Origin of the sequence: Paenirhizobium daejeonense (assembly GCF_014280875.1) — a bacterium.
GTDB classification, from domain to species: Bacteria; Pseudomonadota; Alphaproteobacteria; order Rhizobiales; family Rhizobiaceae; genus Allorhizobium; species Allorhizobium daejeonense.
The window spans coordinates 445,482-501,684 of record NZ_JACLAL010000004.1; the positions used below are offsets into that span (position 1 = coordinate 445,482).

Here is a 56,203-nt window from a genome sequence, read left to right on the forward strand (position 1 = left end):
ACGCCTGGGAAAAGGGCTACTTCTCCAAGTCCGTCATTCCGGTGAAGGACGTCAACGGCCTGACCATCCTTGACAAGGACGAGCACATGCGGCCGGGCACTGACATGCAGGCTCTGGCCCAGCTCCAGCCGTCGTTCCAGATGCCGGGTGAAATGGGCGGCTTCGAAGCTGTCGGCATCCAGGCCCACCCGGAAATCGAGCGCATCAATTACGTCCATCACGCCGGCAACTCCTCGGGCATCGTCGATGGTTCGGCCGCCGTGCTGATCGGCTCCAAGGCCGGCGGCGAAACCATGGGCATCAAGCCCCGCGCCCGCATCAGGGCTTTCGCCAATATCGGCTCGGACCCCGCGCTGATGCTGACCGGTCCGGTCGACGTCACCGAGAAGCTTCTCGCCAGGACCGGCATGAAGATCTCGGACATCGACCTGTTCGAGCTCAACGAAGCCTTCGCCGCCGTCGTCCTTCGCTTCATGCAGGCCTTCGAGGTCGATCACTCGAAGATGAACGTCAATGGCGGTGCGATCGCCATGGGCCATCCGCTCGGTGCCACCGGCGCGATGATCCTCGGCACGGTACTGGACGAACTGGAGCGCCGCGACCTGAATACGGCACTCGTCACGCTCTGCATCGGCGCCGGCATGGGCACGGCAACCGTCATCGAACGCGTCTGATTTCTGGGAGGAAGCAATGACCTACAAGAACTTCACCATCGAGACCGACGCAGACGGCATCGCCCTTGTCACCTGGGACATGCCCGACAAGTCGATGAACGTCTTTACCGTCGAAGTTATGGACGAGATCGAGAAGATCGTCGACCAGACCGTGGCCGATGCCGCGATCAAGGGCGTGGTCTTCACCTCCGGCAAGAAGACCTTCTCCGGCGGCGCGGACCTCACCATGATCAAGGGCATGTTCTCCATGCTCGAGGAAGAAAAGGCCAAGGATCCGGCCGGCGCCGTGAAGAAACTGTTCGACGCCGCCGGCCGCATGACCTGGCTGTGGCGCAAGATCGAGACCTGCGGCAAGCCGTGGGTCGCCGCGATCAACGGCACCTGCATGGGCGGCGCTTTCGAGCTTTCGCTTGCCTGCCATGGCCGCGTTGCCTCGAATTCCAAGTCGGTGAAGCTCGCTCTTCCCGAGGTCAAGGTCGGGATCTTCCCAGGCGCCGGGGGCACCCAGCGCGTCTCGCGCCTTGCCAACACGCAGGATGCGCTGCAGATGATGACGACGGGCTCGAGCCTGACTGCATCGCGCGCCAAGGCCATGAACCTCGTGCATCAGGTGGTCGAGCCCGATCAACTGATCCCGGCCGCCAAGCAGATGATCAAGGATGGCCTGAAAGCTGTGGCTCCCTGGGACGAAAAGGGTTTCAAGGCTCCGGGCGGCGGTATCTGGACGCCTGCCGCAGCACAGCTCTGGCCGGCTGCCCCCGCAATCCTGCGCCGTGAGACCGCCGGCAACTATCCCGCCGCTCTGGCCATCCTGAAATGCGTCTATGAAGGCCTGCAGGTTCCCTTCGATACCGGCCTGAAGATCGAGCAGCGATATTTTACCCAGATTGTCCAGACGACCGAAGCCTTCTCGATGATCCGCTCGCTGTTCGTTTCCATGCAGGAACTGGGCAAGGGCGCCCGTCGCCCGGCAGGCGTCGGCAAGACCGAACTGAAGAAGGTTGGCGTCGTCGGCGCAGGTTTCATGGGCGCTTCCATCGCCTATGTGACGGCAGCCGCAGGCATTCCGGTCGTGCTGATCGACCGCGACATGGAGGCTGCCGGCAAGGGCAAGACCGTGTCCGAAGGGCTGGTTGCCGGCACCGTGAGCAAGGGCCGGATGACCAAGGACGAAGGCGAGGCACTGCTTTCGCTGATCACGCCGACGGATGACTATGGTTCGCTGAAGGATGCCGACCTCGTCATCGAGGCCGTTTTCGAAGACCGCGACGTCAAGAAGGCCGTCATCGAGAAGGTCGAGGCCGTTCTGCCGGAAGGTGCGATCTTCGCCTCCAACACCTCGACGTTGCCGATCACCGGCCTTGCGAAGAACTCGAAGCGTCCGGCCGATTTCATCGGCATTCACTTCTTCTCGCCGGTCGAGAAGATGATGCTGACCGAGGTCATTCTCGGCAAGGAAACGGGCGACAAGGCTCTGGCCGTCGCGCTCGATTATGTCGCCGCGATCAGGAAGACCCCGATCGTCGTCAACGATACCCGTGGCTTCTTCGTCAATCGCTGCGTGCTCCGCTACATGTCGGAAAGCTACAATATGCTGATCGAGGGCGTGCCCCCGGTGATGATCGAGAATGCCGCGAAGTTCGCCGGCATGCCGGTCGGCCCGCTGTCGCTCAACGACGAGGTGGCGATCGATCTCTCGCTCAAGATCCTCAAGGCGACTGTCGCCGATCTCGGCGAAAAGGCCATCGATCCGCGCCATATGGAACTCGTTTCCCGCATGGTCGAGAAGGAAGGCCGCTTCGGCCGCAAGAACGGCAAGGGCTTCTACGAATATCCGGCCAAGCCGGCCAAGAAGTTCCTGTGGCCGGGCCTCAAGGACTTCTACCCGCAGAAGAAGGCCGAGGACGTCGACATGAAGACACTGCAGGAGCGTTTCCTGGCAACGATTGCGCTGGAAGCTGCCCGCACCGTCGAGGAAGGCATCGTCATCGACCCGCGCGAAGCCGATGTCGGCTCGATCCTCGGTTTCGGTTTTGCGCCTTACACCGGCGGTGCGTTGAGCTATATCGACGGCATGGGTGTGAAGACCTTCGTCGAACTCTGCGAGCGACTTGCGAAGGACTACGGCGCCCACTTCAAGCCGACGCCGCTGCTCATCGACATGGCAGCCAAGGGTGAAACCTTCTATGGTCGGTTCGACCCCTACGGTGAAGAAAAGAAGGCGGCGTGATCGTGCTGCCTACCCTTCTCCCCGTTCGCGGGGAGAAGGATTTCCGGTCAGACTGCTTGACAATCTGCCGGGGAGATCGGGTTCAGACCCGCTACGCGTACCATTCCCGCCGAAAGCGTCCTTGACACTTGCTGTTTGTCAATTAGACCCGCCCCAGTTCTCGAGGGAGGGTACATTGAAAATCGTCCAGTCGCTTTCGTCATTCGTCGGCAAGACCTTTGCACTCTGGGTCATTCTCTTCGCAGTCCTGGGTTTCTTTTTCCCTGACATCTTCAAGCAGGTGGCGCCCTGGATCGTCACCCTGCTGGCCATCATCATGTTCGGCATGGGTCTCACCATCTCCGTGGATGATTTCCGCGAAGTGGTCAAACGCCCCTTCGAGGTCGGCATCGGCGTGATTTCCCAGTTCGTCATCATGCCACTTCTTGCCGTGCTGCTGACGACGGTCATTCCCATGTCGCCGGAAGTTGCGGCTGGCGTCATCCTCGTCGGCTGCTGCCCGGGAGGGACGTCCTCCAATGTCATGACGTATCTCAGCAAGGGTGACGTCGCCCTTTCCGTTGCCTGCACCAGCGTGACCACGCTTGCGGCGCCGATCGTCACTCCCTTCCTCGTGTGGATGTTTGCGAGCCAGTATCTTCCCGTTGACGGCATGGCGATGTTTCTCAGCATCGTGAAGGTGGTGCTGGTGCCGCTTGCGCTCGGCTTCGCATTGCAGAAGTTGACTCCCGGTCTTGTCCGCGCCGCCGTACCAGCCTTGCCCTTGGTAAGCGTCGTTGGCATCGTGCTGATCGTGGCGGCCGTTGTCGGCGCCAGCAAGGGGGCCATTGCCCAGTCCGGCTTGATGATCTTTGCCGTTGTCATGTTGCACAACGGTCTCGGTTATCTGCTGGGTTTCTTCGCGGCGAAGGCTTGCGGTCTGTCGCTTGCCAAGCGCAAGGCGATTGCAATCGAGGTCGGCATGCAGAACAGTGGCCTCGGCGCGGCTTTGGCGAATGCCTATTTCTCGCCGGTTGCCGCAGTGCCGAGCGCACTCTTCAGCGTCTGGCACAATATTTCCGGTGCACTGCTGGCCAATTGGTTCTCGGGCCGTATCGATGCTGGCGATACAGTTGCAAGCGAAGCCCCTGGAAAAGCTTGAGATATCGGGGGAAGTGGTCGGTTTCGGCCACTTTCCTGCCCGCCGTCAGTTGATCTGCGCATAAGATCGCCGCAGCCCTTGACCCTCCAGCCAGCCGATCACGGCTTCCGGTTCGTCGGTCTGGATAATGGTGGCGCCGTGGTCGATCCAGAAGCCGTAGACGGCATCCGTCTGTCCCTCAGACCATGCCAGTCCGTCACCGCGACCACCGGCCACCATGCCTTCCGGGCGGTCGGTGATAGGGTAGGTGTTGATCCACATATGGAAATTGCCGCGGATCGCCGCTGCCCGCGCGCGTGGGGAGAAAAGCGGTCCGCCCGATGCCGTCAGAGGTTCGGCCGCATCCCTGCGCCAGTTGATCATCTCTGTGGCCGGGGCATGGAACGCTCTCGCCACCCTCGCCACGAATGCGGTATCCTTCACCGCATCGTCGGCGAGGATCGGCATAAAGGCAACGTCCGGACCAATTGCGGTCATGACGGAGCGGGCGCGCTCCAGCCGCTCGTCGTTCCATATCGCCGTCTTGATCAGGATGCCATCGGCCATGCCGAGCCTGCGGGCAGTCGCGACGATCTCCACCAGGTCTTCCGGCTCCAGCTTGTTGTCGATGTTGACGAGAATGCGGCCCTTGGCATGCAGCAGCATTTCTTCCAGCGTCGGTACCGGTTCGTCGGTCACGATGCCTGTGCCTTCCACTATGAGCCGGCAGGTCTTCAATGTGGCAAGGCTTTGTTCCGCGATAGCTCCCTTGCATGTCGTCGTGCGCTCCAGCGTCGCGTCATGCATTACCACAAGCGCGCCGTCCTTCGACCGTCGCACGTCAAGCTCGACCATTTCGACACCGATCAATGCCGAATGATCGATGGCATCCCTGGAGTTTTCAGCGCGTACGACCTTGCCGTTTTCCTTCCAGCCCGCGCGATGGGCAACCACCATCACATGGTCGCGCCACCGGTTGGCGTCCGACAACCGCTCGTGGATCATTCCGGAATGGCTGGCTTCAGGAAGATAGGCACCGGAAGGAAGGGCGGGAACGAAGGACAGGATCGTGGCGACAAACGGGACGATCAGACGCATGGGACGGCTCCGGGTCCGGATGGATCATGATGTCGCGATAAAACCGTCGGATCACAGGGCGATGAAGGATTGGTGACGCTTGCATGACGCAGGCCATGGAACAGTAGGCCGTCGCGGTCGTTGCCTCCCCAAAACAGGATAACGATGGAAAGGGTGATCGCCATGGACCAGACGAACAATGCGGCCGAGGAAGCGATACGGGTCATTCATGCGGACCTGCCCGTCAACGCGACGCTGCATCTGTGGCTGAAGGCGGTCAGTCCCGAAACACCCGGTTCGCTGTCGCTCTACAGCGTCAACGGCAAGTTCGGCGAGGTGCAGGCGATCAATGCCGAAGAACATTCCTTCCGCATCTATCAGGTGTTTGGCGGCGGCCCGATCGAATTGCGCTACGACAGCCGCGACACTGCCGTTTCCGTTGTCTACTGGTTCACCGCCTCGGACGTACTGGAGACCGGCATCACTGTCGTCCATACCAGCTCCGCCAATCAGCCGCCGGATTTGCCGGCAAGCTATCATTTCCGCCCGCCCTTTGGCTGGATGAATGATCCGAACGGTTTCGGACGCTTCGGCGGGCGCCCGCATCTTTTCTACCAGCACTATTCGCATGGCCGCATGTGGAACAACATGCATTGGGGCCACGCGGTATCGCCGGATTACCTGCGCTGGCGTCACATGCCGGTTTTCCTATTTCCCTCGGAGGATCTGACAGCCCGTCCGGACAAGCGTGGTGGCGCCTTTTCCGGTTCGGCGATCCCGCTGCCGAACGGACCAGGCATCCGCGTCTTTTTCACCGACAAGGTGAACGAGCGCACGCCTGAGCAGGAGATCCAGATGACCGCGACATCAGCCGATCTTTTCACGGCGGGCGGTGCCTCGGTTCTTCTGGCTCAGAGGCCGGCGGGGGAGGGGCTCAGTCCGGATTTCCGCGATCCCTACGTCTTCAAAGGACCCGACGGTCTCTGGAAGATGCTGCTCGGCAGCCAGAGCGAGGAGGGCGGTGTCATCCTGCTCTACGATACCGATGACCCGCAGGCAGCGAGTGGCTGGACCTATCGCGGCAAGTTGCTGGTCGACAGCCGGTATCGCACGACAGCGCTGGAATGCCCCTGTCTGCTGCCGATCGATGGCGAGGCGACGGACCCGAAAACACGCTGGGCGCTGATCTATGGTCTGATGCACTCGCTGGACGAGAAAACCGGCCGGCGTAACCTGACCATGGTCGATGTCGGCTGGTTCGACGGGAAAACCTTCTCCCGGGAGTTCAGCCGGGAACTCGATTTCGCCGCCGACAATTATGCCTTCCAGGCCTTCACCGATGGCCAGACGCCGGTGGGTATCGGCTGGCTCGGCAATTGGGTCGATACGGGTCCGACGATCGATTTCCCAAGCGCCATGACCTTGCCTCGCACGCTGAGGCTGGAGAACGGCCAATTGCTAACCCCTCCCATCGGAACGGCGGAAAGCCTCAGGAGCCATATTCTCGACCGCACCCGGCTTGCAGCGGGAAGCATCGTCACCTTTCTCAACGGGGCGGTCGAGATCCTGTTCGATCTCTCGGAGGCAGGCCTGCCCTTCGAACTCTCGCTCGATCATCCCCATGTTCCGCTCGGTGTCGCTCAGGACGAAACCGGGCTCCTCATCCGCTATGGCGAAGATGAGGCTGCGAGGCCGCGCTATGTAGCGGAGGGCGCACGCGCCAGCCGTCTGCGCATCTTTCTCGACTATGGCTCCATCGAAGTCTTTGCCGATGATGGCCGCTATGCCGGTACCAAGCGGATCGAGGGTTTCGAGCCGGTTCGCTCCGCCCGTCTCGTCGCCGATGGGGATGCGATCCGTTCCGCCACGATCTGGGCACTCAGGCTCTGACGGGCTTATTCAGCCGCTTCGGCAGCCCCACGCACCCTGACCACCGTCACCGTGCAGGGGGCGGTTGCGGCCACTTCTCCCGAAACGCTGCCGAGCAGCGAGCGCATGGCCGAATTCGCCCTGGCCCCCATGACGATATGGTCAACCATGTTGTCCCGCGCATATTCGAGAATGGCCTGCGCCGGGGAGACCGCTTCGATTACATGATAGGTGACGGTCCCCTCAGGCGCCTTCAGCGGTTCGGCCCAGGACTTGAGCTGCACCAGCCGCGCCACATGCTTGTTGTTGCCTTGCGCATCCAGATCGCTTTCGAGACTGATGCGGGCGATCTTCAAGACGTTGAGGCAGGCGATGCGGGCATCGGGCGTCTTTTCAATGATGCGGCTCACCGTCAGCCGCAGCGCATCCGCCAGCGTCTCCGATCCGCTTGAGAGGTCTATCGCCACCATGACGATAGGCGCATTCGCAAGACTTGCGGCTGCACCCGCCGGCTTCAGGAGTTCGATGGGATCGGGATTGAACCGGCGCTTGATGACGAGGGAGAGACCGTCGCGTTTCAGCTTCTCGGCGCGGGCCGTCAGCGTCACCTTGGAAAGATCCTGCAGGTCCATCGCCAGTTGCGCCGCCGTCGGGTAACGCCGCGCCGGATTGATCTCCAGGCATCGCAGGATGACCTCCTGCAGCGCCTTGGGGATGTCCGGGTTAAGCAGTCGCGGCGGGATGGCATCGCGCCACAGGCGTTTCTTCAGCCCCTTCATTCGCTGCGGGTCGCCGAAGGGGCGTTTGCCGGTGGCGAGGAAATACATCAGTACCCCGAGGGCAAAGAGGTCGCTGCGGAAATCGCTTCTGACGCCGAGAATCTGTTCCGGCGCCATATAGGGTGCCGTGCCATAGGGCAGACGGAATTCCTCGTCCATCAGGTCGGGCAGTTGCAGATGCCGGGCGAGGCCGTAGTCGACCAGCACGGCCTCGCCCGTTTCGCGGAACATGATGTTCGAAGGTTTGATATCCAGATGCACCACGTTCTGCCGGTGCAGGTCGGCAAGCGCCGTGGCGATGTGGTTGCCGAGAAGCGCGACTTCTTCCACGGCGCGGGGCAGGTCGTCGAGCAGGGGATAGAGCGACTTTCCGGGCAGCCGCTCGAAGACGATATAGGGTTGTACGGCGAAATCCCCGTTAGCGACGAAACGTGGAACATGAATGCCCGACAGACGCGGCATGATCATCTGCTCCATCTCGAAGCCGACGATCATCGCCGGATCGATACCCTGGCCGAGCTCCGGCACCTTCATCAGCATCGGGAAATCGATGTCGGGCCGGGTGACCTCGAACAGGCGTGCCATGCCGCCCTTGTGGGCAAGCCCGCCGATAGTGAAGCCATCGATCACGCTGCCGCTTTCAAGATGCGTCTTCGCCATGTTCACCGCCCCCTGAACAGTCTTGCCGCCAGGCTATCGGGCAGGCCCGCCGCACGGATCTTCGCGGCCGCCGTTTCGATATCATAGCCCACGCGATGAAATTCGAGCTCGCCCCTCCTGGTGTCAAGGATGCCGAATGCCGCGGCGGGGTTTCCGTCGCGCGGTTGCCCGACCGATCCCATGACCGCCAGCCAGCGCCGTTGGGAGAGAAGCGGTATTCCGTTCGCCGATGTCGGGGTGAATGCTGAAACCTTATCATGCGCGCCGAGGCAATAGAGCGCCGGGCGATGCAGGTGGCCGCAGAAGATCAGCCGTGCCCGACAGGAGGCGAACTGCCGAAGTGCGTCATCCGAATCCGTCACATAGCTGAAACGGGCAGGGCTCGCCGCGTTGGAATGCACATAGAGGCAATCGCTATCCTCGGCCTGTAACGGCAGGCCGGCGAGAAAGGTGCGTTCGCCAGTGCTGAGCTGGCCGCGTGTCCAGTCGATGGCAACGGTCGCTGTTTCGTTCATGGAGATGGCCGGATCGTCCAGGGCTTGATCGTGATTGCCGCGCACGACGATGGCGCCGCCTTCGGCCAGTTCCATCGTCTTGCGGGTGCACCAGGCCGGATCGGCCCCGTAACCGACGATATCGCCGAGCACGATGTAACGCGCAGCCCCTTGCCGCGCGGCTGCGTCGAGCACGGCTTCATAGGCCTCGCGATTGGAGTGGATATCTGAAATCAAAGCGATCCGCATGGCCCCTCCCTGGCGACGAATGCTCGAAGTGCCAATCTAGGTGGCTTTTGCCGGGGATGCTATTGGCCGGAAGGAGGGTGCGTTCGTAACGCTCGGCCGGTCAGGCTTCAGGCGGGATGCAGGGCCTGTTTTTCGCTCGGGGAGGCGTTCTTTTCGTGCTGCGATCCTTCCGACGTTTTGGAGCCTGAGGCATGCAGGTCCTCCAGCCGTTTCTTGATCGCCAGTGCGTAGATCGTCTGGAGAATATTGCGGTCGGAAAGATGCGGGTCGGTCAGTGCCAGGAGTGCTGCGCGAACCAGCTTCTTGTTATTCACCTGCGGGCAGCGCTCCTGCACATAGGCATAGAGTGCCGCGTCGCCCAACCCGGTGGAAGCACCGTCGACCAGAGCCTCGTAGATTTTCCGCTTTGCCAATTCATTTCTCCATCCCATGCGGTCGCGCTCGTCCCGCGAAGCATAAGAACACCATAATCGTCATAAAACTGTCACGCAACGAACCTCATCCTGCACCTGCAAAATGAGGCGCGCGGGGCGTCATCGCTGCGTCAAACAGCCGAAGTAGCGTGATGATCTGTCCGTTCGCCCTCTGCGGTATTCGCCCCTCTGGCGAAGTCGCAAGGGCTGTGGGACGCTGACTAATGGCAGGTGGAGAACAGCATGAATACGCCGCAATTGCATGTGCCCGAAAGGCCGGTCGATGCGCTTCTCAATGAGGTCGTTGCCCTGCGGGCCGAGATCCTCGAGGCTTCAGCGGCGATGATCGAAAGGTTCGGTTCCGGTGTGGTCGAGGCCGATCCCGCGCTCGCCAACCTCGCGCACTACCTGGCCCTCCGGCATCATGATCTTCGTCCATTGCAGCGGCGGCTGATGTGTCTCGGTCTCTCTTCGCTCGGGCGGCTGGAAAGCCGTGTTCTTCCGACGCTTGATGCGGTGATCGCAGCGCTTGGCGCGCTTGCCGGCGGCAATGGTTTGGTCTCGATGCCTTCAGAATCCGAATTCTTCATCGGTGAGGTCCGCCTTTCCGAAGCAGCGACCGATCTTCTAGGGCCGGCTCATCTCCATCGCCGCACCCGCATCATGGTGACCCTGCCAAGCGAAGCGGCGGAAAACCCCGATTTCCTGCTCGATCTTGCGAAGGCCGGTATGGATGTTGCCCGCATCAACTGCGCCCATGACGGCCCGGAAGCCTGGCGTTCCATGGCAGCCCATGTACGCGCTGCGGGCAAGGCGGTCGGCCGCGACATCGCCGTGCTGATGGATATCGCCGGCCCGAAGATCCGTACTGCCGAGGTTCAGTTACCGGAAAAGAAGGCGCGGCTTGCGGCCGGCGACAGGGTACGCCTCGTCGCCTCGGGAGAGCCGCGCGTCTGCGATCGGGTGAAGTTTTCCGCCGGCGTTTCGCTGCCGGAGATGGTCACCCGTCTTTCGGTCGGCGATCGCGTGCGTTACGACGACGGCAAGTTGGAAGCCGTGGTCGAGAGCACACAGCCCGGCGAGGCCGTCATTCTCGTGCAGAAGACCAAGGCCGGTGGCACGAAGCTGAAGCCGGAAAAAGGTATCAACCTGCCCGATACCTCACTCGGTCTGTCGCCGCTCACCGCCAAGGACGAGACGGATCTCGCGACCGTCATCGAATGCGGCGACATCATCGGCTACTCCTTCGTCAGCAGGCCGGAAGACATCGATTTGCTCGATGCGGTTCTGGCGCGCTACGGAGCGGCGGATCGCCATCTCGGCCTGATCGCCAAGATCGAGCAGCCGGATGCCGTCCGCAACCTCCCCACGCTGATTGCCCGCGCCCGGCAGCGCGGTCCCTTCGGTATCATGATCGCACGTGGTGACCTTGCTGCCGAAATCGGGTTCGAACGTCTCGCGGAAATGCAGGAGGAGATCCTTTGGATCTGCGAAGCGGCGTCCGTGCCGGCGATCTGGGCGACGCAGGTTCTGGAGGATCTGGTGCGCGAAGGCATTCCGACGCGCGGGGAAATGACCGATGCGGCCATGGCCGCACGCGCCGAATGCGTTATGCTGAACAAGGGCCCCGCCGTCGGGCAGGCCGTCGAACTGCTCGACCGTCTCCTGTCGCGCATGGACGAGCATATGCAGAAGAAGACACCGACGCTGAGGGCGCTGAAGTCCTGGTGATTTAGCCTCCGTAGGTCGTGGCAGGCGGCCAGCCGTCTATTCGGCCGCCGTCTGCTTCATCGCGGAAACCTGCGTGATGAAGGCGCGAAGGGCGGCCGGACGCACCGGCTTGTGCTGCAGGGCGATGTGCTGTCTTTCGGCTTCCGCGCGCACTTCGAGAGTGCGGTCGGCGGTCAACAGCAGGGCCGGAACATCCCGCTCATAGAGCGCGCGTAGCCGAAGGATCGCCCCGATCCCGCTGCCGTCGCCCAGATGATAATCGGCGATGATCAGATCCGGCGGCTCCTTGCTGGCCGCGACGATCGTATCGAGTTCCTCAATCGAACCGGCGCACTGTACATCGCAGCCCCAGCCGGAAATGAGAAGCTGCATGCCTTCGAGGATCTTCGGCTCGTTGTCGATGCAGAGGATCTTCAGGCCGCGCAGCGGCTGGGCTCCTTTGTCCTGTCTTGCCAGTTCCGCCACGCTGCCACCCATCGGTACCGTCTGGTCAAGAGGCATGAGGATCCGGAACGTCGTGCCCTTGCCCTGCTTGGACGAGAGTTGCACCGGATGATTGAGCACACGCGCGATGCGATCAACGATGGAAAGGCCGAGGCCCAGGCCCGAGGCTGTGCGCATGCCTTCTTCCAGTCGCGCGAATTCCTTGAAGACGGTGCGGAACTTCGATGACGGAATACCGATGCCGGAATCCATTACCTGGATCGCCACCTCCTTGCCCTGCCGTCTTGCGCCGACAAGTACCCGGCCCGAAGGCGTGTACTTGATGGCGTTGGAAACAAGGTTCTGCACCAGCCGGCGCAGCAGGTTCGGGTCGGAGCGCACCCTGAGCGAAGTCGGCATGACGATTAGCTTCAGGTTCTTCTCGCGCGCCATCGGCGCGAAGTCTGTCTCGATGCGTTCAAGAAGGTCGTGAAGCGCTACGGAGGCAAGGCGGGGCTTCATCGCCCCGGTATCGAGCCGCGAGATATCGAGCACGGCGCCGAGGATGATCTCGACGGATTCCAATGCTGAATCGATATTACGCACGAGAGGGCTGTTCTCGCTGTCCCCGAGCCTTTCGACCAGAGAGGAGGAATAGAGACGCGCGGCATTGAGCGGTTGGAGAATGTCGTGGCCAGCCGCGGCGAAGAAACGCGTCTTGCCGATATTGGCTTCGTCGGCGGCAGCGCGCGCTTCGGCGAGCGCGTGATTCACCCGGGTCAGTTCTGCGGTGCGCTCGCTCACGCGCTGTTCCAGCGTCTCGTTCGCCTGTTTGAGTGCCTTGTCGGCCGCCACCTGACTGCTGATGTCGGTAAAAGTCGCGACGATGCCCTTGTCAGGCATGGCGTTACAGCGAACCTCGATGATCCGCTCGCCACCCGCGGTGACAAGCTGGAAGGGCTTGTCGAATTGCTGGAAGCGCCGCACCAGCGGCCCCTGTTCACCGGCCGCAACGTCGCCGCGATCCGCGAGCATCGCCACGATATCGGTGAGCGGATAGCCGACCTGTCCCACATGCTCCGGAAGATCAAGCAGGCTGCGGAAGCGCCGGTTCCAGATGGTTAGCCGGTTGTTGGCGTCGAAGACGGCGATGCCCTGTTCCATCTGCGAAAGCGCGGTCTGCAGCATATCCTGATTGTACTGCAGGGCTTCGCTGGCCTGATCGAGCAGCCAAGCCGTATCTGCGGAGGTATCCTCCGCCTTCTGCAGGATTAGCGACAGGACGAGACGCGCGGAAGACGATCCGATGGCGCTGCCGAGCAACTGCTCCGAAAAGTGGATGAAAGCCATGTCCGCCGGGCTATTGTCATCCAGTCGGCGGCCGACCGTCTGCTCGTAGCTGCGGAACGATCGTTGCATGCGCTCGTCGCCGAGATAGCGGGCTATGGCTGACTTCAGGTCACCGACGGAAACCCGCGTCTTCCAGCCGCGTGTCGCAAATTGCGTTCGGGGATGACGCTTGACGAAAATGCCGGACTGGATGCGCTCGACCGGCCGAGGATTGCGGCTGAGCGTGCCGCCGATGAAGGCGGCGGTGTTGACCAGCAGGCTGAGCAGCGTGCCGTTGACCAGCGGATCGGCTTCCGCCCCGGTGAACATGTCGATGCCGGGAAAGAGGAAGCTCAGGATCGATGCCGCAATGTGTGTGTTGTCCTCGGCGCCGAAACTCGGAAGGAACAGCAGGTAGGCCCAAACGAAGAAACCGGAACTGAGGCCGGCGATCGCGCCTCGGGCATTGGCGCGCCGCCAGAGAAGGCCCCCGAACAGCGACGGCGCAATCTGGGCGATGGCCGCAAAGGCCAGCAATCCGATGGAGGCAAGCCCGGTCGTGTTGTCGGCCGAGCGGTAATAGACATAACCGAGCAGCATGACGCCGAAGATGGCGGTTCGGCGGATATGCAGCAGCGTCTTGGCGAAATCCGCCCGGTGGCTGGGCCGGCCGAGAAGTTTTTGCCTCAGGAAGATCGGCAGCACCATGTCGTTCGACACCATGATCGCCAGTGCCACCGATGCGACAATCACCATGGCGGTCGCGGCCGAGAAGCCGCCGAGGAAGGTAATCAGCGAGACGAAGCGCATCTCATGGGTGAGCGGCAGCGAAAGCACGTAAAGGTCGGCATTGCCGGTGCCGCCGAACAGCATGATACCGCCCATCGCGGCCGGCAGCACGAAGATGTTGATGGCTACCAGATAGAGTGGCATCAGGATCGCGGCGAGCTTCAGTTCCCGGGCCGTCCGGTTTTCAACCACGGTCACATGGAACTGGCGGGGCAGCATGATGATCGCGAAGGCGGACAGCGCGATCAGCAGGATCCAGCGGCCGGGCGGCGTGTGATGGGTCAGCGCCGCCATCACGGCCTGGTTTTCGACCGCCCGTTGCCAGAGGTCTGCGGGTCCATTGAACAGGAAGAAGACGACATAGATGCCAAGCGTCCAGAAGGCGACCAGCTTGACGACGGATTCCCAGGCGATGGCAAGGATAAGCCCGTCCTGATGTTCCGTCGCGTCCGTGTGGCGGGTGCCGAAGACGACCGCGAAGCAGGCGAGCAGGAAGGCGACGATCAAGGGAAGGTCGACGAAATAGAGGTTGCCGGTGCCGATTCCGTATGCGGTCGGGTCCACCATGGCCGTGACGGAATTGGAAACCGCTTTCAGTTGCAGCGCGATATAAGGGATCGTGCCGACGAGGCAGATAATGGTGACCAGCATGCCGACGATGGGGTTCTTGCCGTAGCGCGCCGCGATGAAGTCGGCGCCGGATGTCAGCTTCTCGGCCTTGGCTAGTTCAATGATGCGCTTCACGATCGGCATGCCGATTGTGAACATCAGGATCGGCCCGATGTAGATCGCTGTGAATTCCAGCCCGCGTTCGGCCGCCAGCCCTACGCCACCGAAATAGGTCCACGAGGTGCAGTAAACAGCGAGGCTGAGTGCATAGACCACCGGCCGGCCGTTTACGGGCACTCCGTAGACACGGCTTTTCCTGTCGCCGTAACTCGCCACCGCAAAGAGCAGCAACAGATAGGCGAAGGCCGATGCGAAGATAACCCAACCCGGTAGCACGCTTCCTCCTCCTGAACGGCGCGCCAGAACTGGAGCCGACTGTAAGGGAAGTCCCCTTCATTTGAAATCGCTTGTGGATTGACATTAAGTCGAAGGTATCCGGCCGATGAAGGCCGATTCATTGTTTGCGAATGAGCAAAACTTCATTAACCATGAATCTGGCGGAGCGTTCGTGACGGCGAACGTGTATCGCTGTCATTTAAAAGGAGAAGGGTAATGCTGAACGAGTTCAAGACATTCATTGCACGTGGCAATGTCATGGATCTCGCAGTCGGCGTCATCATCGGTGGCGCATTTGGTCTGATCGTCAATTCTCTGGTTCAGGATATCGTCATGCCGATCGTCGGGGTTATCTTCGGCGGCTTCGATTTCTCCAACTACTTCCTCCCCCTGAGTTCGAAGGTAACGGCGACCACACTTGCCGCCGCGCGCGAACAGGGAGCGGTTTTCGCCTACGGCAACTTCATCACCGTGGTGATCAACTTCCTGATCCTTGCCTGGATCATTTTCCTCATGGTCAAGGGCGTCAATACGCTCAGGGCTTCGCTTGAAAAGCAGGAAAAGAAGGTCGCCGAAGCGGCTCCCCCGGCGGCCGATATCCAGCTTCTGACGGAAATCCGCGATCTGCTGAAGGCCCGTTGATCGCATCCGTAGACAACCCAGAGACCGCGGCAAAGTCCGCGGTCTTTTTCATTCATCACTGAAATCGATTTTGCGCTCACCGAATGTCATGGGATTTTCCCCGCACGATCGGGTAGACCTCTTTAACATCGGCAAGTTTCAAAGGGGCTCTGCATGTCGCTCGTCAAGGATCTCAGCCCGCGCGCTCTGGCCGCGCCGGAAAGCGGGATCGTCGAAATCATCAACTACGCTCGCGGGCGTGATGGGTTGTTACCGCTCTGGGCAGGTGAGGGCGATCTTCCCAGCCCGGAATTCATCAATCGCGCCGCAAGCGACGCGCTGCTCGGCGGCGAGACTTTCTACACATGGCAGCGCGGCATCCCCGAATTGCGCGAAGCGCTGTCACGTTACTACGCCCGACATTTCGGGGTGGAGCTGCCGTCTGAGCATTTTTATGTAACCGGTTCGGGCATGCAGTCCATTGCGCTCTGCGTCCAGGCGCTGACAGAGCCGGGCGACGAGATGATCTATCTGTCTCCGGCTTGGCCCAACATCATCTCGGCCATCGAGATTGCCGGCGGTCGTGCCGTCGGACTGCCGCTGACTTTTGCCGACGGCCGCTGGTCACTCGACATGAATGCGCTGGAGGGGACCGTCACACCGAAGACGCGAGCACTCTTCATCAATACCCCGTCCAATCCTACGGGTTGGACCGCAACCCGCGAGGATCTTGCCGCCATCCTGGCGCTTGCCCGCCGGCATGATCTCTGGATTCTAGCCGACGAAATTTACGCGCTCTATTATTATGGCGCGGGTCCGCGTGCGGCCTCTTTCCTCGATGTCATGGAGCCGGGTGACCGCGTGTTGTTCGCCAATTCCTTCTCGAAGAACTGGTCGATGACCGGCTGGCGTGTCGGCTGGATCGTCGCGCCCCCGGAAACCGGGCAGGTCTTAGAAAACCTGATCCAGTATTCGACCTCGGGCGTCGCGCAGTTCATGCAGCGAGGGGCCGTTGCGGCTCTCGACCATGGTGACGGCTTCGTGCGCGAGAATTTCGAGCGCGCTGCACAGTCGCGAGACCTTCTCTGCGATGCGCTGATCGCGACCAATCGGGTCGAGACGCTGAAGCCGGAAGGTGCGCTCTACGCCTTTCTCAAGATTGATGGGATCACCGACAGCCGTCAGGCCGCCATGGACATCGTCGACCGCACTGGCGTCGCCCTGGCTCCCGGTTCGGCTTTCGGTAAGGGAGGTGAAAGCTTCCTGCGCGCCTGCTTCCTGCGTGATCCGCGACAGATCGAGGAGGCGGCAGATCGCCTTTGCCGCTACGTTCTTTCCCTTTGAGCATTGCTGACGGAGCGTGCGGAAATGCGTGCTCCGTCAGATCGATAAAACTTGAACGAATTTTGCAAAAGTAAATTTAGTATAGTTCAAGTTAAAGGTGTTTTGTCCTCGGGTTTATTGCCTGACGTAAATTTTGTTAAAGCACAGAGCTGATACGGTCTTCCCGATCGATAAGAACACGGGAAGTAAAAAATGGCGATCTTGGTAACGGGCGGCGCTGGCTATATCGGTAGCCATATGGTCTGGTCCCTTCTGGATGCCGGCGAAGATGTCGTCGTCGTCGATCGTTTGTCGACCGGTTTCCGTTGGGCCGTGGCGCCAGCTGCGCGTTTTTACCTTGGCGATGTCGGTGACGAGACCGTCCTCAAGCAGATCTTCGCCGAAAACGATATCGAAGCCATCATCCATTTCGCCGGTTCGGTTGTGGTTCCGGATTCCGTGGCCGATCCGCTCGACTACTATGCCAATAACGCGGGCAATACGCGCGTGTTGCTTTCCGCCGCCATAAAAGCCGGCATCGATAAGTTCATCTTCTCCTCCACGGCGGCGGTCTACGGCACGCCAGACGCGCCATTACCGGTGACGGAGACCGCGCCGCTGCGCCCGGAAAACCCTTACGGTCAGTCGAAGCTGATGAGCGAGATCATGCTGCGAGATACCGCCCGCGCCCATGACTTCCGCTATGTCGCACTTCGCTATTTCAATGTTGCCGGTGCAGACCTCCTTGGTCGCACCGGACAATCGACCGTGCGCTCGACACACCTTATGAAGGTGGCCTGCGAAGCGGCCCTCGGAAAGCGCCGCGCGGTGGAAGTCTTCGGCACGGATTACGCAACGACGGATGGTACCGGCGTACGTGATTATATACACGTTAACGACCTCGTCCTGGCGCACCTGAACTCGCTGGAATACCTGCGGCGTGGTGGCGCGACGTTGACCGCCAATTGCGGCTACGGCCGGGGCTACTCGGTGCTCGAGGTTCTGCGCGCCGTACAGAAGGTCGCCGATACGAAGATCACGATCGAATATCGCCCGCGCAGGCAGGGCGATGCTGCCTTCGTCGTCGCCGATGCGGCGCTTGCCCGTTCGGTGCTTGGCTGGACACCGCGTCATGACGACCTGAAGACGATCGTGGCAACCACGCTCGACTGGGAGCGTCACCTCTTCCAGGATGACGCCACCGATATCGACGGCTTGCGTCGCCGCCTTGCTGCAAGCAGTTTCTAAAAGATATTGCGGGAGGCCTTGGCAACGGATTCCCGTTACCCGGCCGTGCCGATCAGCCAATTTGCTGTGACATCTGATAGAGGCCTGCGCAGCGCGCGCCCGAGGCGCAGAAGGCAAGGACCGGACCTTCCGTCTGCTTCAATAGATCCTTCAATTTGGTCGCCTGCTCCAGCGATACGGAACCGGGGACGACTGGCAGATAATAGGATTTGAGCCCGGCGGCCTTTGCAGCATCTTCGATCACGGAGAAATCCGGCTGCCCCCATCCCTCGCCATCAGGCCGCATGCAGATCACCATCGAGTAGCCTGATGCGGCCAGTTGAGGGATGTCCGTCGGAGCGAGCTGACCGCTGACATGAAAACTCTTGGTAATGGGTCGGATCTGCATTTCTTTCTTTCCTTCGTTTTTCGATTGGCAGTGGGATGCGTTGATTGGCTCCCTCTCTCATCCATATACATATGATAATCAATATATGTTTTCCAGCAGTGTCCTCCTGTCGCGGCACCATCTTTTTCGCGGCGCGTATTGTGGCGCCGCATCGTCCAACTATGGGCGCCTCCCTCCGTTGACGCGCGGATGCCGTATGCCTAGCTGGGCGTCACCAGTTTCTTGAAGATGTCCCGTGACAGCAAAGACCTTTCTCGCCTCCGTCGTCGTTGGGGTCATCGCGCTTTCGGCTATGTCAACGGCCGCCGGTGAAATCTGGGCGATGACGACCCCAGAGGGAACCTGCCAGATCTCCTTCCTGCAGGAACCCGTCGCCGATGGCGTGCGCGCGCTGCTGCAGCATGCCGGTACCTGCCCCGAAGCATTGAAGGCCGTATCCGGCTATTCGATGAGCAATGGTGATAACACCATCATGCTCTATTCCACACAGCCGAATCTCGACATGATCGGGCGGGCGGACAAGGATGAGCAGGGCCTGTATATCGGCATGGTCGGCGAAAGCGACCTTCGCATCAGCCAGGTCGATTAGCCGAATCGGCAGGTCCGATGCACGTTTGGCCCGTCATGGCGCGGTGCATTCCGGGTCGGCATGCGCCAGAAGCCAGTTTTCCAGTGCGGCGACGACTGCAAGCCGCAGACTGGCGCCCTCCGATAGAGCGCGGGAAAGTGCATCGCGGTCTTCCTCGAATCCCAGTTGGGTCATAACCGCCTCCGCCGAAAGCGAGCGGGCGGTCATGATGGCCCGGATACGAACGACCGCCGATGGCAGAAGGTAACGTCCGCTGGCAATCGGTATCCTGGCGATCATGTCCGTCGCCGTGATGCCGTTGCCGTCGTTTCCGTCCTGCGAGGCCGCGAGCCATTTCAGGAATTCGTAGCGTTGCTGCGAGGATGCCTTTGCCCAGGAGTGTTGTAGCTTCTCGAGACGGTTGCGCTTGGGTTTCGGGGGCATGCGATTTCCGCCTTTGATGTTTCGGCTCTCTGGAGCGTCTCAGGTGAAAGCGAGATCACCCCGAGTTCTATATCTCTTTGTTTTCATGCAATTGCGGACGCAGGATCGCGGTTCATTCATGCTGGGACTCCTCTAACGCAGGATGATCGAAAGGACGAGGGGAAATCGCCTTTCGCGGTTCAACGAGGCGCAGGGTGTGCGTACCCATCAGTTAACAATGGTTAATTTTGCGAACATTTTTTTAACTTTCGTTAACCTCTATTAACCATGTTCGGACGGCGGAGTTTCCGCGATCTGGCTCATGACGTGCCCCTTTCGACCAAACGAATTCAACGGGCAGGCATGACCAGCATATTGACGAATATTTCCTCCATGTCCGCGTTGCAGAGCTTGCGGACAGTCTCTGGCGGATTGCACAGGGCGCAGAGCGAGGCTTCTTCCGGGCTGCGTGTGGCAACGGCCTCAGACAATGTTGCCTACTGGTCGATTTCCACCACGATGCGCTCCGACAACAGGGCGATTTCCGCCGCCAACGACGCTCTCGGCCTCGGCTCGGCAAAGACCGACACCGCCTATGCCGGTATGGATGCTGTCATCGGCGTTCTCGGAGAATTCAAGGCAAAGCTCGTCACGGCCAGGGAGCCCGCCACCGACAATGCCAAGATCCAGCACGAATTGGAGCAACTCAAGAAGCAGGTCGTGGGCATTTCCCAATCGGCTAGCTTCAGCGGACAGAACTGGCTCACCACGGATCTCACCGACATCAAGGACGATGCCGACGTGAACACAAGGAAGAGCGTCGTCTCTTCCTTCGTCAGGCAGGACGACGGCAAGGTCTCAGTCAATATGATCGATGTCCCGATGGCGCAGACATCGCTGTTTAACACCGCCGGTGGCGGACTTCTTCAGAAGGAAATCGCCGATACAGTCACTCTTCCTGTCACTGGCACGCTTGATCTGGGCGGTCTGGTCAGCGGTGCACCCTCCACGCATGCCCATAAGGGCCACACGTATTTTGAGTTCGTCGCTGGCAGCGCCTTGTCCTTAGCCGATAGCATCACCTTCGATGTGACGGTCGATTCGAGCACATATAGCGGCGGTCAGCTTTATACCGGCATCTCTATCGATCAGGCATTGGTGAATACGGTCCTGGGCAGGGCGGATGGATCGATCACCTCGGCAGACGAATTAGCACGGGTCATAGACGCTGCTCTCGATCTCGCGGGCGTTCCCGCCGGTTCCGGTGCTGGCGGCTACGATACCAATTTCGGCGTGGTATCCATGAACATGGTAGATATCGGCTCCGATGAAACGCTGTCGGGTCATCCCGGCTCGAGCGTAGTCATCAGCAATCTGGTTTCCACCTTGGCTGGCAATTTCGCCTACGGCATGGATCCCAGCAACATCTACCAGCATATGAATCTTTACGCTTCGGCCGGCATGGCCTTCACGGAAGGGTTTCAGATTGATACCACGGGCAGCATGTCGCTCGATGTGACCTTTGCGGGGCAATCAGCGCAGAGCTTCACCATCACGAAGGCGGATGTCGATGCAGCACTCGGCACGACCGACGGCATCGTAGATACGCCCTCCGATATGGCCGCACTGATGAATTATGCGCTCGCGACTTCGGGCCTCACGTTCATGGCGGGGGCGAACAGCCTGTACATTGGCGTCAATGCGGCCATCCATCCGGAGCAGGGCGGCAAATCGGACTTCGTGGTTTCCAACGCGACGAGCACCGGCGTGACGGCTGTCGCGGCGGAAGTCTCCCTGCCGATCAGCGTCAATTTCGATTTTCTCGATATCGACGTTACGGGCGGGGCAGACGTCGATCATTACATCGGTGGTCTGGAGATCATGATCGGCAAGGTCGTGAACGGTGCGGCCAGCCTCGGCTCACTCCAGCAGCGGATCGGCATGCAGTCAGATTTCGCCGGCAAGCTCATGGACAGCATCGAAAGCGGTGTGGGTCGTCTCATCGACGCCGATATGGAAGAGGCATCGAGCCGTCTGAAAGCACTCCAGACCCAGGAGCAACTCGCCCTCCAGAGCCTCCAAATTGCCAATGCGGGATCCGAGAATATCCTCGGTCTGTTCAACTGAAGCTGATCGATGCCGCGATATCCTGATTTCGGCTATGCCGGGATCGGGACCGCCGCAGTTTATCACGGCCGCATCTACGGTTCACCCAAAGCATATGGAAGCAACACTTGCTTTTAAAATATCTAATTATTTCAATGACAAAATGGTGCTGCTAGAGAGATTTGAACTCTCGGCCTCTCCCTTACCAAGGGAGTGCTCTACCCCTGAGCTATAGCAGCATCTTTGCGCGGCGTGTGTTGCCGTTGCGAGCGAGCCGCCTATTGCCACAGCTTCACGGGGAGCGCAACAGTAAAACGAATTTTACGGGAAGAAATCCGTCGTCATTGCACCAGTCTTTCGCAATCGGCTGTTTTCGTTTATCACGCCGGCATGACAGAAAATCGGCAAAACCCCGGGATTGCGGGGCCGGCGGCGGAAGCGGGCGGCGAAGACAGCATTTCATCTCGCCCGCCTGTGGATAAACGCAAGGCAGCAGCTGAATTGGCGGCTGAGCGGCGCAAGGCGCGCGCGGCTGAAAAGCTGCGCGAGAATCTCCTGCGACGAAAACAGCAGTCCCGCGCCCGCCGCGCCGGTCAGGCCGACGAGACAGATGGCTTGCCCGCCGCAAATTCGTCTCAACCCGATGATTAATCACTGCTGAAGGGCCGAATTGAATACGGCTTGTTTTTCGTCTAAACACCCTCGCGTCCGCGGGGGCGAGATCAGCACAATAAATGAAAGGCGGGCGCCAGTCCCGTTCAGAAGGCTTACATGGATCGTATTCGGATTGTCGGCGGCAACGAGCTCAAGGGTATTATCCCGATCTCCGGCGCCAAGAACGCGGCGCTGCCTCTGATGATCGCTTCGCTGCTGACCAGCGATACGCTGACGCTTGAAAATGTACCGCACCTCGCCGATGTCGAGCTGTTGCTGCGAATTCTCGGCAACCACGGCGTCGATGTTTCCGTCAATGGTCGCCGCGAGCATCAGGACGGCTCTTACTCTCGTACCATCCATTTCACCTGCCGCACCGTTGCCGATACGACCGCTCCCTACGAACTGGTTTCCAAGATGCGTGCAAGCTTCTGGGTCATCGGTCCGCTTCTCGCGCGTGAGGGCAAGGCACGAGTTTCCCTGCCGGGTGGTTGCGCGATTGGCACGCGTCCGGTTGACCTGTTCATCGAGGGCCTGCAGGCGCTCGGCGCCGAGATGGAAATCGATGGTGGCTATATCAATGCGACTGCGCCTAAGGGCGGCCTGATCGGCGCGACCTATAATTTCCCCAAGGTTTCCGTCGGCGCGACCCATGTGATGATGATGGCGGCCTCTCTCGCCCGCGGAACGACGGTGATCGGCAACGCGGCTCGCGAACCGGAAGTCGTCGACCTTGCCAATTGCCTGAATGCCATGGGCGCGAAGATTTCCGGCGCTGGTACCTCGACGATTACAATTGAAGGTGTGTCGAGCCTTTCCGGTGCGCGCCACCGGGTTCTGCCTGACCGTATCGAAACCGGTACCTATGCAATGGCCGTCGCTATGACCGGTGGCGACGTTGTTTTGCAGGGAACGGATGCTTCGCTGCTCGATACCGCGCTCGAAGCGATCCGTCGTGCAGGCGCGGAAGTGACCGAAACCGATGGCGGCATCCGCGTCGTTGGCTATGGTTCGGAAATCCGCCCGGTCGATATCGTCACCGAGCCTTTCCCCGGTTTCCCGACCGACCTCCAGGCCCAGTTCATGGGCCTGATGACCCGTGCGAACGGCGTTTCCCACGTCACCGAGACGATTTTCGAGAACCGCTTCATGCATGTGCAGGAGCTTGCCCGACTCGGCGCCAGGATTACGCTTTCCGGTCAGACCGCCCGTATCGAGGGCACTAGCCGCCTGCGTGGTGCGCCGGTCATGGCAACCGACCTGCGCGCATCGGTTTCGCTGGTGATCGCGGGGCTTGCGGCAGAGGGGGAGACCATGGTGTCGCGTGTCTATCATCTAGACCGCGGTTTCGAGCGTCTCGAAGAGAAGCTTACCCGTTGCGGAGCCATCGTCGAACGCATCAGCGACTGACAGACTGCTAATCTCCGTTCCTCGATGCCGTTGCGTCTTGCATTGCGGCAACCTATGTCGAAAAGATGATGTGACGCTTCGCCTTCGGGCGGCCATTCGGGTAACGGTGAAATGACAAGTCTGAAGCTGCTCGCTCTTGATAACGACGACCTCTCGGTCATCTCCGCTCACATGCAGGATGCGGTCTTCCGCATATCCGACATGTCCTTCCAGCCGCGTCCCGGTCTCTTCTCACTGGCGGCCAACCGCTTCGTCTGGGAAGATTCCGCCGGTCGCCGCAAGGCTTATGAACGCCGCAGGGCTCTTTTGAGCTTCAAGCGCGTCTCTGCCGTGCGGTCGATAGGCTTTGACCGCGCCAATGGCGACAATGTGCTTTCGCTGCTGGCAGTCCGTTTCAGGGCGGAGGGCGAGGGGCCGGAAGGTGTGGTGGAACTGGTGCTCTCCGGTGGCGGCATGATCGCCCTCGATGTGGAATGTATCGAAGCACAGCTTGCGGATACCGGCGGGGCATGGGAAACCAGCCTGAAGCCCGATCATCCGGGTGAGTGAACGGCAGGCGACGAAAAACCGCCCGCCGAAAAGAGGGACTGAAGAGAAGTGGCGATCTGGCTGGATCAGGCATCCGAGGGATTCGAGGAGAGGTTTTCCGCCTTTCTGACGACCAAGCGCGAAGTATCGGATGACGTCAACGACGTGGTTCGCGCGATCATCGATGATGTAAGGGCGCGCGGCGATGCGGCACTTGCCGATTATTCCAGGCGGTTCGACGGTATCGACTTCGCTGAAGTGCCCATGCGGGTGAGCGACGCTGAAATCGACGCGGCAATGGCCGAAGTCGATGAGGAAGTCATGGCGGCGCTGGAACTGGCCGCAGCGCGCATCGAAAAGCATCATGCCCGCCAGATGCCGAAGGACGATATCTACGAGGATGCGATCGGCGTCGGGCTTGGCTCTCGCTGGACGGCGATCGATGCCGTCGGTCTCTATGTTCCCGGTGGTACGGCAAGCTATCCAAGCTCGGTGCTGATGAATGCCGTTCCCGCAAGGGTCGCCGGTGTTCCGCGCATTGTCATGGTGGTTCCGGCTTCGGGCGGCGCGATCAATCCCACGGTGCTGGCCGCCGCGCGCATTGCAGGCGTCCGTGAGATCTATCGTATCGGCGGCGCACAGGCTGTTGCCGCACTCGCCTATGGAACCCAGTCCATTGCGCCGGTTGCAAAGATCGTCGGCCCGGGAAATGCCTATGTCGCCGCCGCCAAGCGGCAGGTCTTCGGCACTGTCGGCATCGACATGATCGCGGGACCGTCGGAAGTGCTGGTGATCGCAGACGCTAACAACGATCCGGACTGGCTGGCCGCCGACCTTCTCGCCCAGGCCGAACACGATCCTGGTGCCCAGTCCATTCTCATCACCAACGACGCAGCGCTCGGCAAGGCCGTCGAGACCGCCGTCGAGCGCCAGCTCAAGTCGCTCAGCCGTTCGGAAACGGCCGCAGCAAGCTGGCGTGATTTCGGTGCGGTCATTCTCGTTCCGTCGCTCGAAGCCGCGATCCCGCTCGCAAACCGCATTGCTGCGGAGCATTTGGAGCTTGCGGTCGATGATCCGGATGCGTTGATGGCCGATGTTCGTAACGCCGGCGCCATCTTTGTCGGCCGGCACACGCCCGAGGTCATCGGCGATTATGTCGGCGGCTCGAATCACGTGCTGCCGACGGCCCGTTCCGCACGGTTTTCGTCGGGGCTTGGCGTGCTTGACTTCGTCAAGCGCACCTCGATCCTGCGGCTCGGGCCGGACCAGCTGCGCCTGCTGGCGCCAGCGGCGATCGCTCTTGCCAGAAGTGAAGGCCTCGACGCCCATGCCCGATCGGTGGCCATCCGGCTCAATCTCGAAGGTTGAGTGATGGCCAAGGGCGACTTCCGGCTTTGCGATGTTGTGCTGGACGAGACGATCGGCCGCTCCACGCCGGATGTCGAGCATGAGCGGGCCGTCGCCATCTTCGATCTGATCGAGGAGAACTCCTTCGAACCGGTCGGTCATGCCGGCGGCCCCTACAAGCTCTATCTCTCGCTGGTCGACAGCAAGCTGGTTTTCTCGATCAGGACCGAGGCAGGCGAGGATGTCGCCACCCATATCTTGTCGCTGACGCCCTTCAGGCGGATCATCAAGGACTACTTCATGATCTGCGAAAGTTATTATGAGGCGATCCGTTCCTCGACGCCGAGCCAGATCGAGGCGATCGACATGGGGCGCCGGGGCATTCACAACGAGGGGTCCCAGACGCTGCTGGACCGACTCTCCGGCAAGATTAAGCTGGATTTCGATACGGCCCGGCGGCTTTTTACGCTCGTCTGCGTTCTCTATTGGCGCGGGTAGAGGGGATGACGGGCGAGGAGGCTCCCGATCAGAAGGTCAGGATGCCCGGAGCCATTCTGTTCATCTGCGGCATGAATGTCATCCGCTCGCCCATGGCAGAGGTGATCGCTCGCGAGATGCTGCCGCGCGGCACCTATGTGGCATCGGCTGGTGTTCGCGCCGGCGAGCGCGATCCGTTCGTCGATGTCGTTCTTGAGGAAATCGGTCTTTCGCTCGGCCGGCGTCGGCCGCAGACTCTGGAAGAACTGGCAGACGATTTCTTCGATCTGGTGGTGACGCTTGCCCCGGAAGCGCATCACGCGGCACTTGAGCTGACCCGTTCCTCGGCCGTCGAGGTGGTATACTGGCCTATGCCGGACCCGACGGTCGCGACCGGCACGCGTGAGCAGATTCTCGGCGCCTATCGCGAGGTACGCGACCGTCTGCGCCGGCTGATTGCCGAACGCCTTTTGCCCTCCGCCGGAGGTGATACAGGCCCTGCCTGAAACAAATTGGAAAAGCGCACGCTACAAGGTTCACAAAACCTTGGTGATTGTGTAGTTTCCGCCCACATTTTCGGAGGCCCGCCGTGGCCCCGGCCAACATCCAAGAAAGATAACCGCTCTATGGCAAAAGAAGAAGTCCTCGAATTTCCCGGCGTCGTCACCGAATTGCTGCCCAATGCGACGTTCCGGGTGAAGCTGGAGAACGAGCACGAGATCATCGCCCATACGGCCGGCCGCATGCGCAAGAACCGTATCCGTGTTCTCGCCGGCGACAAGGTTCTGGTGGAGATGACGCCCTACGACCTGACCAAGGGTCGTATTACCTACCGCTTCAAGTAAAGCGCTCTCCCGACGAACGAATGCCGCGAGAGGTCGCATGGAGCTGAGACAGAAGCTGATACTGGCCTCCGGGTCGCCGCGCCGCCTCGACCTGCTGAAGCAGGCCGGGATCGAACCCGCCCGGCTGATGCCCATGGATCTGGACGAAACACCGAAAAAGTCCGAGCACCCGCGTTCGCTGGCGCGCCGGCTTTCGGCGGAAAAGGCGCGCGCCTGCTACGACCAGATCCGCTCGGATCTTCAGTGGAACGATAGCTACATCATCGCCGCCGATACCGTCGTCGCGGTCGGTCGTCGCATTCTGCCGAAGGCGGAATATCTTGAGGAAGCGTCTTCGGCGCTGCATCTCTTGTCCGGCCGTAGCCACTGGGTGTTCACCGGCGTCTGCCTGATCACGCCGGAAGGCATTACCCGTCAGAAGGTTGCCGAGACCAAGGTCCGTTTCAAGCGCTTGTCGAGCCATGAGATCGAGAGCTATCTCGCCTCCGGCCAGTGGCGCGGCAAGGCGGGCGCCTATGCGATCCAGGGCATCGCCGGCTGCTTCCCGCAGAAACTCGTGGGTTCCTACACAAACGTCGTCGGCCTGCCGCTGTTCGAGACCATGCAGATGCTCTCGGGCGAGGGCTTCGACGTTCAGGCAGGTTGGACGGAGGGTTGAACCATGAGTGACGATCCGTCTCCGCGTTCGGCGAAGGTTGAACCACTCCGCAAGTCGAGGCCTTGTCCGGAATGCGGAAAGCCCTCGCAGCGAGAGCACTATCCATTCTGTTCCGACCGCTGCCGCACTCTGGACCTTTCTCGCTGGCTGAAAGGTTCCTATGCCATTCCGGTCGTCGAGGACGAATCCAGCGTGGAAGACGACGGTCGCGACTGAGATCTCGCTCTGCCGAGTCCGCGACCCCTTTGCGATCTCCGAATGCCTGTTGTGCTTCAATGCCCCCCCGTTTTGCTGCTTGTCGTTGTTCGAAAGTGGCGGCGCACTTTTGCGCGTGTCGCATTGACGCGAGGCGGAAGTCGTTCATTTGGCTTGGTTTTTCGGTATTTTTGCAAAGCTGTCAAAAAAGTGCCTTTTGGCGCTGGACATGGCCGAACAAGCTGCTATAAACCGCCTCGCTTCCGGGGGAAACTTCTCCCCCGCCGGTCGGAAACCCCGCCGGATGGCTTCGCAAGAGCCTGATGCCCGGATAGCTCAGTTGGTAGAGCAGCGGATTGAAAATCCGCGTGTCGGTGGTTCAAATCCGCCTCCGGGCACCATTTTCCTGACTATATTATGCAAAAAATTCCGGACTTTCAGAAGTCTGGCCTGATTCTCAGCTCGCTCAGCGCGGGTACGAGCTGTCTCGGGCGCCTTGCTTTCTAATTCCGCGCGAGTCGGATACTTCTCGTGCATGGATCTCGGTGCGCTTAACAATACGCAAGGCTCGCTTTCGACCGGTGCCGCCCGGTCGGATGGGCGACTGGTGCGTATCGTGGTGCCTCTTGCGGTCATGTATAATGGCCTTCTTGCCCTCATCAACGCGCATGTCATGCCGCTCGGCTTTGCCCATGTGGCGCTGGTCGAGATCGGGCTTTTGTTCATCTCGCTGATGTATCTGCTCTATCGCGGTCTCTCGCAGGAAGCCCTGCCGGTCGTCGTGCTGGTCGGTTTTTTCGCAATCGTGATGCTCTATACCTCGGTGGCGAACGGTATGCTGTTCGTCGATTTCTTCCGCAACGTGCTGATCATCGCGGTCTTCTGTCAGCTTGGCGCGATGACGGACGGGCGAACTGTCGAGTTCGTCTTTCGCATCTGCTGTCTCTGCGTGTTGTCGGTTCTGCTGGTGGAGATCTTTTTCACCAAGATCTATGAGGACCTTCTGTACCCAGCGCTCTATTTCACTAACACCCGTGGCCTGGAGCAGATTTCGTTCGGCGGGTCCAAGATCTTCCAGAACGCCATCAACATTCCCGGTCGCTTCTCCTTCGGTCTCAGCGATCATCGCACGGCTTCGCTCTTCCTTGAGCAGGTGTCCCTGGCTAATTTCTCCGGCGTGCTCGATGTCTATCTCGTCAGCCGCTTCAGCCGGATCAAGCGATTCGACCGTATCCTCATGGTGTCGACGGTCATCCTCATCCTGCTGACCAACGATTCCCGCAGCATGCTGGCCTTTTCAATGATCTGCCTCGGGGGGTATTTCATTTTCCCGAAGCTTAGCAACGTGCTCCGTCCCCTGGTCATGCCGGTCGTCATCTGCGCCGGCGCGTTGGTTTTCCTTATGCGGCCGGATGCGAGCGGCGATACGCTGGACGGCCGTATCGTTCTGACGATGAAGGGTTTTCTCAATCTCGATTTCGTCGAACTGCTGGCGCTGAATGTTCGCATCATCGGCAATTTCGCCGATAGCGGCTACATCTATGTCATCAATGCCGGAACGGTTTTTGGTCTCATCGCCTTCTGGCTCTTCGTGACCTTCTATCCCGGCGGGCAGAGCGACGACCAGAAGCGTTGCGCCTTTGCGCTCGCTACCTTCATCTTCCTCAACATGATGATCGGCGGCACCGCGATCTTCTCGATCAAGGTCGGCGCACTGATCTGGCTTCTCGTCGGCTATATGAAATTTTCCGAGGGTGAGGGGAAATTAACTGCGTTGCCCGATCATCAACGACAGCAGCTGTAGCATTGGGCTATAGCTCCGTTGACGTATTGCGTTTTCAGGCAACGAACAGACAGCTCCCATGTGTGTACAACTACAATATATAAGAGCGATTGCGGCTCTTCTTGTCGTTTACTTTCACGCCATCCTGCAATTGCAGAAACTCAACCCGGATGCCTGGTTGAGCCCCTATCTGTTCGGCAAGAGCGGGGTTGACCTGTTCTTCGTCCTCAGCGGCTTCGTGATGTGGATCACCACATTCAACAAGCCGCTGACCGTTGCGGATTTCTGGTGGAAACGCGTTCGCCGCATCGTGCCGCTCTATTGGGCTGTCACCCTGCTGGCCGCCGGGGTCTCGCTCATCATCCCGCAGATGCTGAAGTCGACCCAGTTCGACCTGCCGCATATCCTTGCGTCTCTCGCCTTCCTGCCGTGGATCAACCCGTCGGATCCGGATCACTATATGATCGCGCCGCTGATCGTTCCCGGCTGGACGCTGAACTACGAGATGTATTTCTATCTGCTGTTCGGTCTCTGCCTCGTGGTACCCGTACGCCACCGGATCACTGCTCTTGTCGCGCTGATCGGCAGCATCTTCCTGCTCTGCAATCTGGCTCCTGTGAACACTGCCACCCGGTTCTACGGGGATTCGGTGATCTTCGAATTCGTCGCAGGTGTCTTCCTCGGACAGATCTACAAGAAGGGCGTTTCCATGCCTGATCCGGTTGTCGCTGCGATGGTTGCGATCGGCTTTGCTGCCCTGATGTTCAACGACTATCTGGAAATCGACCTGCCGCGTGTGTTTACCATCGGTATTCCCGCCGTGATCATTATCTTCTTCGCAACGTCGATCCGCATCTCCGATACCAAGGCCTGGCGCTGGTTACGCATTCTGGGTGATGCCTCCTATTCGATCTACCTGACCCATATCTTCACGCTGGCCGGCTCGCGCATGATCTACCCCCATGCGATCTCCGTCCTGCACAGCGATACGCTGTTCGTAGTGTTGATGATGGTGATTTCGACGTTCGCCGGCATCGCCAGCTATTACATCTTTGAAGTTCCGGTCGGAAGAATGCTGTCGTCGGTAAACCTGCCGCGCGATGGCCGGGCCGTGCCGGCCCAGAATGCGTGATACCGGAGCCGGTGTGATGCAGATGAAAAAGCCGGGTCCTCGCCTTGTTGTCGGCAGCCTCCTTCTGGCGCTGACGGCTGGTTCCGCTCAGGCCGGCAATGCCGATCTCTGCTTTCGCGGCGTGAACCTGTCCGGCGCGGAATACGGCGAGGCGGACGGCAAGGAAGGCATCAACTTCACCTATCCTTCGCAGCAGACGGTGCACTACTTCGCCGGAAAGGGTTTCGACGCGGTTCGCCTGCCGTTCAAATGGGAGCGGCTTCAGCAGGCTCTCGGCGCTCCTCTCGACCCGGTAGAGTTGGAGCGGCTGAAGACGAGTGTTGCCGGCTTACGGGAAAAGGGTTTCACCGTCATCCTCGATCCGCATAACTTTGGTTATTATTCCGGCGGAAAGATCGGCAGTGCCCAGGTGCCGGCTCGCCAGTTCGCCCAGTTCTGGATCCGGCTTGCCGCCGAGTTCGCCAATCAGGATGGCATCGTCTTCGGTTTGATGAACGAGCCCTATGATATTGATCCGAAGGATTGGCTGGATGCAGCGAACCAGGCGATTGCCGGTATCCGGGCGGTCAAGGCGCGCAATCTTATTCTGGTGCCGGGCACGTACTGGAGCGGTGTCAGCAGCTGGGAAACGGATTTCGGCAAGGGCGCGAATGGCCCTGTGATGCTTGGCGTTAGAGATCCGATCGACAATTACGGCTTCGAAGTCCATCAATATATGGACGAGGATCTTTCCGGTACACACCGGGCTTGTGTGAACGCCGATATCGCGGTCAACGCGATCGCGAAGCTTTCCGACTGGCTGCGTAGCCACGACAAGCGTGCGTTCCTCGGTGAGTTTGGTGGCTCCGAAGAACCGGATTGCCTTGCCGGTCTGAAGCGGATGACCGGGCAAATGGCCGAGGATTCCGATGTCTGGCTTGGTTGGACCTATTGGGCCGGCGGAGACTGGTGGCCGGAGGGTGAAGGCAACAATATAAAGCCAACGGCCAGAGGCGACCGCAAGCAGCTTTCGTCTCTTGTTCCCAATCTGTCGCCAGCGGCACCGAAGCCGGGATCCTGCGCAATCATTCCTTCGCAGGGCTAAGACTAAATTAACCATGAAGTTTCATGATTTATCGAGAAACGGACGTCTCATGGTCAGACCGCGAGACGTGTTCCCGCGTGAGTGAACGCAACCAGTTCGATGAAGAGTGTGACCTGAGGATATGGCCGGCCCCAAAAGCGAATATCGGCATATGAGCGATCGCTCCGCTCCCTCGGACGGCGGGATGAATGTGAGCCTTCGCCGGTATCTGAATGCCTCCAGGGACAAGACGCCGCTACAGGAGCCCTGGCGGGATGCCGGGACGAATCGAGATGATATCGAGGGCGTCACTGAAGAACGGGCTGTCCCCCCGGCGCAAAGTGAAGCGGCGGTTCACAGAATTTCGCTGCAATCTCACTCGGATATCGAGGGATCGTCAATCATTGCGAAGCGACCTGATGTCGGGGCCGACGTAGATGACGGTCCGCTCGTCGTTGACCTGCAATTCGTCTTTTCCTCCGCCTGGAAGCGGCGCAAGGCCATCCTCGCCGGTGCTGTCGTCTGCGGCCTGCTTGGTGGAGCGATGACCACGCTGTTATCGAAGAACTATAGCGCTGCCGTGACCCTCTATTTCGATCCGCAGAAGCTCGCCGTGGAACTGGTTGACGGCGACCGGTCAACGTCGCCGGAGGTCCTGAACGCCACCATCGATAGCCAGACACGCATCATCACATCCTATTCGGTTCTCGAGAACGTTGCTAAGAACCTGAAATTGACGGCCGATCCGGAATTTGTCGGCAAGCCTTCGGGAAATGTCACAGCCGACATGAACACTGTGGTTTCCAACCTGCAAAGGCATGTCGAGGTTTCCCGTCAGGACAACACCTATATCTTTCAGGTCAAGGTAAAGGCGAATACGCCTGAAAAATCGGCTGATATCGCCAATGCCGTGGTCGCGGCCTATCTTACGGATACGCGGCTCAACGCCGAAAGCAGCTATGGCAGCGTCAATGCCGGCCTCGTCGGTCGCCTGACGGACCTGCGGCAGGCCGTTATCGCGGCCGAGGCGGAGGTTCGCGACTTCACTTCGAAAAACGATCTCTATGCCGTGGGGGGCGACCAGATAGCCGACAAACGCTTGCAGTCGCTGGATGATCTTCTGGTTACGGCCCAGCACAAGACCATCGCGGCGAAGGCGCAGCTCGACACCGTATCGAAACTGGATATCGACAATGTCCTGATTGCCGACAGCGGAGGTGATAGCGGCGGTTCCAGAACCATTGCAGATCTCAGAAACCAGTACGCGAACCTCTCTGCCAATGTCAGCAGCCTGACGGAGCGGCTTGGTCCAAGACATCCGCAATTGCAATCGGCGAAGGCATCCCTGGAGGACGTCAAACGTCAGATCCGGGCAGAGCTTGAACGCATGGCCGTGGCTGCGCGTAACGCCTACCAGTCCGCCCAGAGGGAAGAGGCTGACCTGGTCAAGGAGATGAACGTCCAGAAGGCCTCGCAAGCGACCAATTCAACCGCGCTTATCGAACTCAGCGAACTGGAACGCAAGGCGAAGGCTGCCCGTGACATCTATGAGGCGGTTCTTAAGCGTAGTGAGGAAACGTCGGCGCAGAAGAGCCTTTACGAAAGCAATGTGCGCATCGTTGCGCAGGCCATCCCTTCCCAGATGCCGGACGGGCCAAGTCGCAAGGCACTTTTGATTGCCGGCGTCTTCGGAGGAGGCGTTCTCGGTTTGGGACTGGGGATCATGGCAGCTGTCGCCTACGCCCTTTATGTTCGGATCGGGCGTCGATCCGCCCCCGCCAAGGCGTAGTGAAACCTGTAAAAGGTGGCGGGGCTGATGTTGAGGCGTCGGGCATGCAAGCAAGGTCGCAGTCCCGAAAAATACGTTGCACACTGGCGTTCATCATCCAACAATGGGGACGGTCTCATCCGGCAAAGGCCTTAGGAAATGCGGAATGTCTCCGAACCTGGACGCTAAGGTCTCTCGTGGAATGCGGGACGGTGAAGATCTCTCCGGCGACGACCCGAGTAAGGCGTCCAACGGCTCGACGGCCAGCGAGATGCTTCTTGCCGAGGAGATCGAAAGACAGAAATCCGGCATCACGCGTGCGTCCCTCTGGATCTGGTTGCCGGGGCTGCTATCCCTTGCCCTTCTCCTGTTGCTGGCACTGCACTTCGAAGAGCTCAAGCATCTCGTCGAACTAGCATCCGTTGCCGATATGCGATGGCTGCTGCTCGGAGCCGCTGTCCAGGCGCTGACCTATGTTTGCGCTGGCGGCGTGTGGTGGCTTGCCCTCCGCCATGCCGGCTATCCAATGCGTTTTATCGGCTTTGCTCCGCTCGGTCTCGGGAAGCTGTTTGTGGATCAAGCTCTTCCGACTGGTGGCGTCAGTGGAACGATTCTGGTGACAGCCGGCCTGAAAAACCGTGGAATCCCTTTGCGGATCGCCTTCTACGCAATGTTGACCGGCTTGTTTACCTATTACTCGGCCTATCTTGCGTCAGCGGTCGTCTGTTTCTTCGTCATCTACATGGACCACAGGATGGGGCCCGTGCTGGCCTCGACCTTCGCAGTCTTCGCGGTTGTTGCGTTGTTTATTCCCCTGTCCGTCATCGCGATGAAGACATTCGGCCAGCGTTTTATACCCAAGTGGATTGCACGGCAGAGGATTGTGAAAATTCTGTTGGTCGAGATTGCCGAGGCGCCGCTGGCGCAATTTCTAAACAGGCGCTTGTTTTTCGGTGCCTTCGCGTTCCAGATTGCGATCGTTGTTCTTGATGCGGCGACCCTCTGGATCGGCTTCAAAGCGATTGGTCACGAGGTAAATGTATTCGTTGCCTTTGCCGGCATGGTGGCTGGCTCGATCGGGGCGACCATCGGTCCGGCACCTCTCGGCCTCGGCACCTATGAGGGGTCCGCTGTGGCAATTCTTGCCATTCTCGGGGTTCCGGTTGCGCCTTCGATAACAGCCGTTATCTTGTTCCGGGGGCTTTCGTTCTGGCTTCCGATGGTTCCGGGAATATGGTTTGCTCGCCGCGAGCTTGCTTTTCACAAGAACGGCTCAACCTGATATATGCCACTACGGGCGTAAGTGTCAGCCCTTGAACCGCATGGATTGCGGCAGAAGATTGCGGCCGATCCGTTCCACGATCCGCTGGCGTACAAGCGGTTCGTTGGCGATAAGCTTGGCCATCTTGGTGAACTCCCGCTTGACCCGGGCCCGGTGGAAGGCCGCGATCGCTGCTTCGCGGCGCAGCACGGCAATACGTTTTGCAAAGCCGCTGTTCTCTTCAGGCGATAGCTGTTTTCTGAGGCGCTGCCAGATTTCCGCCAACTCGTAGATCAGCGGTTCGGTATCGGCGGTGCTGCGCGAATGGGGTGAGGCGGCGCGGCTGATCAGGCCGACCGGCATCGCATAGACGTAGAGCGCTTCATTGATGAACATCGCCCGCCCGCCATGGGCGATGAATTCGAGATTGAAGATCAGATCTTCGCCCACGCGCACGTTTTCCCTGTAGGATATATCGTGCTCCACGAGGAACTGTCTGCGGATCAGCGGCTGAAGGTATCCGAAATCGTGAGTATCGGCTGCGCTCGGCAAAACGAAGTCGAGCAGGTGAAGACTGCGATCCTCGATCTTGTCGTAGATCGGTCCTGTCTCGATACCAGCTCCGACATCGTAGCCCATGATGTTGTCGGCGATGAAATCCGCTTCGTCTGCATGCGCGAGCAGGCGTACCAGCCGGTTAGGCTTCCACCAGTCGTCGGAATCCAGAAGTCCGATCCATTTGCCACGTGCCGCCTTGAAGCCGATGTTACGGGCTGCGGAGGGGCCACCGTTCTTTTCGCGGGAGATAACCCTGACGCGGTCGTCGTTGACGTAAGCTTCACTGACGAACTCGGCAGTGCCGTCGGACGAGGCATCGTCGATGACAATCACCTCCACAGACACGCTCTCCTGCCGAAGCGCACTATCGATGGCCGTACATACGCAGTCACGCGTATTGTACGTGGGCATGACGACGGAAACCGTCGGATAGTCAGTCATGAACAGCGTCCCGCTTTATTCCTCTCCATTCTCCTGCAACTATTGCAGCCATGCATATTTCGATTTCATGAATCCGGTTTTCGACTTTTCGTAAATCATGACGAAGCTGCTTCTGAGCGTTCTCTTTCGTCCTGCCTCGAGCATCCTCACGAAATCTCAACATTGCCTGTTATAGGTTCCGATCTGCCGATATTATGCGGTTTCATTGTAAGGCCCGTGGAATGTCCTATTTCGTCCAAAATTTGCGTCGCTTTGCCGGCGAGCTTATGGAAGATCCGGTTGGGGGACCGGCAAGGATTTCCGCGGCCTTGAAGGTGAAGTGGAAGACCGGTCTCGAAGAGACTTTCGGCTCTTCAGGCATGGGCCGCCGCCTTGCGGCCCGGTATCGCGGACGTGGCGTCGTCCTGATGTTTCATGAGATCCATGAGGATGTCGAAGGCAACCTGCGCATGGGCTGCAGTCCGGATCAGTTGCGCACGGTGCTTTCTGCACTGAGGGCAGAGGGGAGGGATGTCATCACGCCGGATGAGGCCATGAAGCGCCTCGCCGATCCGCAGGCCGGTGACTTTGCCATAATGACCTTCGATGACGGTTATCGTGACAACCGGACGCTGGCGTTGCCAATTCTGGAAGAATTCGGGGCGCCGATGACGATGTTCGTGCCGACGGGCATGGTGACACGGGAGGCCTATGCCTGGTGGCTTGGTCTCAGAGCGCTTTTTCTCAGCAGCGACGAGGTGGAGATCGAAGCGATGGAGCGGCGCTTAACGCTCGCGGATGCGCCATCCAGAAATGCGGCCCTGCGTCAGGTCGGTCTCTGGATCGGCACCGATCGTGCCCGGGCCGATGCACTCAAGCCGACTTTCGCCCGTCATTCCATATCCATTCCCGCCCTGATAGACGAGGTCGCGATGGACGAGCGTGAAATCCGTAGCTTTGCGGCTCATCCGCTTGTGACTATCGGTGGACATACCACGAGCCATACATTTCTCTCCCGTCTGGACGACGCGGCGGCCTATCGGGACATTGCTGACAACAAGCGCTATCTCGAGAACCTTCTTGACCGTCCGGTCCGGCATTTCGCCTATCCTTACGGGACAGAGGGGGCCTGTGGAAAACGGGAGGCCGAATATGTCAGGGCCGCAGGCTTCGAAACAGGCTTCACCACTCGATCGGGTCATCTCTTCCCGGCACATCTATCGACACCTTGCCTCATGCCCCGTGAGGATGCGGGTTTCGCGCACATGTCAGGTTCTCAGTTGGAAAATCGCCTGAGCGGCGCGCGCCGAGCGCTTGTCACGCAATTTGGCGATCCCGTAGCCGGCCTTCGCTGACGGTATCGGTTCTCCACGACCGCAGACTTCTCCTTTCGGGTGAGAAAATGAGCAGGGAGATGGAACTCTTCTCCGGTCCCGGAGTTCAAGGGCCGGGAGGAATTCACATGTCCGAGATTTTCTGCGATATTGTCCCGCATTCTGAGGGATGGATGTTTGTGAGCGATGGCGTTCAATCGCCGATTTTTCCCTGCTATCAGATGGCAGTCGAGGCGGCATATAGACATGCCAACACCGAGGCGCGTGCTCATCGGTTTCTCGTCCTGCGAGAACAGGGGCTCAATGGCAGGATGCACGCGCTTACCAGCCACGACGAGACCACCATATCAGGGGGCGAAGCGGCGATCGTCCATTAGTCAGGCGACGCTGCCGTTTTCATTCTATTGCTCGCTTGGCGACCTCTATGCTCACATTGACGTTCTCGACCCCAGGTACGGACTTCGCAACCTCGACCGCACGCTCGACTTCATACGGCCAGAGAAGATTGCCACTTAGCGTAATTCCGGTGTCGGTCGCGGTTACGGTGAGATCGCTTGCGTCAACGCCCTGGGCGATCGCCAGGGCCCGGGCAACGGCGCTTTCCAGCCGCTCATGCTCGGGGTTTTCGATCTCGATCTCGGGAAGTTCCTCATGGAAACGTGGTGGTTTGAAAACCATTTCAGCCTCTCTTCAGGATGCCACCGCTGCTGGGAGCGTTAAGGCGCCACTGCGTTTGTTAAACGTCTTCCTTGCCTGACAACTCTCGAAACATCTGCTTTGTTCCGGTCATCTCCGTTCCATGGTTGGCAGCACGTTGAACCTGCGTTATCAAAGGATTAGTGACTTCAGCGGCGGGGAGATCTGATGGATTCGTTTGAACGGTACGGTCTCGCCCACGTTTCGAGCGTGGGCCTGCCAAGACAATGAACAGACTTTCAAAGTTTTTTCCTACAGCTTCGCTTAGTGTTTATCTCGTAGCCATGGCCATCCTGGCGACGGTTCCTCTGCTGATTTTCGTCGTTTTCCTGCTCTCCGAACTCGAGCGAAACGAATATGATGCCTTACGGCGCGAGGCGGCGCTGGATGCCCAGACCATCTCCGTCAATTTCGAACGCAAGCTGGAAGATATGGCGACGACCCTACGCCTTCTGTCCGGAGCGGCAGAGTTGAGGTCCGGCGATCTGGCAGCCTTTCACGCGCGCACTGCAACCAGTCTCGGGGGAGGCTCGCTCTATGTGCTGCTGGTGACGGCAGACGGCACGCAGAAGCTCAATACACGGGTGCCTTTCGGAACGCCGCTCGGAAAGATGTCCAATATCGCGGACCTGCATTCCGCCATTGCGGCGAAGCGCGTATTGGTCTCCGGCATTTTCTATGGTGGGACCGCGAAGCAGTGGGTCTTCAACCTGACGATGCCGCTTTCCGAAGACCTTTCGGGTGTAGGCGATGCCATCGTCCTGACCCAGAATGCCGGTGATCTCGCCAGCATGACAACGACGGAGGGCCTCCCAAACGGTTGGTCGGCGGCCCTTCTCGATGGCGAAGGCAAGGTGATCGTCTCAAGCGGTCCAGATAACATTCCCTCCGCCCGGCCGTTCCCCGAGCAGATGCTGAGGCTCATGACAGGCGCCAATGCGAGCGCCGTTCTCGGTGATGGAGAGGCTAGAACGATGCTGGGTTACGCCAAGGTCGATGACTGGCCATGGCGCGTTGTGGTCTGGGGTCCCGTAACTGCGGCGCAGAGTACCATCGTCAGCACTTGGCGGCAGTTGATCCTTGGCAGCGTCGTCCTTCTCGGAATCAGCCTGTGCATCGTGTTGATCGCTGCCAATCAACTGCGTCGTTCGATCCGCCAGATTGCTCGTATGGCCGAGCGCATCGGTCATGGTGAGATCGTTTCGCCCGAGATCACCAAGGTCAAGGAGGCCAATCAGGTTTCCATTGCCCTATCCAATGCCTCTTTCGATCGCGCGCAGGCAGAAGAGCGGGTGCATTTCATCCTGCAGGAACTCGTGCACCGCACGAAGAACATCCTTTCTCTGGTGCAGGCAATGATGCGCCAGCTCGCCCGCAGCACAGATGACATCGACGAATTCCAGAAGGCGGTGAGCGGTCGTCTGGCCGGCCTCGCCCAGTCGATCGAGGCTTTGGCCAAGCAGCAATGGGGCGGCATTCCCGTTTCGAGCGTCATCAAGCTGCAACTAGGAACGGTGACGGGAGACAGTCAGCGCATAACGCTACGCGGACCGGATTTCCTTGCCAATGCCAATGCAGTTCAGAATCTCGGGCTTGTACTCCACGAACTGGCGACCAACTCGGTGAAATACGGTGCCTTGTCCGTGCCCGATGGCCATATTCTTGTGGAATGGGAACGTTTCGTCGACGAAGAACAACAGGTTGCTCTTCGCATGCGCTGGAGCGAAAGCGGCGGTCCGCCGGTGAAGAAGCCATCCAGGCGCGGCTTCGGTACGACGGTCATCGAACGACACGCAGCCGCCGCGTTTGGCGGAAAGGTCACCATCGATTTCGATGAGAAGGGGCTATTGTGGTCGCTGGTTGCGCCGTTTTCCGCTTTCGAGAGCATACGCGATCACGGCGAGCATCCGGTGTCGTGAGGCTTCAAGGCTGAGCTTTTATCCGTTGCAACGCCGCGGCCCGATCTCTGGCGGTGACCAGGATCTCGCGTATCTCGTCCCCGCGCTCTGCACCGGAGGCATAACCGGCCGAGGGGGTAAGGCCGGGGTCTTCGGCTCCATCGGGCGTCAGGACGTCCTGTTCCAGCGACCGGACCATGTCTGTCAATGCCTCGGGCGACATCATCGCCGCAGCCAGCAGCGACACGAGTATCTCGCGATGGGCGTTCAATCGGCCCTCGACGGCCTGAGGTACCAGTTCTGCCATAGCTCCAGCCCCTGTGTCTGTTCTGGATGAAGGTTGTCTGTCCGAAATGAAGGTGACGAAACAACGCGCCGACGGCCGAAAGGTTTCCGCCATCGTACACGCATCTTATCAGTAAACCGTTTTCCCCAAGCGGTATCATCTGATCGTCAAGAACAAGGCCTATCAGCCTGAAATAATCGATGCCTTGTGGGCGCATCCCACCCGAGGTCGAAAAACGGAAAGCTGTTTCAGATGCCTACTGCCGAAGACGATGCTCGCTATGAGATTGCTCATGCCCTGACCATCGAGGCTGGAACATTGGCGCTCGCCCATTTCCGCAATCTGGAAGCGTTGGTCATTGAGGAGAAGAAGAGTGGCCAGGACGTGGTCAGCATCGCCGACCGCGAGGTAGAAGACCTGATCCGCAACCGGATTTCCGACGCTTTCCCCGATGACGGGTTTCTGGGTGAGGAGACGGGTCTTGGGGAAGGAGCAAGCGGGTATCGCTGGGTGGTCGATCCGATCGACGGCACAAGCTGCTTTCTGCATGGTTATCGGGAGTGGTGCGTTTCGGTCGCGTTGATGAAAGGTGATGAAACCATTATCGGCCTCGTCTACCAGCCGACCGTCGACGAGTTCTTCACTGCGCGCAAGGGAAGTGGTGCATTCCTTAATGGCAAGCCGATCCGAGTTGATGCCCGCGCGACGATTGCCAACGGATTGCTGGGCCTTGGAGCGAACGGTCGCGTACCGATCCGTTCGATCACGTGTTTTGCCGAGGTGTTGCTGGAGGCCGGCGGCATGTTCATCCGCAGCGGCTCCGGTGCATTGATGTTGACCCATGTCGCCTGCGGTCGTCTCGCAGGCTATTACGAACCGCATATCAACGCCTGGGATTGCCTCGCAGCGCTTTGCCTGATCCGCGAGGCGGGCGGCTGGACTGCGGATTTTCCGGGTCCCCTCGGTCTTTTGGCGGGCGGCAAGGTGGCCGGAGCGGCGCCGCAGATCAGCGGCGAACTGGAAGCTCTGATAGAGCGTGCAACGGCCCGCGCTGCCATCTGATGTGACATTCGGCACGCTCTGAGCGCACTTGAAGCTCGCTGCAGTGCAGAAAGCTTCGAAATGACGCCGCCGGAAGGAATTCATTAACCTTCAGGCAAGGAATTAACCATAAAGATTGAAGGACACGTCGGAGAGGGACTCCCGCAAGGGGCGTTTCCGTCGGGCATGACGCCATCCCGTCGTACCGGTTTCGGTCCGGTATGAGAAGCATTGACACAATTCCGGGGTAAGCCTTCGCTGAAAGCGATGCCGTCTGCCGCATCCTCAGATGTCGCCAACACGTGTATGCGCGCAATCGATGACAGACCCCGCAATGACAGGACCGCTCCCGTGAGATCGGTCCAGGAACGGGGATGGCAGTGGGGCAGGTTTCGCCGTCAGATCGGCCGGGAAACGCACAGGCAGGCAGCCTGCGCGACCGGTTGCGTTTTGCCGGCCTGGACGACGGCTTCTGCGATCTTCTCCGCCAGCATCGCCATGTACTGGAACCCAGTCTCAAGCTGGGGCTTCGCGATCTTTTTCAGCGTCTTCAGACCTTTCCTGATGCCGCCCGCAATTTCTCCAGCGAGCGACAGTTCGACCGTCTGCACGACCTGCTTGCCTCCCATTGGGAAGTGCTCACCGACGCGCGTTTCGATGCGCTTTATGCCGAGCGGGTCAAGGTACTGTCCGATACCGAGAGCCGCATGGGCCTCGATCCGCGCTGGCATGTTGCCGGCCATGGCGTTGTGCTGGAGCATCTGCTCGGCGCGGTAATGCAGGATCTGGCGGGCCGCAGCCTTCTTTCCACCGGTCGAAAGAAGAACCGCGAGATTGCCGATCTGGTCGGCGCCATCGTCCGGCTGGTGATGGTCGATGTCGAGATTGCCGTCTCGCTGCGGTTCAACGAGCTGCGCGTCAAGCATCACAAGGAACTCGCCGCACAGCGCGAAAAGGACCGCGCCGTCTTTGAGGAAATCTTCACGCCCGTTGTCGATGCCCTTGCCGAACGGGACCTGACGGTTCGCATTCCAGATGGCGTGCCTGAAATCCATGCCGCTCTTGCAGGCCGGATGAATGCGGCACTCGACCAGTTGCAGCAGGCCTTTCTCTCCTCCGAGGAAAAGGCCCGTCTTGCCGAAACCTCGACCTCGGCATTCACGGCTGCGGCGGAAGATTTTGCCGGCCGCGCCGGAAACCAGTCCGAGGGGCTGAAGGATGCGGCCGATATCCTCGATAAACTGACGGCCGGGGTGCGCGAGAGCGCGGGAAAAACAAGGGCCGCGGAACAAAGTGTTGCAGCAACCCGCCAGTCGGTCGAGGCGAGCGGCAATGTCGTGGGGCAGGCGATTTCCGCCATGTCGGACATCGAGGCATCCGCAGAACAGATCGGCCATATCATCGGCGCCATCGACGAGATCGCTTTCCAGACAAATCTTCTGGCGCTCAATGCGGGGATCGAGGCAGCGCGCGCTGGCGATAGCGGTCGAGGCTTTGCCGTGGTCGCGCAGGAAGTGCGGGCGCTCGCCCAGCGATCGGCGGATGCCGCCCGGGAAATCAAGACCCTTGTCGCCACCACCAAGGCGCAGGTCGAGGCAGGCGTCGACATGGTCGCCCGCACCCAGGAAGCGATCGGTGGCATCGTCACACAAGTCGGCGGTATCAATGATGCGGTCGCCGATATCGCGCGGGAGAGCGCCACCCAGGCGGCAGGGCTGGAAGCCGTTGCCGGTACGGTCGCAAACCTCGGTACGGAAGCAGCGGAAAACGCCGCACGCGCCCGTCAGTCGCACGAGGGCACCGACCGACTGCACACCGTCATCCTCGAACTCGGTCGCACCATCCGAGAATTTCATATCGAACGGCAGGGCAGGCCGCCGAAGGCGGCTCGCCCGGCGTTTGAGATTGCCGGCGCAGCAGCACCTGCGATCCATCCGGCAGAACAGCCGCAGCCGCTTTCAGTGGCTCACGACGATTTCGCATTCGATGACGATTTCGACTTCCATGTCGGGATCGCAGGGCTCGGAGGTTGAGGGGATTGTTTACCACCTTCGGGTACACAAGGAATATCGGGCGGGCCATGCGACCTGAGGATCGGCGGAGGTACGGACCGCCGTGCAGCAGGCAGCGTTATGATGTCCAGGGGCTCGTAAGACAAGGAAAGAACTGATGGCAAGCAAGAAAGGCGAACAGAAGAGTCTGAAACTGTCCGCAGTGCTGGACCTGAATGAGGCTTCGAACCTTCGGGAAAACCTCATGTCCCTGCGCGGCAGCGGACTGGCGGTCGACGCTTCGGGCGTCGAGCGTGTCGGCGCCCAGTGTGTGCAGATCCTCATGGCTGGTGCGAACGCATGGGAAACGGACAAGAAGCCCTTCTCTTTCGTGAAGGTCTCAGATGCCTTCACCAAGACACTTCAACTGATTGGCGTGAACATTGATCATCTGCTCGCTAAGGAGAGCCGGTAATGAAGAAAAAAGTACTCACAGTGGATGACTCCAGAACCATCCGTAACATGCTGCTGGTAACCCTCAACAATGCAGGCTTCGAAACCATTCAGGCCGAAGACGGCGTGGAAGGCCTCGAGGTTCTCGAGGAAGCCAACCCCGACGTCATCGTGACGGATATCAACATGCCGCGCCTCGATGGCTTTGGTTTCATCGAAGGTGTTCGCCGTAACGAAAAGTATCGCGCTGTTCCGATCCTGGTTCTCACCACGGAAAGCGATGCGGAGAAGAAGAACCGCGCTCGCCAGGCTGGCGCGACCGGCTGGATCGTCAAGCCTTTCGATCCGACCAAACTGATCGATGCCATCGAGCGTGTAACCGCCTAAGCCGGGATTTTCTCCTATGGATATGAACGAAATCAAAGAGATCTTTTTTCAGGAATGCGAAGAACAGCTCGCTGAACTGGAATCCGGTCTTCTGAAAATGAATGACGGTGATCGTGACCCGGAAACAGTCAACGCTGTGTTTCGCGCCGTTCACTCGATCAAGGGCGGCGCGGGTGCCTTCGGTCTGGATGACCTCGTGGCATTTGCGCATGTCTTTGAAACGACTCTTGATTGCGTTCGTTCCAACAAGCTGGAGCCCGGCCCGGAAGTTATGAAGGTCATGCTCAAGTCGGCCGACGTGTTGGCCGACTTGGTCAGCGCGTCCCGCGACGGGGGCGGCGTCGATGCTGCCCGCTCCAACGGATTGGTCAAGGAACTGGAAGCCCTTGCAAACGGCGAAGTGCCGGTTGCATCCGCTCCGGTGGCGGCAGCCCCGAAGCCTGCTGCCAAGGCTCCCGCAAAGGCAGCGGCGCCGGCTGCTCCCACCGACGATAGCGGCTTCCAACCGATCCCCTTCACCTTCGACGGTTTCGGCGAAGACGAAGAGCCGACGATCGAGGCCTCTACCTTCGACGTGACCTTCAAGCCGCGTCGCGAGCTTTATGCCAAGGGCAATGAAGCCGCCCTGCTGTTGCGCGATCTCTCGCGGATCGGCGAGATGAGCATCCACTGCAACATGGAAGACCTGCCGTCACTCGACGACATGGATCCGGAAGCGGCTTATTTCACCTGGAAGATCCAGATCAAGACGGAGAAGGGCGAAGAAGGCATCCGCCAGGTCTTCGAATTCGCCGAATGGGATTGCGACCTCGAGGTCAAGTTGCACGAGACCGACACGGGCGCTGCCGCCGGTGAGGAACCGCCGATGGTTCCGGTTCCCTTCGATCTCTCCATCCTCGATGATGCCGACGAGGCGCATGAGGATACCGAGGAGCATCACGTCGATGCGACTGTTTCCGCAGCCGTCGCGGCAGCAGAAACCGCCAGCAACGTGATGAAGCTTGCGACCGACAGCGCTAAGGTCGAGAAGAAGGAAACCCCAGCGGCTGCCGCAGCCGCTGCCGCCGCTGCGCAGGGCAATGCCGCCGCAGGCCAGACCATCCGCGTCGATCTCGATCGCGTCGACCGTCTGATCAACCTCGTCGGCGAGCTCGTCATCAACCAGGCGATGCTTTCCCAGAGCGTTATCGAGAACGACAACAACGGCGCCTCGTCCATCAACATGGGCCTCGAAGAGCTGCAGCAGCTCACCCGCGAGATCCAGGACTCGGTCATGGCGATCCGCGCGCAGCCGGTAAAGCCGGTATTCCAGCGAATGTCGCGTATCGTTCGCGAAGTCGCGGACATGGTCGGCAAGACGATCCGTCTCGTCACCGAGGGTGAAAACACCGAAGTGGACAAGACGGTCATCGACAAGCTTGCCGAACCGTTGACCCACATGATCCGCAATGCCGTCGACCACGGTATCGAAACGCCCGAAAAGCGCGTGGCCGCCGGGAAGAATCCGGAAGGTACGGTCAAGCTGACCGCCAAGCATCGCTCCGGCCGTATCGTCATCGAACTGGTCGATGACGGCGCCGGCATCAATCGCGAACGCGTCCGACAGAAGGCGATCGATAACGACCTGATCGCCGCCGATGCGAACCTGACAGATGAGGAAATCGACAACCTGATCTTCATGCCGGGCTTCTCCACGGCAGACAAGATTTCCGACATCTCCGGCCGAGGTGTGGGCATGGACGTCGTGAAGCGCTCGATCCAGGCACTCGGCGGTCGTATCTCGATCAGCTCCAGGCCGGGACAGGGCTCGACCTTCACCATGAGCCTGCCGCTGACGCTTGCCGTTCTCGACGGCATGGTCGTGACCGTTGCCGGGCAGACGCTGGTCGTTCCGTTGACCGCAATTGTCGAAACACTGCAGCCGGAAGCGCAGAACATTCACTCCTTTGGCGCAAACCAGCGGCTGATCTCCATCCGCAATTCGTTCTGCCCGCTGGTCGATGTCGGACGGATCCTGAACTTCCGTGCGACCCAGGCCAATCCGATCGAAGGTGTTGCTTTGCTGGTCGAATCCGAAGGCGGCGGTCAGCGCGCGCTCATGGTGGATGCCATTCAGGGACAGCGTCAGGTGGTCATCAAGAGCCTCGAGGCCAATTATACCCACGTCCCCGGCATCGCGGCTGCAACGATCTTGGGCGATGGACGCGTCGCGCTTATCCTCGATGTCGATGCGGTGGTCGCGGCTTCGCGTGGCCAGTCGCTGAAACAGGAAATGTCGTTGGCGGTCTAAGGACGATAAAAAGGTTAGTATCAGTATCAGGGTAGTGTCATGTCGTATGCGGCAAAAAGCTTGGTTGAGGGGAATCGGGAGCTTATCGCCTTCCGGATCGGAGATCAGGAATTCTGCGTGAACATCATGTCGGTTCGCGAAATTCGTGGCTGGACGCCTGTGACCCCGCTACCCCATACTCCGTCCTACATGATGGGCGTCATCAACCTTCGTGGTGCCGTCCTGCCGATTATCGATCTCTCGAGCCGACTTGGCATGAAGCCCGCAGAGCCGACGGCCCGCCATGTGATCATCGTTGCCCAGGTGCATTCAAAGGTGGTCGGACTTCTGGTCGATGCCGTCTCCGATATCCTGACCGTCACCGACGACCAGATCCAGCCGACGCCGGAAGTCTCTTCCGACCTCGAAAAGCAATATGCCCGTGGCATCCTGTCAATCGACAAGCGCATGATCTGCCTGGTCGAACTCGGTGCCCTCATCGTTGAAACTGAAAGCGAGGCCGCATGACGGTTGCCATCGGTTCTGCCTCCCGTCTCTCGGATGACGAGGTACTCGCCAGCGGCGAATACCCGTTGACCAGGCGAGATCTGAACGAGATTGCCGCGATGATCTATTCGGATGCCGGGATATCGCTTAACGATTCCAAGGCGTCACTTGTCTATTCGCGTTTGTCGAAGCATATCCGCAATCTCGGCCTTTCGGGGTTCCGGGCCTACTGCAATCTAGTGGCGTCGCCGGAAGGTGCCGCCGAGCGTCGTGAGATGCTGTCGCATCTGACGACGAATTTCACGCGTTTCTTCCGCGAAAACCATCACTTCGATCATCTGCGAACGGATGTCCTGCCCGAACTGATTAATCGCGCCAAGGCTGGCGGTAGGGTCCGCATCTGGTCGGCGGCCTGTTCCGACGGGCAGGAGCCCTACTCGATCGCGCTGACGGTACTGTCACTGCTACCCAATGCGGCGGATTACGATTTCAAGATTCTTGCGACTGACATCGATCCCAAGATACTGGCGCTCGCCAAGGCTGGTTCCTATGATGAAACTGCTCTGGAAACGGTGAGCCCGGCCATGCGCAAGCAGTGGTTCCGTGAGGTCGACATCAACGGCCGTCGCAAGTTCCAGATTGATGACCGGGTCAAGCGCCTGATTACGTTCAACGAACTGAACCTAATGTCGCAATGGCCGTTCAAGGGTCAGTTCGATGTGATCTTCTGCCGTAACGTGGTGATCTATTTCGACGAGCCCACCCAGATGCGTATCTGGACCCGCTTCGCCGGCCTGCTGCCGGAAGGCGGACACCTCTATATCGGTCATTCCGAGCGGGTATCCGGAGAGGCGAAGAACAACTTCGATAATATTGGCATCACAACCTATCGCTACACAGGCAAGGCTGGAGGGCGAAAATAATGGGCAATCCGGCAAGGGTCCTCGTAGTCGATGATAGCCCGACCATGCGTGGTCTGATTACCGCCGTCCTGAATTCCGATCCGGAAGTCAATGTCGTGGGTCAGGCGGGTGACGCCATGGAGGCGCGTGCTGCCATCAAGCAGCTCAATCCTGATGTCGTTACGCTCGATATCGAGATGCCGAACATGAACGGCCTCGAATTCCTCGACAAGATCATGAAGCTCCGGCCTATGCCGGTCATCATGGTCTCGACGATGACGCATCGCGGTGCCGAGGCGACGCTAGCTGCGCTTGAGATCGGCGCTTTCGATTGTGTCGGCAAGCCCGGCCCAGGCGAACCCCGCCCTTTCGGCGATCTCGCTGACAAGGTGAAGGCTGCGGCTCGTTCCGGCCTTCATCGTGCTCACGGCGGCGCGGCTGCCGCGCCGGCTGCCGCAAGCCCCGCAACCGATTTCCGCGTGGGACGCAAAATCGTGGCGATCGGCTCTTCGACCGGCGGTGTCGAGGCGCTTATCACCGTGCTTCAGAAGTTTCCGCGCAATTGCCCGCCGACGGTCATCACCCAGCACATGCCGCCGACATTTACGAAAAGTTTTGCTGAACGCCTTAATCGTCTCTGCGCGCCCGTAGTGGAGGAGGCGACGGATGGGGCAAGACTGGAAATCGGAAAGATCTATCTGGCGCCGGGCGGCGACCGCCATCTGCAGGTGGTCAACGCCTCGGCCCCGAGTTGCCGGCTGCTCGAACGTCCGCCGGTCAATGGACATCGCCCGTCTGTCGACGTGCTCTTTGATTCGGTTGCCGAGCTGGCGGGCCGAAATGCGGTCGGGGTCATCCTGACCGGGATGGGGCGCGACGGCGCTTCCGGTCTGCTGAAGATGCGCCACGCCGGTGCGCGCACGCTCGGCCAGAACGAGAAGACCTGCGTGGTCTACGGGATGCCCCGCGTCGCCCATGAGTTGGGTGCCGTCGAACAGCAATTGCCCCTTGGTTCCATTGGGGAGGAAATCCTCAAACTAACTGCCGCTCGAAAAGAAGGTATCGAATAATGTCTCTAGCCGAAAAGATAAAAGTGCTGATCGTTGACGATCAGGTGACCAGTCGTCTGCTGCTCAGCGATGCACTCACCCAGCTTGGTTTCAAGCAGATCACCGCAGCCGGCGATGGCGAGCAGGGCATGAAGATCATGGAGCAACAGCCCCATCATCTCGTCATCTCCGACTTCAACATGCCGAAGATGGATGGTCTGAACTTCCTCCAGGCTGTTCGCACGAACCCGACCACCAAGAAGGCAGCCTTTATCATTCTGACCGCGCAGGGCGACCGCGCTCTCGTTCAGAAGGCTGCGCAGCTCGGTGCAAACAACGTGCTCGCCAAGCCGTTCACCATCGAGAAGATGAAAGCCGCGATCGAAGCGGTGTTCGGAGCGTTGAAATGATCGACGATAGTGCAGGCAAGCGCGTGCATATTATTCAGGGCGAATACAAGGTCATCAATGACCCCAATGTCGTCCTGACGACCATTCTTGGGTCGTGCGTCGCTGCCTGCATGCGCGATCCCGTGGCCGGCGTGGGAGGAATGAATCATTTCCTGCTGCCGGGCTCGGCCACCCCGGGAGCCGGGGGCGGAGACGCTACACGATATGGCGTCCATCTCATGGAACTCTTGATCAATGGTCTTTTGAAGCAGGGCGCGCGACGTGACCGGCTCGAAGCCAAGATCTTCGGCGGGGCCAAAACCATCGCCACATTCTCCAACGTTGGCGAACAGAACGCTGCATTCGCGATGCAGTTTCTGAGAGATGAAGGAATAAAGGTGGTCGGCTCGTCGACGGGCGGAGAGCACGGTCGCAAACTGGAATACTGGCCGGTCAGCGGTCGCGCACGGCAGTATCCCCTCACGGGTGCAGAAACGCAGAAGACGGTGGCTCTCGAGCAGCGACCCATTCCCGCTTCGAAGCCGGTGGAAAGCTCAATCGAATTTTTCTAAGTACTGGAAACCGGATGCTAAACGAAGACAAAGCGGATATCGCGACCGAAGAAGCCTTGCCCGAGATCCTGATGAGGGTCGTTTCGGAACTCCACGACGTCGCCTATCTGATCGAGCGCATAGAGCCCCAGTTGCTGGAGCTCGGCGGGGAGAAGGTTCTCGAATCGCCCAATAGTCTCAAGGTACTGCAGGGCATCGACCTCGTGGTCCAGAAGACGCGGGGGCTTGCGGAATTCATCGACACCATTACCGGCTCCATCCCGGCCGACTGGATGGTCGATATGAGCACCGCATTGAGCCTGGTCAAACTTGCCGACATGCAGAAGGCGCTCGGTGCCGGAATGCGCCACGGTCATTCCCAGCCGCTCAGCAAGGCTGCGGGGGATTTCGACTTCTTCTAATTCCGTTTTGATTCGATCGTCCCGCTGATGCGGGGCGGTCGCCGAAGACAGTGCTTGCGTTTCTTCAAGCAACGAAACGTTCGCACAAGTTTCGGTTTCTATGGTCGCACCAAGGCAAAAGCCCGCAAACCCTTCTTGTTGATGGTGCGAGACAGAATGAATCTGTTAAATCAATTACTTCAGATGTTTAAGAATCTGGCGTCGCTGGGGCAAACCAGGCTTCTGGCAATAGCTGGCGTCGCCATCGTTTCCGTCGCGCTCATCATTTCGGCAGCAATTTTCGTCAATAAACCTGCCTACGAGACCCTTTATGTCGGGTTGGAGCCAACGGATCTCAATCAGGTCAGTATTGCACTCGCTGAATCTGGCATCGATTTCGAGACCGGCACGGATGGCAAAAGCGTAAGGGTTCCGGCCGGCATGACCAGCAGGGCTCGTTTGCTGCTCGCCGAACGCGGCCTGCCGAACAGCGCCAATGCCGGCTACGAACTGTTTGACAACGTTGGTTCGCTCGGCCTGACCTCCTTCATGCAGGAAGTGACCCGGGTTCGCGCTCTTGAAGGCGAAATCGCCAGGACCATCCAACAGATCAACGGTATTGCCGCGGCTCGCGTTCACATCGTTTTGCCGGATGTCGGCAATTTCCGCCGCGGTGAACAGAAACCGACGGCTTCCGTCATGATTCGAGCGGGTAGTGAAACCGGACGGAAGGCTGCTTCTTCCATTCGTCACATGGTTGCGTCTGCGGTCCCCGGCCTCGATGTCGAGGACGTTACCATTCTGGATTCCACCGGCCAGCTTCTCGCCTCCGGCGATGAAAGCGGCGGACCGGCCAATCGTTCGCTCGGTGTCGTGCAGTCCGTACAGCAGGAAATCGAATCCAACATCGACAAGGCCCTTGCCCCCTTCCTGGGCATGGACAACTTCCGCTCCAGCGTTACCGCTCAGCTCAATACCGATACCCAGCAGATCCAGGAAACTGTCTATGATCCGGAATCGCGCGTCGAGCGTTCGGTTCGGGTCACGAAGGAAGCCCAGAAATCGCAGTCGCGTGCACAGGATTCCGCTGCGACCGTCGAGCAGAACGTTCCCCAGAGTGCACCCCAGGGCGGCGCAGGCGGTCCGGAATCGTCCGACGAAGCGAACAAGAAGGAAGAGCAGACCAACTACGAGATCAACAGCAAGACCATCGCGACCGTAAAGAACAGCTACACGGTCGAGAAACTCTCCGTTGCCGTCGTGGTCAACAAGGGGCGTATCGCCAAGATGGTCGGCGAACCCGTGGACCAGGCCAAGATTGACGCCTATCTTGCCGAGATGCAGAAGATCGTTTCCTCTGCCGCGGGCCTCAATAACGACCGTGGGGACGTCGTGACGCTGACGGCGATGGACTTCCTCGAAAACCAGTTGCTCGAAGAGGCCGCTGCCGGCCCGGGCGTCATGGATATGTTGAGCCGAAATCTCGGGGGCATCATCAACTCGCTCGCCTTCGTTGCAGTCGCCTTCCTGATCGTCTGGATGGGCATCCGTCCGATGGTTCGCACGGCAAACGGCGGGGCTGCTATCGCAGGCGGCTCGGAGCAGGCAGCCGGGCTCGAGCTGCCCGACTTCTCCCCCGCTTTGGGCGGCACAGGCGGTGCTCTCATGGATGGCTTTGGTTCGGATTTCGGTTTCGATTCCACCGACGATCTGCTTACCATGGAAGAAGATCCGAATGGCGGCTTCAACCGTCGCGTCAAGGAAGGTCCGGAGCGGCGCCTCTCGCGCATGGTGGAGATCAGCGAAGAACGCGCCGCCAAGATCCTTCGCAAGTGGGCCGTGGACAAGGCCGCTTAACATCAAAGATGAGTTCAATCGAAAAAAACGCGCCGGTCTCTCCGGCGCGTTTTTCATTGGGGTCTTCTTCGGGCGGTTCTATCGTGGTGTCTCGCGCCGTGCACGGCCTGCATGAGGCAGCCATTCGGGAAGTTGGGGACACCCCCATTCCGGGGTGTGATCTTTGGCTCTTTATCTTTTAAATTGGCTATGATTCGTTAACATGTGTGGGCGGTGCCATCTGGCTGTCTAGGCTGGAACCGGAATTTCCGTCTGGCTTTCCCATCATGGAAACGTCCTTGCGAGGGGCCAATAAAATGGACTTGGAGCAATCCAAATCGGATGCCGGGAGCAGGGCGCGGTCGCGTCCGGCGACCGCGGATCCACAGCTGTCCATTTCACGCGAGGCCTTGTTGCTGGATCTCGCGGCTGCTGCGCAATCCGGGCATTTGAGCGCCGGCTTGCGCATCCTTACCCGTTACGTCGGCGCCAGTCATTTTCTTCTCGCCCGTTACGACCTTGTCCAGGAAAACGGGCTGGATTTTGTGGTGTCCTCCAATTGGCCGTTCGATCTTGTGCGCAGGCTCGAAAGCGAGATCGCCGCCACCTATTCCCGCACCACCGAGCTTGAAAAATGTCTCTCGGTGCTGCAGCCGAAGTTCGGCCTTTTGCCTGATGACGCGGATGTGCCTGATGAAACGAGCCGCCAGTATTGTTCCCTGACCCTCAGCGTCGGCCGAACCCGGTTTTCGCTCATGCTGCTTTTCGACGAGGATATCGTTCTCTCGCCGGAGCGTCTACGGGAGGTTGGTCTTCTTACCGGCTATTGCGTCAGTCTCACGAATAGTGGCGGCCATAAGGTGGATCGGGATTTCGATCTGACGGAACGCGAACTGGAATGTCTGTTCTGGATCGCAGAAGGCAAGACCTCGGACGAGATAGCCACCATTCTCGGTATTTCACGCAACACGATCAACAACTACATCACCAGCGTCATGCGCAAGACGGCCACCAAGACAAGATCGGAGGCCATCGCTTATGCGGTGAGAAACAATCTCGTATGAAGGGAAAAGAGGGGATGGGTTATACGCCAGGGGCGGTGGAAAGCGTGCGGAGCGACCAACTCGCTCCGGGCTCCCGTCATGCGATCTCCCGCTCCGATATCTTTCCGAAACTCGTGTCCCTCCAGCGGTCGCTTCATGCCAAGGGCTTTACGGTTCTCAAGCTCGTGGGTGGCAGTGTTCCTTCCAAACGGCGTCTGGAGCGGGAATATGAAAGTTGGGGCGCCGCCCTTCCGGCAGGAAGCGATAGCTTGATCGCTGCTTACGGTGAGGCCCTGCTGGCCCATCTGGAAACCTCGCTCCTGCCCCTGACCTGGAGTGCCGAGGATCCCGCAAGTTTTGCCGAAGCTTCGGATTTTACAGCCTTCGTCCGCCAGTTGAAACCACGCATCCTGCCATATTCCGGCATCGCCTTTCCGGTAAGGCTCGGTGCCGTTGGCAACGGCCTTGTCGTCTTTGCGACTACGGGTGGGGTGGACATTCCGGGAGAAGTCATCATCGAGGCTCACGGTCGTTGTGGCCGGATCATGATGGACATACTTTCGATCGAGGAGCGGCGTGCCATGCCGGCCGAAGCGCTGAGCGACCGGGAGATTGCCTGTCTACAGCTGGCGGGCGATGGCCGTATCAGCGAAGAAATCGCTGAACGGCTCGGTCTCTCGGTCCATACGGTCAACGCCTACCTCGGATCGGCGACGATCAAACTTGATTCCGTCAACCGCATCCAGGCGATCGCAAAAGCCATTCGGCTGGGGTACATCACCTGATAAACAATATTCGTGGCGTTATCAGCGTGAGCGTCGCTTCGCCCGCGCTGCATAGACGCGGTGAACCAGTTCCGCGACAGCCTTGTAGAATGCCGACGGAATGACGTTGTCTACCGCCACCTGAGCGAACATTGCGCGCGCAAGCGGCGGATCTTCGAAGATCGGGATGTTGTTCTGCTGCGCTATCTCGCGGATCTTCAAGGCAACCAGGTCCTGCCCCTTGGCCACGACCACTGGCGCGTCGCTTTCTTCGCGTACATAGCGCAATGCGACTGCATAGTGCGTCGGGTTGGTGATCACGAGGGTCGCACGCGGCACGTTGTTGATCATACGCCGACGGGCGCGGTCACGCGCGATGGAGCGCTGGCGAGCCTTGACGATAGGGTCGCCCTGAGACTGCTTGAGTTCGTCCTTGACGTCCTGCTTGCTCATGCGCAGCTGTGTGTACCAATGGTGCCGTGTCCAGAAAAAGTCGACAATTGCGAGCACTGCGGTGGCAAACAGGATGACCAGCATGATCCGTTTCAAGGTCGCCATGATCTTCACGAAGATCACTTGCGGGTCGGAGAACATCGCATCGAGCGCGCCGAAATAGTCCCTTCGCAACACGAAGACCATTACGACCGAGACGATGATGATCTTGAACAGCGATTTGCCGAATTCGATGAGGCCGCTGACGCTGAACAGCCGCTGCCAGCCCTTGGCGATCGAGATGCGATTGGCCTGGGGCCTGATGCGCTCCAGAACCAGCTGCGGCATGTTCTGAGCCACGTTCGAACCGATGCCGAACAGCAAAAACAGCACTGCGGCCGGCAGGAAAAGGGCGCTCATCTCCCATCCGAGATGGGTGAAGAGGGACACAACGTCCGTGGAGGTCGCGATATGCCACTGGTCGGGTTGTTCGAAGAGATCGCGGAGGCTTTCTCCCAGCCGCGCGACGCCGGCGGGCACGAAAAAGACGAGATAGATATAGAAGGCGAGGGAGGAGGCGAAGATCGGGACTTCCCTCGATGAAGGCGTATTACCCTTCTCGATCGTGTCCCTTAGTTTTTTCTCTGTCGGGTCTTCTGTTTTACTGTCTTTATCCTGGTCGTCGGCCACGTCCGGTTCCTTGCTCGCCAGGGGTCTCTTGCGTCAGCGATCCGGGTGACGGTCGCGCCGGGTAGAAAACTAGACGCCCGCCGATTGAAAGCCAATCGGCGGGCGCAGGCAGTCTGGCGTTTTCAACAGTCGTGCGTGCCTCAGGCGGCCTGTGTGGTGTCGCCTTCCGCTTCCTTGAGCTGGATCTGTCCCGAATTGGCGAGGCGTATGGCTTCCTGCGCCACTGCGCGGCGCGCGATGGCGACTTCGCGGGGGTTGATCCCGACCGTGCCGGATTGAAGGTCCGATTCGATCATGCGACGCGAGCGCGGGCTGATCGAGGAGAGTACGCATTCGCGGATCTCCATGGTGGCGCCGCGCAGCGCCATCGTGAGGATGTCGCCGGAGATGTCGTTGAGCAGCATGACGCGGCTGCGCTGCGGCATTGCCAGCAGGTCTTCGAAAAGGAAGATCTTCGGACGAACCTTGTTGACGGATTCCCGGCTGATCGATTCCAGCGAATTGAGCAGGGTATCGACTTCCGGCTTCTCCAGCTCGTTCATCAGTTCGGCGACCTTTGTCGAACCCACGGAATTCCGTTCGGCATCGATCTCGGCGATCAGATCGTGAACCCGGTTTTCGATGATTTGCGCAGCCTTCGGGCTGACGTTCTTCAGGTTCACCGTACGGTTCATGATATCGGCACGCCGACTTTCCGGCAGCTTCAGGAGAACCTTGGCACCGAAGGACGACGGCAGCATGGATAGGATATAGGCGACGGTCTGGGGATGCTCGCGCATCAGGAACTTCGCGATGAAGTCCGGATCGGCATCCTGCAGCCGGTCCCAGATGGATGCTTCGTAAGCCTGGAAGGCGGTGCGACGGCCGAGCAGGCCATCAACCTCTTCCGGCGTCAGGCCTTCCTCGAGAATGCTCTCGATGGCCTTCGCATTGTCCATGAGACCCGCACCTTCGGTGAACAGGTCTTCGAATTCATTGACGAGTTCGGCGAGTTCATCCGGCGGGATGGTCCGAAGTGTCTGGGCCGATGCAATGATTGTCTGCAGCTCGGCCTGGGTGAAATACTTCAGAAGCTTTCCGGCGACGCCTTTTCCCATGGCGAGCAGCACAGCCGCGGCCTTGTCTGCCTGGGATAGCGGCTTGCCCGTCAATGGGCCGCCGAAATCGTCAAAGTCCATCATGGTCTTTCCTCTCTGGCCCCGGGAGCGGGTCAGGATATCTTGGTGCTCATCACTTCGATCAGTTTGACGCCGAAACGGGTGTCATCGTTTTCCAGAACCGTGATCTCGCCGCGGGCGATGCGGCGGCCATTGACCATGATTTCGACCGGTTCGCCGATCTTCTTGTCCAGGGCAATGATGGCGCCTTCCTCAAGGCTCATCAAGCCGGAAACTTGCATGCGGCTGGAGCCGAGCACGATCTGGACGTCGATCGGGATATCCATGATCAGATCGATATTGGCCGTCAGCGCGCTGCCGGGTTCCTGCGTCGTGGTGGACGAGCCACCGAAATCATTGCCGCCGAAGCTCGAACCACCGAAATCGGAGTTCGCGCCACCGATGGCGCCGCCGCCGAAATCGTTGTCGAAACCCGAAAGCGGATCGGCCTTGGCCGAGTCCATGGAAAAATCGGAGCCGAGATCGGATCCGAAGTCACTGCCGATATC

Annotated in this window: 54 protein-coding genes, 2 tRNA genes and 1 pseudogene (2 of these 57 only partly in view); 43 read left to right on the forward strand and 14 right to left on the reverse strand. The window is 59.6% G+C overall.

All coding sequences use genetic code 11. The features are described 5' to 3' along the window. From H4I99_RS12000 to H4I99_RS12010, 3 genes are all read left to right on the forward strand, one after another. A protein-coding gene (locus tag H4I99_RS12000; RefSeq protein WP_163903280.1) for an acetyl-CoA C-acetyltransferase crosses the window boundary here: on the forward strand, positions 1-674 show its 3' portion. Its footprint begins 535 nt before the window's first position; 674 of the gene's 1,209 nt are visible here — the last part of the coding sequence; its start codon lies beyond the left edge, outside the window; the stop codon is at positions 672-674. Between the two features lie 16 nt (positions 675-690). After that, entirely contained in the window at positions 691-2,904 is a 2,214-nt protein-coding gene (locus H4I99_RS12005) for an FAD-dependent oxidoreductase (RefSeq protein ID WP_163903281.1), read from the forward strand. A gap of 175 nt (positions 2,905-3,079) precedes the next feature. Further along, on the forward strand, positions 3,080-4,045 hold the full coding sequence (locus tag H4I99_RS12010; RefSeq protein WP_163903282.1) for a bile acid:sodium symporter family protein: 966 nt from the start codon (positions 3,080-3,082) through the stop codon (positions 4,043-4,045). A 45-nt stretch (positions 4,046-4,090) separates the two neighbouring features. On the opposite strand, the gene H4I99_RS12015 is transcribed toward H4I99_RS12010, so the two are convergent. Continuing rightward, positions 4,091-5,122 (reverse strand): glycerophosphodiester phosphodiesterase family protein, encoded by a 1,032-nt coding sequence (locus H4I99_RS12015; protein ID WP_163903283.1) that lies wholly within the window; start codon positions 5,120-5,122, stop codon positions 4,091-4,093. Positions 5,123-5,266: 144 nt separating this feature from the next. On the opposite strand from H4I99_RS12015, the gene H4I99_RS12020 reads away from it, so the two are divergent. Continuing rightward, entirely contained in the window at positions 5,267-6,991 is a 1,725-nt protein-coding gene (locus tag H4I99_RS12020) for a GH32 C-terminal domain-containing protein (protein WP_244625041.1), read from the forward strand. A gap of 5 nt (positions 6,992-6,996) precedes the next feature. Here H4I99_RS12020 and H4I99_RS12025 read toward each other — a convergent pair whose 3' ends face one another. The 3 genes from H4I99_RS12025 to H4I99_RS12035 form a co-directional block, all read right to left on the reverse strand. Next, the gene (locus H4I99_RS12025) at positions 6,997-8,409 is read right to left on the reverse strand and encodes a serine/threonine protein kinase (RefSeq protein WP_163903284.1); all 1,413 of its coding nucleotides are present in this window, start codon (positions 8,407-8,409) and stop codon (positions 6,997-6,999) included. A 2-nt stretch (positions 8,410-8,411) separates the two neighbouring features. Continuing rightward, a complete protein-coding gene (locus H4I99_RS12030) occupies positions 8,412-9,152 on the reverse strand; it encodes a metallophosphoesterase family protein (RefSeq protein ID WP_163903285.1) in 741 nt (246 codons plus the stop codon). Between the two features lie 107 nt (positions 9,153-9,259). Beyond that, positions 9,260-9,565, reverse strand: coding sequence for a hypothetical protein (locus H4I99_RS12035; RefSeq protein WP_186663297.1), 306 nt, complete (start codon positions 9,563-9,565; stop codon positions 9,260-9,262). A gap of 243 nt (positions 9,566-9,808) precedes the next feature. Between H4I99_RS12035 and H4I99_RS12040 the strand changes: the two genes are divergently transcribed. After that, on the forward strand, positions 9,809-11,296 hold the full coding sequence (locus H4I99_RS12040) for a pyruvate kinase (protein WP_163903286.1): 1,488 nt from the start codon (positions 9,809-9,811) through the stop codon (positions 11,294-11,296). 36 nt (positions 11,297-11,332) lie between these two features. On the opposite strand, the gene H4I99_RS12045 is transcribed toward H4I99_RS12040, so the two are convergent. Beyond that, positions 11,333-14,842 (reverse strand): NahK/ErcS family hybrid sensor histidine kinase/response regulator, encoded by a 3,510-nt coding sequence (locus H4I99_RS12045; protein WP_164490812.1) that lies wholly within the window; start codon positions 14,840-14,842, stop codon positions 11,333-11,335. A 216-nt stretch (positions 14,843-15,058) separates the two neighbouring features. Here H4I99_RS12045 and mscL point away from each other — a divergent pair, with 216 nt between their 5' ends. The 3 genes from mscL (at position 15,059) to galE (ending at position 18,034) form a co-directional block, all read left to right on the forward strand. After that, on the forward strand, positions 15,059-15,484 hold the full coding sequence (gene mscL, locus H4I99_RS12050; protein ID WP_163903288.1) for a large conductance mechanosensitive channel protein MscL: 426 nt from the start codon (positions 15,059-15,061) through the stop codon (positions 15,482-15,484). Positions 15,485-15,637: 153 nt separating this feature from the next. Next, entirely contained in the window at positions 15,638-16,807 is a 1,170-nt protein-coding gene (locus H4I99_RS12055) for a pyridoxal phosphate-dependent aminotransferase (RefSeq protein ID WP_163903289.1), read from the forward strand. 192 nt (positions 16,808-16,999) lie between these two features. Further along, positions 17,000-18,034, forward strand: coding sequence for a UDP-glucose 4-epimerase GalE (galE, locus tag H4I99_RS12060; RefSeq protein ID WP_163903290.1), 1,035 nt, complete (start codon positions 17,000-17,002; stop codon positions 18,032-18,034). Positions 18,035-18,086: 52 nt separating this feature from the next. On the opposite strand, the gene H4I99_RS12065 is transcribed toward galE, so the two are convergent. Further along, complete coding sequence (locus tag H4I99_RS12065) at positions 18,087-18,422, reverse strand: protein tyrosine phosphatase family protein (RefSeq protein ID WP_163903291.1); 336 nt, start codon at positions 18,420-18,422, stop codon at positions 18,087-18,089. A gap of 235 nt (positions 18,423-18,657) precedes the next feature. Between H4I99_RS12065 and H4I99_RS12070 the strand changes: the two genes are divergently transcribed. Then, positions 18,658-19,011: a hypothetical protein gene (locus H4I99_RS12070; protein ID WP_163903293.1), complete on the forward strand. Its 354-nt coding sequence runs from the start codon at positions 18,658-18,660 to the stop codon at positions 19,009-19,011. 33 nt (positions 19,012-19,044) lie between these two features. Here H4I99_RS12070 and H4I99_RS12075 read toward each other — a convergent pair whose 3' ends face one another. Continuing rightward, positions 19,045-19,434 carry a hypothetical protein gene (locus H4I99_RS12075; protein WP_163903295.1) on the reverse strand — a complete coding sequence of 130 codons (390 nt, stop codon included), beginning with the start codon at positions 19,432-19,434 and terminating at the stop codon, positions 19,045-19,047. Between the two features lie 342 nt (positions 19,435-19,776). Here H4I99_RS12075 and H4I99_RS24860 point away from each other — a divergent pair. Together H4I99_RS24860 and H4I99_RS24865 are read left to right on the forward strand one after the other, a co-directional pair. After that, positions 19,777-20,169, forward strand: a pseudogene (locus tag H4I99_RS24860) (flagellin N-terminal helical domain-containing protein); the annotation flags it as partial. A gap of 909 nt (positions 20,170-21,078) precedes the next feature. Next, the gene (locus tag H4I99_RS24865) at positions 21,079-21,540 is read left to right on the forward strand and encodes a flagellin (RefSeq protein WP_483310637.1); all 462 of its coding nucleotides are present in this window, start codon (positions 21,079-21,081) and stop codon (positions 21,538-21,540) included. 143 nt (positions 21,541-21,683) lie between these two features. Here H4I99_RS24865 and H4I99_RS12085 read toward each other — a convergent pair. Then, positions 21,684-21,758: transfer RNA gene (locus tag H4I99_RS12085), tRNA-Thr, on the reverse strand. A 217-nt stretch (positions 21,759-21,975) separates the two neighbouring features. On the opposite strand from H4I99_RS12085, the gene H4I99_RS24495 reads away from it, so the two are divergent. The 15 genes from H4I99_RS24495 to H4I99_RS12160 all read left to right on the forward strand — a co-directional run bounded on the left by H4I99_RS24495 (position 21,976) and on the right by H4I99_RS12160 (position 34,661). After that, positions 21,976-22,170, forward strand: coding sequence for a hypothetical protein (locus tag H4I99_RS24495; protein ID WP_163906070.1), 195 nt, complete (start codon positions 21,976-21,978; stop codon positions 22,168-22,170). A 120-nt stretch (positions 22,171-22,290) separates the two neighbouring features. Beyond that, positions 22,291-23,583, forward strand: a complete 1,293-nt coding sequence (gene murA, locus H4I99_RS12095; protein ID WP_163903299.1) for a UDP-N-acetylglucosamine 1-carboxyvinyltransferase — start codon at positions 22,291-22,293, stop codon at positions 23,581-23,583. Between the two features lie 111 nt (positions 23,584-23,694). Then, positions 23,695-24,132, forward strand: a complete 438-nt coding sequence (locus tag H4I99_RS12100) for a DUF2948 family protein (RefSeq protein WP_163903301.1) — start codon at positions 23,695-23,697, stop codon at positions 24,130-24,132. A gap of 48 nt (positions 24,133-24,180) precedes the next feature. Beyond that, the gene (gene hisD / locus H4I99_RS12105) at positions 24,181-25,479 is read left to right on the forward strand and encodes a histidinol dehydrogenase (protein ID WP_163903303.1); all 1,299 of its coding nucleotides are present in this window, start codon (positions 24,181-24,183) and stop codon (positions 25,477-25,479) included. Between the two features lie 3 nt (positions 25,480-25,482). Further along, positions 25,483-25,956, forward strand: coding sequence for a UPF0262 family protein (locus H4I99_RS12110; protein ID WP_163903305.1), 474 nt, complete (start codon positions 25,483-25,485; stop codon positions 25,954-25,956). 5 nt (positions 25,957-25,961) lie between these two features. Further along, a complete protein-coding gene (locus H4I99_RS12115; protein WP_163903307.1) occupies positions 25,962-26,441 on the forward strand; it encodes an arsenate-mycothiol transferase ArsC in 480 nt (159 codons plus the stop codon). A gap of 120 nt (positions 26,442-26,561) precedes the next feature. Continuing rightward, a complete protein-coding gene (gene infA / locus H4I99_RS12120) occupies positions 26,562-26,780 on the forward strand; it encodes a translation initiation factor IF-1 (RefSeq protein ID WP_004435948.1) in 219 nt (72 codons plus the stop codon). A gap of 37 nt (positions 26,781-26,817) precedes the next feature. After that, the gene (locus H4I99_RS12125) at positions 26,818-27,438 is read left to right on the forward strand and encodes a Maf-like protein (RefSeq protein ID WP_163903309.1); all 621 of its coding nucleotides are present in this window, start codon (positions 26,818-26,820) and stop codon (positions 27,436-27,438) included. Positions 27,439-27,441: 3 nt separating this feature from the next. Next, positions 27,442-27,654 (forward strand): DNA gyrase inhibitor YacG, encoded by a 213-nt coding sequence (yacG, locus tag H4I99_RS12130; RefSeq protein ID WP_163903311.1) that lies wholly within the window; start codon positions 27,442-27,444, stop codon positions 27,652-27,654. 304 nt (positions 27,655-27,958) lie between these two features. Further along, positions 27,959-28,034, forward strand: a tRNA-Phe gene (locus H4I99_RS12135). Positions 28,035-28,168: 134 nt separating this feature from the next. Continuing rightward, positions 28,169-29,437, forward strand: a complete 1,269-nt coding sequence (locus H4I99_RS12140) for a hypothetical protein (protein WP_163903313.1) — start codon at positions 28,169-28,171, stop codon at positions 29,435-29,437. A gap of 58 nt (positions 29,438-29,495) precedes the next feature. Beyond that, positions 29,496-30,548, forward strand: coding sequence for an acyltransferase family protein (locus H4I99_RS12145; RefSeq protein WP_163903314.1), 1,053 nt, complete (start codon positions 29,496-29,498; stop codon positions 30,546-30,548). Between the two features lie 16 nt (positions 30,549-30,564). Next, positions 30,565-31,632: a glycoside hydrolase family 5 protein gene (locus H4I99_RS12150; RefSeq protein WP_244625043.1), complete on the forward strand. Its 1,068-nt coding sequence runs from the start codon at positions 30,565-30,567 to the stop codon at positions 31,630-31,632. Positions 31,633-31,783: 151 nt separating this feature from the next. After that, positions 31,784-33,400 (forward strand): GumC family protein, encoded by a 1,617-nt coding sequence (locus H4I99_RS12155; protein ID WP_163903316.1) that lies wholly within the window; start codon positions 31,784-31,786, stop codon positions 33,398-33,400. 145 nt (positions 33,401-33,545) lie between these two features. Next, the gene (locus H4I99_RS12160; protein WP_163903318.1) at positions 33,546-34,661 is read left to right on the forward strand and encodes a lysylphosphatidylglycerol synthase transmembrane domain-containing protein; all 1,116 of its coding nucleotides are present in this window, start codon (positions 33,546-33,548) and stop codon (positions 34,659-34,661) included. A 24-nt stretch (positions 34,662-34,685) separates the two neighbouring features. Here the strand turns inward: H4I99_RS12160 and H4I99_RS12165 are convergent, their stop codons facing one another. Next, entirely contained in the window at positions 34,686-35,639 is a 954-nt protein-coding gene (locus H4I99_RS12165; protein WP_163903320.1) for a glycosyltransferase family 2 protein, read from the reverse strand. Positions 35,640-35,860: 221 nt separating this feature from the next. Between H4I99_RS12165 and H4I99_RS12170 the strand changes: the two genes are divergently transcribed. Together H4I99_RS12170 and H4I99_RS12175 are read left to right on the forward strand one after the other, a co-directional pair. Next, complete coding sequence (locus H4I99_RS12170; protein WP_163903334.1) at positions 35,861-36,973, forward strand: polysaccharide deacetylase family protein; 1,113 nt, start codon at positions 35,861-35,863, stop codon at positions 36,971-36,973. Positions 36,974-37,080: 107 nt separating this feature from the next. After that, entirely contained in the window at positions 37,081-37,329 is a 249-nt protein-coding gene (locus tag H4I99_RS12175; protein ID WP_163903336.1) for a hypothetical protein, read from the forward strand. A 19-nt stretch (positions 37,330-37,348) separates the two neighbouring features. Here H4I99_RS12175 and H4I99_RS12180 read toward each other — a convergent pair whose 3' ends face one another. Next, the gene (locus tag H4I99_RS12180; protein WP_163903338.1) at positions 37,349-37,630 is read right to left on the reverse strand and encodes a BON domain-containing protein; all 282 of its coding nucleotides are present in this window, start codon (positions 37,628-37,630) and stop codon (positions 37,349-37,351) included. Between the two features lie 302 nt (positions 37,631-37,932). Here H4I99_RS12180 and H4I99_RS12185 point away from each other — a divergent pair, with 302 nt between their 5' ends. Beyond that, on the forward strand, positions 37,933-39,567 hold the full coding sequence (locus H4I99_RS12185) for a sensor histidine kinase (protein WP_244625044.1): 1,635 nt from the start codon (positions 37,933-37,935) through the stop codon (positions 39,565-39,567). Between the two features lie 4 nt (positions 39,568-39,571). On the opposite strand, the gene H4I99_RS12190 is transcribed toward H4I99_RS12185, so the two are convergent. Beyond that, a complete protein-coding gene (locus H4I99_RS12190) occupies positions 39,572-39,853 on the reverse strand; it encodes a hypothetical protein (protein ID WP_163903341.1) in 282 nt (93 codons plus the stop codon). Positions 39,854-40,084: 231 nt separating this feature from the next. Here H4I99_RS12190 and H4I99_RS12195 point away from each other — a divergent pair, with 231 nt between their 5' ends. The 14 genes from H4I99_RS12195 (at position 40,085) to visR (ending at position 53,436) form a co-directional block, all read left to right on the forward strand. Continuing rightward, positions 40,085-40,894: an inositol monophosphatase family protein gene (locus H4I99_RS12195; RefSeq protein ID WP_163903343.1), complete on the forward strand. Its 810-nt coding sequence runs from the start codon at positions 40,085-40,087 to the stop codon at positions 40,892-40,894. A gap of 353 nt (positions 40,895-41,247) precedes the next feature. Beyond that, entirely contained in the window at positions 41,248-42,906 is a 1,659-nt protein-coding gene (locus tag H4I99_RS12200; RefSeq protein ID WP_163903345.1) for a globin-coupled sensor protein, read from the forward strand. Between the two features lie 136 nt (positions 42,907-43,042). Next, on the forward strand, positions 43,043-43,339 hold the full coding sequence (locus tag H4I99_RS12205; protein WP_163903346.1) for an STAS domain-containing protein: 297 nt from the start codon (positions 43,043-43,045) through the stop codon (positions 43,337-43,339). Then, positions 43,339-43,704 (forward strand): chemotaxis response regulator CheY1, encoded by a 366-nt coding sequence (gene cheY1, locus H4I99_RS12210; RefSeq protein ID WP_099056616.1) that lies wholly within the window; start codon positions 43,339-43,341, stop codon positions 43,702-43,704. Before H4I99_RS12205 ends, cheY1 begins: the two co-directional genes overlap by 1 nt. Before the next feature lie 16 nt (positions 43,705-43,720). After that, a complete protein-coding gene (locus H4I99_RS12215) occupies positions 43,721-45,994 on the forward strand; it encodes a chemotaxis protein CheA (protein WP_163903348.1) in 2,274 nt (757 codons plus the stop codon). A 39-nt stretch (positions 45,995-46,033) separates the two neighbouring features. After that, a complete protein-coding gene (locus H4I99_RS12220) occupies positions 46,034-46,501 on the forward strand; it encodes a chemotaxis protein CheW (RefSeq protein WP_163903350.1) in 468 nt (155 codons plus the stop codon). Further along, a complete protein-coding gene (gene cheR / locus H4I99_RS12225; RefSeq protein ID WP_163903352.1) occupies positions 46,498-47,403 on the forward strand; it encodes a protein-glutamate O-methyltransferase CheR in 906 nt (301 codons plus the stop codon). Before H4I99_RS12220 ends, cheR begins: the two co-directional genes overlap by 4 nt. Then, positions 47,403-48,452 carry a protein-glutamate O-methylesterase CheB gene (gene cheB / locus H4I99_RS12230; RefSeq protein WP_163903354.1) on the forward strand — a complete coding sequence of 350 codons (1,050 nt, stop codon included), beginning with the start codon at positions 47,403-47,405 and terminating at the stop codon, positions 48,450-48,452. Before cheR ends, cheB begins: the two co-directional genes overlap by 1 nt. Next, a complete protein-coding gene (locus tag H4I99_RS12235) occupies positions 48,452-48,841 on the forward strand; it encodes a response regulator (protein ID WP_099056621.1) in 390 nt (129 codons plus the stop codon). Before cheB ends, H4I99_RS12235 begins: the two co-directional genes overlap by 1 nt. Beyond that, positions 48,838-49,392, forward strand: coding sequence for a chemoreceptor glutamine deamidase CheD (gene cheD, locus H4I99_RS12240; protein ID WP_163903356.1), 555 nt, complete (start codon positions 48,838-48,840; stop codon positions 49,390-49,392). Before H4I99_RS12235 ends, cheD begins: the two co-directional genes overlap by 4 nt. Before the next feature lie 14 nt (positions 49,393-49,406). Beyond that, positions 49,407-49,793: a chemotaxis protein CheT gene (cheT, locus tag H4I99_RS12245; protein ID WP_163903358.1), complete on the forward strand. Its 387-nt coding sequence runs from the start codon at positions 49,407-49,409 to the stop codon at positions 49,791-49,793. Between the two features lie 156 nt (positions 49,794-49,949). Continuing rightward, positions 49,950-51,629 (forward strand): flagellar basal-body MS-ring/collar protein FliF, encoded by a 1,680-nt coding sequence (gene fliF / locus H4I99_RS12250; RefSeq protein ID WP_163903360.1) that lies wholly within the window; start codon positions 49,950-49,952, stop codon positions 51,627-51,629. A 296-nt stretch (positions 51,630-51,925) separates the two neighbouring features. Beyond that, positions 51,926-52,672 carry a transcriptional regulator VisN gene (gene visN, locus H4I99_RS12255; protein ID WP_163903362.1) on the forward strand — a complete coding sequence of 249 codons (747 nt, stop codon included), beginning with the start codon at positions 51,926-51,928 and terminating at the stop codon, positions 52,670-52,672. Positions 52,673-52,686: 14 nt separating this feature from the next. Next, the gene (gene visR / locus H4I99_RS12260; RefSeq protein ID WP_163903364.1) at positions 52,687-53,436 is read left to right on the forward strand and encodes a transcriptional regulator VisR; all 750 of its coding nucleotides are present in this window, start codon (positions 52,687-52,689) and stop codon (positions 53,434-53,436) included. 21 nt (positions 53,437-53,457) lie between these two features. Here the strand turns inward: visR and flhB are convergent, their stop codons facing one another. The 3 genes from flhB to fliN form a co-directional block, all read right to left on the reverse strand. Beyond that, positions 53,458-54,537: a flagellar biosynthesis protein FlhB gene (gene flhB, locus H4I99_RS12265; RefSeq protein ID WP_163903366.1), complete on the reverse strand. Its 1,080-nt coding sequence runs from the start codon at positions 54,535-54,537 to the stop codon at positions 53,458-53,460. A 140-nt stretch (positions 54,538-54,677) separates the two neighbouring features. Further along, positions 54,678-55,718, reverse strand: coding sequence for a flagellar motor switch protein FliG (gene fliG / locus H4I99_RS12270; protein WP_163903368.1), 1,041 nt, complete (start codon positions 55,716-55,718; stop codon positions 54,678-54,680). Between the two features lie 29 nt (positions 55,719-55,747). Further along, positions 55,748-56,203, reverse strand: partial view of a flagellar motor switch protein FliN gene (fliN, locus tag H4I99_RS12275; protein WP_163903369.1) — the 3' portion only. 129 nt of this gene lie beyond the right edge of the window; the window shows 456 of its 585 coding nt (coding positions 130-585); the start codon falls outside the window, past its right edge; it ends in the stop codon at positions 55,748-55,750.

What these genes read in the sequence shown, in the direction of transcription:
- H4I99_RS12145 (WP_163903314.1), top strand. Translation starts at nt 29,496, where the DNA reads ATGTGTGTACAACTACAATATATAAGAGCGATTGCGGCTCTTCTTGTC.
- visN (WP_163903362.1), top strand. Translation starts at nt 51,926, where the DNA reads ATGGACTTGGAGCAATCCAAATCGGATGCCGGGAGCAGGGCGCGGTCG.
- H4I99_RS12025 (WP_163903284.1), bottom strand. Translation starts at nt 8,409, where the DNA reads ATGGCGAAGACGCATCTTGAAAGCGGCAGCGTGATCGATGGCTTCACT.
- H4I99_RS12200 (WP_163903345.1), top strand. Translation starts at nt 41,248, where the DNA reads ATGGCAGTGGGGCAGGTTTCGCCGTCAGATCGGCCGGGAAACGCACAG.
- cheT (WP_163903358.1), top strand. Translation starts at nt 49,407, where the DNA reads ATGCTAAACGAAGACAAAGCGGATATCGCGACCGAAGAAGCCTTGCCC.
- yacG (WP_163903311.1), top strand. Translation starts at nt 27,442, where the DNA reads ATGAGTGACGATCCGTCTCCGCGTTCGGCGAAGGTTGAACCACTCCGC.
- H4I99_RS12220 (WP_163903350.1), top strand. Translation starts at nt 46,034, where the DNA reads ATGTCGTATGCGGCAAAAAGCTTGGTTGAGGGGAATCGGGAGCTTATC.
- murA (WP_163903299.1), top strand. Translation starts at nt 22,291, where the DNA reads ATGGATCGTATTCGGATTGTCGGCGGCAACGAGCTCAAGGGTATTATC.
- H4I99_RS12125 (WP_163903309.1), top strand. Translation starts at nt 26,818, where the DNA reads ATGGAGCTGAGACAGAAGCTGATACTGGCCTCCGGGTCGCCGCGCCGC.
- H4I99_RS12030 (WP_163903285.1), bottom strand. Translation starts at nt 9,152, where the DNA reads ATGCGGATCGCTTTGATTTCAGATATCCACTCCAATCGCGAGGCCTAT.
- H4I99_RS12100 (WP_163903301.1), top strand. Translation starts at nt 23,695, where the DNA reads ATGACAAGTCTGAAGCTGCTCGCTCTTGATAACGACGACCTCTCGGTC.
- mscL (WP_163903288.1), top strand. Translation starts at nt 15,059, where the DNA reads ATGCTGAACGAGTTCAAGACATTCATTGCACGTGGCAATGTCATGGAT.
- H4I99_RS12185 (WP_244625044.1), top strand. Translation starts at nt 37,933, where the DNA reads ATGGCCATCCTGGCGACGGTTCCTCTGCTGATTTTCGTCGTTTTCCTG.
- H4I99_RS12155 (WP_163903316.1), top strand. Translation starts at nt 31,784, where the DNA reads ATGAGCGATCGCTCCGCTCCCTCGGACGGCGGGATGAATGTGAGCCTT.
- H4I99_RS12205 (WP_163903346.1), top strand. Translation starts at nt 43,043, where the DNA reads ATGGCAAGCAAGAAAGGCGAACAGAAGAGTCTGAAACTGTCCGCAGTG.
- H4I99_RS12180 (WP_163903338.1), bottom strand. Translation starts at nt 37,630, where the DNA reads ATGGTTTTCAAACCACCACGTTTCCATGAGGAACTTCCCGAGATCGAG.
- galE (WP_163903290.1), top strand. Translation starts at nt 17,000, where the DNA reads ATGGCGATCTTGGTAACGGGCGGCGCTGGCTATATCGGTAGCCATATG.
- H4I99_RS12195 (WP_163903343.1), top strand. Translation starts at nt 40,085, where the DNA reads ATGCCTACTGCCGAAGACGATGCTCGCTATGAGATTGCTCATGCCCTG.
- H4I99_RS12165 (WP_163903320.1), bottom strand. Translation starts at nt 35,639, where the DNA reads ATGACTGACTATCCGACGGTTTCCGTCGTCATGCCCACGTACAATACG.
- H4I99_RS12110 (WP_163903305.1), top strand. Translation starts at nt 25,483, where the DNA reads ATGGCCAAGGGCGACTTCCGGCTTTGCGATGTTGTGCTGGACGAGACG.
- H4I99_RS12235 (WP_099056621.1), top strand. Translation starts at nt 48,452, where the DNA reads ATGTCTCTAGCCGAAAAGATAAAAGTGCTGATCGTTGACGATCAGGTG.
- H4I99_RS12150 (WP_244625043.1), top strand. Translation starts at nt 30,565, where the DNA reads ATGCAGATGAAAAAGCCGGGTCCTCGCCTTGTTGTCGGCAGCCTCCTT.
- cheD (WP_163903356.1), top strand. Translation starts at nt 48,838, where the DNA reads ATGATCGACGATAGTGCAGGCAAGCGCGTGCATATTATTCAGGGCGAA.
- H4I99_RS12040 (WP_163903286.1), top strand. Translation starts at nt 9,809, where the DNA reads ATGAATACGCCGCAATTGCATGTGCCCGAAAGGCCGGTCGATGCGCTT.
- H4I99_RS12020 (WP_244625041.1), top strand. Translation starts at nt 5,267, where the DNA reads ATGGAAAGGGTGATCGCCATGGACCAGACGAACAATGCGGCCGAGGAA.
- H4I99_RS12190 (WP_163903341.1), bottom strand. Translation starts at nt 39,853, where the DNA reads ATGGCAGAACTGGTACCTCAGGCCGTCGAGGGCCGATTGAACGCCCAT.
- cheR (WP_163903352.1), top strand. Translation starts at nt 46,498, where the DNA reads ATGACGGTTGCCATCGGTTCTGCCTCCCGTCTCTCGGATGACGAGGTA.
- H4I99_RS12075 (WP_163903295.1), bottom strand. Translation starts at nt 19,434, where the DNA reads ATGCCCCCGAAACCCAAGCGCAACCGTCTCGAGAAGCTACAACACTCC.
- H4I99_RS12015 (WP_163903283.1), bottom strand. Translation starts at nt 5,122, where the DNA reads ATGCGTCTGATCGTCCCGTTTGTCGCCACGATCCTGTCCTTCGTTCCC.
- H4I99_RS12160 (WP_163903318.1), top strand. Translation starts at nt 33,546, where the DNA reads ATGTCTCCGAACCTGGACGCTAAGGTCTCTCGTGGAATGCGGGACGGT.
- infA (WP_004435948.1), top strand. Translation starts at nt 26,562, where the DNA reads ATGGCAAAAGAAGAAGTCCTCGAATTTCCCGGCGTCGTCACCGAATTG.
- H4I99_RS12055 (WP_163903289.1), top strand. Translation starts at nt 15,638, where the DNA reads ATGTCGCTCGTCAAGGATCTCAGCCCGCGCGCTCTGGCCGCGCCGGAA.
- H4I99_RS12170 (WP_163903334.1), top strand. Translation starts at nt 35,861, where the DNA reads ATGTCCTATTTCGTCCAAAATTTGCGTCGCTTTGCCGGCGAGCTTATG.
- H4I99_RS24865 (WP_483310637.1), top strand. Translation starts at nt 21,079, where the DNA reads ATGGCGGGGGCGAACAGCCTGTACATTGGCGTCAATGCGGCCATCCAT.
- fliG (WP_163903368.1), bottom strand. Translation starts at nt 55,718, where the DNA reads ATGATGGACTTTGACGATTTCGGCGGCCCATTGACGGGCAAGCCGCTA.
- H4I99_RS12115 (WP_163903307.1), top strand. Translation starts at nt 25,962, where the DNA reads ATGACGGGCGAGGAGGCTCCCGATCAGAAGGTCAGGATGCCCGGAGCC.
- H4I99_RS12140 (WP_163903313.1), top strand. Translation starts at nt 28,169, where the DNA reads ATGGATCTCGGTGCGCTTAACAATACGCAAGGCTCGCTTTCGACCGGT.
- cheY1 (WP_099056616.1), top strand. Translation starts at nt 43,339, where the DNA reads ATGAAGAAAAAAGTACTCACAGTGGATGACTCCAGAACCATCCGTAAC.
- H4I99_RS12215 (WP_163903348.1), top strand. Translation starts at nt 43,721, where the DNA reads ATGGATATGAACGAAATCAAAGAGATCTTTTTTCAGGAATGCGAAGAA.
- H4I99_RS12065 (WP_163903291.1), bottom strand. Translation starts at nt 18,422, where the DNA reads ATGCAGATCCGACCCATTACCAAGAGTTTTCATGTCAGCGGTCAGCTC.
- visR (WP_163903364.1), top strand. Translation starts at nt 52,687, where the DNA reads ATGGGTTATACGCCAGGGGCGGTGGAAAGCGTGCGGAGCGACCAACTC.
- H4I99_RS12005 (WP_163903281.1), top strand. Translation starts at nt 691, where the DNA reads ATGACCTACAAGAACTTCACCATCGAGACCGACGCAGACGGCATCGCC.
- cheB (WP_163903354.1), top strand. Translation starts at nt 47,403, where the DNA reads ATGGGCAATCCGGCAAGGGTCCTCGTAGTCGATGATAGCCCGACCATG.
- H4I99_RS12175 (WP_163903336.1), top strand. Translation starts at nt 37,081, where the DNA reads ATGTCCGAGATTTTCTGCGATATTGTCCCGCATTCTGAGGGATGGATG.
- fliF (WP_163903360.1), top strand. Translation starts at nt 49,950, where the DNA reads ATGAATCTGTTAAATCAATTACTTCAGATGTTTAAGAATCTGGCGTCG.